Origin of the sequence: Coleofasciculus sp. E1-EBD-02 (genome assembly GCF_040218245.1) — a bacterium.
GTDB lineage: Bacteria > Cyanobacteriota > Cyanobacteriia > Cyanobacteriales > Coleofasciculaceae > Coleofasciculus.
In genome coordinates, this window is record NZ_JAVJQN010000225.1 from 1 (window position 1) to 57,671 (window position 57,671).

The window sequence follows — 57,671 nt, forward strand, 5'->3', positions numbered from 1 at the left end:
CCGTCCGAGAAGCTCCGAAGCCAGCCGTTGAGTTCCCATCGGTGCAACCTGCAAGACCGTCACACAAAGTCGAGTAGCTGCTTGTTGGGGGGTAAACTAGACATTTCCTGATTATATCCGAGAAAATGTCTAGTTATGTCACTAATTGTCTAGATATTTACCGACTGTTAGTTAACCCTGATTGACGCTGTTCTTTTCTGTCCCTCCCAGTCGGCGCGATCGCGTCTATGAGATGGGTAGCAGAAAATATCCTTAAGCCTACCCCCAAACAGGCGATCGCACTTCACTCATCTTAGGAAAACTTAACATCCCCCGTTGTTACCAAAGAGGGTGCAACGCCTTCCCCAACCGAATCTAATGTAAAATGTGACTTTTCACGGCGTAAATCCTGCTATTGTTAAGCCACTGAAAGTTCATAGTGCAGTATCAGTTACTCTACAAGTTAGATTTTTTAGCTATAATTGCGTGATCGCAGGGTTAAAAAGATATAGAAAATTACGGCAGATTACTGTTCAACGCTGATGCAATCTAGGTCTTTGATCCTTTAAATAGCTAGGCGCTGGCACATCACTACGCGCATATACGTGCTGCTGCCATTTTTTTGTGTCTGGCTCATTTTCCCAGAAAAAAGTTCCTATATCACCAGAATATACCCAAACACGGTCATCTGCTCCCCACAAGAAATAGGTTGTATGACGTATATCAAATTGTTCAGATGATGTATACACAAGATTTTGCTCCTGATCTAATATTTTGAATTCTCGATAAGGAAGATCAGAAGTTCCATGGTTTTCTATAACAAGAGTATATTTTTCTGATGGTGAAATAGCAGGTTTTTCTACTGTTGCAACTTCTGCTGGTAGAACCATCGCTTTTTCCTGGCAACTTGTTAAAACAATCAATAAAACCGATAAATTATAAAGTAGTTTTTTTGAAAAGACTATTGTTTTGTTCATGACCAAAGCCTCTTCATTATTATCGAGTAAGCTTTATAAGCACTCTGTTTCAGATGAACCATGATTTATATAGCAGTAGACACATCGATTAGGACAAACGAACTATTCTAGAGACACGCCATGGCGCGTCTCTACCATAAGATGCGTCCTAACTTAACCAACCTGCGATCGCGTCCAACCGAAGCTATACTGTTCGTGGTCACAAACTGAGCTTTTATCATGCAGAACTTAAAATGACATTAATCTGTCACTACCAGACAGATAACAATAATTTGTCTCCATGAGGCTAATCTCAAATGCGGACGAAAGGACTTGAACCTTCACACCTTACGGTACTAGAACCTAAATCTAGCGCGTCTGCCAATTCCGCCACGTCCGCGAGTCACTAGATAGCTATGATAGCAAAAACTTGACGATTTGGTTAACTGAGTTCGATATTTCAGCCGAACGCCCAATTCAACAGCAAAAAGTAGATGGCAGATGATTTATTCAAACTCGGTTGAATACCCCTCCAGAACACGGTAGAGACGTAGCAGGCTACGTCTCTACAATCCTGAAAGCACCAGGGTTATATCGGATTGGGATTTTAGTCCCCATCGTCATCGCCTAGGGGTTATTCTGCCTCGGTTGCGGTAAGGGTAGGGTAATCGTTACCGTACTTCCGGCTTCTGCTTGAGACTCTACCGCGATCGCACCGCCTTGTACATCCACACAATGTTTAACCAGCATCAACCCTAAATGACTCCCCGTCATCTCATTACCCTGATGATTGGTGTCGAAGGCGCTGAAGAGAACCTTTTGCTCAGATTCCGGCATCCCACTGCCAAAATCGGGGATACGAAATACCACCTTTTCATCTTGACACACCAATTCCAACTTGATCGGACTGTCCTCTGGTGCATATCGCCATGCACTAATTAGGATATTTGTCAACATCCGACGCAACAATCGTTCATCACCTACGCCATAACAGGATTCTGAACCAACAAAACTAATCTGAGGTTTCGACGGTGTACGTTCCTGTAACTGGGTGATTAATCCTTGACACAACTGAGTTAAATCCAGTTTCGTGAGATTTAAACGCAGTTGCTTGGCTTCAATCTTTTTAATCAATAGCAGATCATTCAGGATTTGATTGATCCGTTGAGCATTTCCTTGGATGCGCTGGAGATAGTAAAGGGTGTTGTTCTCCGTGTCGGAATCGGGATTGTTTTCAAGGTATTTCGCATGGGAAAAAATCGTATTCAGAGGATGGCGGAGTTCTTTAGTAACCACGGAAGCCAATCGATCAACATGGGATTTGAGCGCCCGATATTCCGCTTCTTTTGCCATGGCTTCACTAGCGGCTACCCTCGCCTGTTTTTGTTCGCTCAAATCTTTAAACGTGATCACAACGGCACCGCCGTCTCCTTCAAGATGATCCAAGCGAGTCATTGTATACTCGTAATCCTTCACTCCCTCAACCGTGGTTAAGGTAATTTCGTCAGTGATAGACTGTCCTGTCGTTAAAACGATGTCCCGTTGAGCATCCAACTGTTTCATCTGTTCAGAGGATAGCTTCAGATCATGCCATGTTTTACCGATACAATCCTTTTGGCGGAGTCCCCACGCCTGGGCTGCGGCTTGATTCACATAGACATATTTGCCCGTGCGATCGCACACGAGAAAAAAGTCACTAGAATTGGAGAGAATCGTATTTAGTAGTTGTCCCAGTTGTTCGACTGAGGTATCTGGAGTTGCAGGAGGAGGGGGAACAGGAGACGTTTTCTCTGGCTGACTGGCTTGTTGTTTAACCGCTTGTTGCTGCTGAATCGCTTGTTGACGACGAATTGCCTCTTGTTGCTCGGCTTTCAGACGTTTTTGCTGACTAATATCCTCCAGGATACAAATCGCTGAAATGGAGTCGTCTGGAGTCTCCTGCACCAGCGCCACGGTAAGCCGTCCCCATTCAATGGTGCTATCGGGATGGTGGAAAGGTTTCTCCAATTGGTAGGAATGACGTTCACCCGCGATTAATTGGCGAAACATTGCCGATTCCATCCCTGGCTTATCTAAATTCATCCACCTCATCAACGTGGGTGCTAATTCCTCAGCCGGACAACCAACCATTGCCTGAAGTTTGGGGTTATATTCGATCAGGTTCCCCTGATGATCTAGAAGTCCTAGACCGATAACCGTCCGATTCAGAATGGAACCAAACTGAGAATGAAGGTAAGATTGCATGGCATCTTTATAGCGTGCGATCGTCAAATCTTGTAACCGCCAGCGCAATCCAATCACCTGACCCGATGATGGATTTTGCACAGGCACGACGGTTAGGGAGGCGAGGAACGAGGTATCACCACGGGGTTGAATCTGGACGGGCCAATTATTGATCGACTCCCCCTGTTGTAACTGACTTAATTTGTAATAAAAGTCACGTCGTTCTTGAGTAGCGACAAAAACAGCGAAGGATTTGCCCACCAGACGTTCTGGAGAAAAGTTCAGCGAATGGGCGGCGGCTTGGTTTGCCTCAACAATGATCGCGTCGGGATTGGTAACCAGGTAGCCATCGGGAGCAAACTCAAACAATTCCCGGTAACGCTGGCGTTCCGCTTCCAAGGCAATCTGGCTTTGGACTAATTTATCATTTTGTTGGCGTAGTTCTCCGGCGGCAAATTGTAGTTCTTGCAGGGAATGGGACAGTTCGGTCAAACTCTCCAGTAATAAATGTTGCTGCTGGTTTGGCACGTCTTCCGTTTCAGAAGACTCCTGTACTGGCAATTTCAGTGATTCGTGTGCCTGTTGCCACAGCGTTTCGACTCGTCTGAGGGATAGGGTTATTTGTTGATCAAAGGTTTCTGCGGTCATCTTTTATACACAATAGCTGCACCCTGTTAACCTCCATATTTTCTACTATTGTTCCGGAGTTTGTGTTCAGCATTTTGACGGGGATACTGAAATTTCAGGGGGTAGAGAAGAAGGGGGCAAAGGAGCGGAGGAGATAAGAGAGAATTGTCCCAATCACCAATACTGACATCAGACTAGAAGCCGCTCTTGAATTCCCTGTTCCCTGTTCCCTGTTCCCTGTTCCCTGTTCCCTAACTCACCGAGGACATCAGACGTAGCTTGCTTCTCGCGCCCTTGAGTATGACCAATGACATAAGACTATTCATTAGCCTTAACCACCAATACCGAACAAGGGGCGTCAGCCACCACCTGACTACTCACCGAACCTTGCAAAATTCGCTTTACGCCTGTCAGTCCACGAGTGCCAATCACAATTAAATCCGCGTGGTAAATATGGGCAAGGCGAATAATTTCTGCGGCGGGATCACCGTTAACAATTTGAATTTCACTGGAACAGGGGAGTTTGGATTGATACAGGTGCAGTTGCTGTTCGGTTTCTTGGTACAGGAACTCCTCCGAAGGGTGTGGACGATCAACAGGGATGTCCATGTCAGGGTCTTGAGGAGGCATGACATGGCACAAGATAATTTTGGTGGCTGATGTTATTTGTAGGTTATCTAGGGTCTCAATTAAGCGATAGGTTGGCTTTGAGCTGTCCAGAGCTACCAGAATCGTCTTTAGCACCAAAATTTCTCCTCATGAGTGATTACGAGCGATCGGCTCCCAGCAATAGGAATTCTCCCTCTTGATCAGAGGTTTTGTCTACTGGTTTGACAAAATGTCATTTGTCCTTGGTCATTTGTCCTTGGTCATTTGTCATTTGTCCTTGGTCATTTGTCCTTTGTTAGGGAACGGGGAATGGGGAATTAAATAATACTCTTAGGTCGAATGTCACTGACTTAAGGCTGGTGGGCAATGCCCACCCTACTATAGATAAAGGGTTTTGGCGCTCCCCAAATGCTTATTTCAGTGCTATTCCTCTTAGGTCAGTTATTGGGGAAGAGGTCATGAAAATATTCTTCCCCAGCTTCCCCAGCTCCCCCAGCTCCCCCAGCTTCCCCAGCTCCCCCAGCTTCCCCAGCTCCCCCAGCTTCCCCAGCTTCCCCAGCTCCCCCTACTCTGTCTCAATCCGAATGCCTTTCGCCTTTGGTGCGTAAGCGCACGGAATCGGCATGAGAAGGTAATCCTTCGGCTTGTGCCAACACCTGAATCGCTCCTGCCATTTTATTCAGGGCGGTTGAGGAATATTGAATTAGACTCGAGTGCTTCATGAATGTCTCTACACCTAACGCCGAAGCGTAGCGGGCAGCACCAGAGGTGGGTAAGGTGTGATTGGGTCCGGCGATATAATCACCAACGGCTTCTGGGGTGGATGTTCCCAGGAAGATGGCACCCGCATGGCGGATTTGATTGAGTAAGTCCCAAGGTTCAGTAATTTCTAGTTCTAAGTGTTCGGGGGCAAATTCATTAGAGAGTTCGGCGGCTGTTTCCAGGGAATCGACGACGACAATCAAGCCATAATGCGCGATCGCTTTTTCGGTGAGTTCGCGTCGGGGATGATCCTGTAGTTGGTGTTTGACTTCGGCTTGGACGTTTTTTGCTAATGTCGAGTCTGTCGTGATCAGAATTGCTGCTGCTAGGGGGTCATGTTCTGCCTGTGCTAATAAATCGGCGGCGACATAAACAGGATTGGCGTGACTATCGGCAATAATTAGTACCTCAGAAGGACCGGCAAGGGAATCAATGCCCACGGTTCCGTAGATGAGTTTCTTTGCCAGGGTGACGTAGATATTCCCTGGACCAGTAATTACATCTACCTTGGGAATGGTTTCGGTTCCATAAGCTAAAGCCGCGATCGCTTGGGCACCGCCGACGCGGTAAATGTTGCTCACACCCGCTTCTTGGGCAGCGACGAGGACGGCTGGATTAATCTTTTGCTCCAAGCCCGGAGGTGTGACCATCACGACTTGAGGCACTTTTGCCACTTTTGCCGGAATCGCATTCATTAACACCGTACTCGGATACGCGGCTCGACCGCCAGGAACATAGAGTCCGGCTCGATCCACTGGCGTGTAGCGTTTGCCCAGAACCACCTCATCATCGCCAAACTGCACCCAAGATTTGGGAACGCGCTGTCGGTGAAAGGCTTCAATCTGCCGTGCTGCCAACTGAATCGCATCCAGGAGTTCCTTGGATACTTGCTGGTAGGCAGCATCCAGTTCTGAGCCACTGACACGCAGTTGGTCAGGGGTTAAACGTTGATGATCGAATTCTTCGGTATAGTGCAAGAGGGCTTTATCCCCTTGGCGTTTTACCGTCTGCAAGACTTCTCGCACCGTCGCCTCTTTGTGCATGATTCCATCGTGGGAGGTGCGATCGCAGATCCGCCGCAGTTCATTTTTTGCCTCAGCCTGCTGAGTGATTATTCGCAGCATGGAGTCGGAGTGCCTATCATGAGGTATTATCCGTGGGAGACTAGGATAGGAACAGAGAGTTCCCTGACCGGGAGTCCGTCCTTCCCTAGACTCTCTTCTCTAGCTTACCTGGATTTTTCTGGACTCGCGACACTTTTGACATAGATGTTATAGTAGTTGTTCTGGTATTTTGTAAATTAGAATCTGAAACCTTAGTTTTCCGGAAGATTTCTGTGGCTAATAGTAAGTCTGCTCTTAAACGTATCAAAATCGCTGAACGAAACCGAGTTCGCAATAAAAGCTATAAATCAGCGGTGAGAACGCTGATGAAAAAATATTTTGAGGCTGTCGAGGATTACGCCCGCCAGCCAAGTACTGAATCGTTGCAGGATGTCAAAAATCGTATGTCTGCTGCTTACTCTAAGATAGACAAAGCGGTGAAGCGGGGCGTCCTGCACAGTAACAATGGTTCTCGTAAGAAATCCCGTCTGGTAAAGCAGCTCAAGAAGGTACAGGCTCAACTGAATCCCCCAGCGGCTGAAACATCGACGGCTGAAACGACAGAGGCATCCTAGGGCAGCGTGGCGGAAAGATTTGAGCCTTTAGTCCATGCCCCTGAATCTGGAGGAGAAAATGTAGAGACGTGCCATGGCACGTCTGTAGAAAATGTAGAGACGTGCCATGGCACGTCTGGGAGCTGGGGGAGAGTTTAGCTAGTCAGTTATTTCTGCCGTTAGCTCACTGAGGCTGAGGCGGTTAAACACCCGCAAACTCTTATCCAGTAAGCTTGAGTGGGTTTGAGCTTTGAGTCTAGGGTTTAACCCCTAGGGGGTTGGTAAGACGGGTGCAAGATGTGAGTGACACCCGATTTTAAGCGTGTTAACTCCCAAATAAGCTCTAAGCGAGGGAAAATGTTGGCTGCTTAAGTTGGTCTTGGGTAAGAATTGAGCAGGAGAGGACACACACAATGTCAATGCAGTTGATAGACACCCATGTTCATATCAACTTCGATGTCTTCGAGTCTGATCTAGAAGCGGTGCGCGATCGCTGGCGGGATGTCGGCGTCGTGCGGTTAGTGCATTCCTGTGTTGAACCTTCGGAGTTTTCCGGGATTCAGCAGTTAGCGGATCAATTCCCCGAACTGTCTTTCGCTGTCGGCTTACATCCCCTAGATGCCCACAAATGGACGCCCCAAATGGCGGATCAAATTCGCGCCTTAGCAGGTTCTGATGCCCGAGTTGTGGCAATTGGGGAAATGGGGTTAGATTTCTACAAAGCCGAAAACCAAGACCAGCAAAAGCAGGTATTCGCTGCACAACTTGCGATCGCCCACGAGCTTAACTTACCCGTAATTATTCACTGTCGCGACGCCGCCGCCGATCTTCGTGATCAGGTTAAGCAGTTTTGTCAAGAGGTGGGACCCATTCGGGGTGTGATGCATTGTTGGGGGGGAACGCCTGAGGAGACTCAGTGGTTTTTGGATCTAGGCTTTTATATTAGCTTCAGTGGTATTGTCACCTTTAAAAACGCCACAGCCATCAAAGAATCAGCCACCCTAGTGCCAAGCGATCGCTTGCTGATTGAAACCGATTGTCCGTTCCTCGCCCCCGTACCCAAACGGGGGAAGCGCAATGAACCCGCTAACGTGTACCATGTTGCCGATTGTGTTGCCAAACTGCGGCAGATTCCCCTAGAAACCTTGGCAGAAGAAACCACCCAGAATGCCTGTCGGCTGTTTAATCTAAGCCTGCCGAGTGCCGCTAGTAACTAGCTAGAGGAATGCGATCGCCAGCCGTTAACCAGTCTATTTGATCAGCTCGGCGAAGGGGTCAAAAAGAGGATTAATAGGGCAACCTATTAATTTTTCACTATCGCTCCCCCAGCTTCCCCTGCTTCCCCATCTTCCCCAGCTTCCCCTGCTCCCCCAGCTTCCCCAGCTTCCCCTGCTCCCCCTGCTCCCCCAGCTCCCCCATCTCCCCTTAACAGCCAGCTTGCGCCATAATTGATTAAGAAGAGTTACTATGTATAAAATTTTCTCAAGTTTTATCCCGCCATCACTGCCTACCCCGAAACAATCCTTAATCGATGCCCAACCGCCCACGAGGAGAAGATGCCGCCGATTCTATCTCATTGTAGATCAACCCCTGTATCATCATTATCATTAAAACGCTTCCGCCGATTATTAAGACAGTCGTTATTATCCTCAGACTCTCTTATTGCTTCTTTGAGGTAAAAATTCTCGGCTTGGCAGCGCTAGACGCTGACTGGTATCTACCCCGATAGATATAGCCAATCATACTATTGTATTGCTCAGGATTGCTGACTAGAGGAGCAAATTCTGCCTCTATCTTAGGCTGTGAAGCCCATCCTGACGCTGATTCACCCTCTCCAGAAGGAAAAGCATGACGACTCAAACCTATACAACTCCCACCTATCTATTACCAGACTTAGTTGAAATTCAGCGAGCCAGTTTTCGCTGGTTTCTTGAAGCAGGATTAATTGAAGAACTCAACAGCTTCTCACCGATTAGTGACTACACAGGTAAGCTGGAACTCCACTTTGTCGGCAAAGACTATAAGCTCAAGCGTCCTAAATACGATGTGGATGAAGCCAAGCGGCGAGACAGCACTTATGCCGTGCAAATGTATGTACCCACTCGCCTGATCAACAAAGAGACAGGTGAGATTAAAGAGCAAGAAGTCTTTATTGGCGATCTGCCCCTGATGACCGATCGCGGTACGTTTATTATTAATGGTGCCGAGCGGGTCATTGTCAATCAAATTGTCCGCAGTCCCGGCGTATACTACAAGTCGGAAATCGACAAAAACGGACGCCGTACCTACTCCGCATCTTTAATCCCCAACCGAGGCGCTTGGTTAAAATTTGAAACCGACAAAAATGATTTAGTCTGGGTTCGGATCGACAAAACCCGGAAACTCTCTGCTCAAGTTCTCTTAAAAGCCCTGGGACTCTCGGACAATGAAATTATCGATGCCCTGCGTCACCCCGATTATTATCAAAAGACTTTAGACAAAGAAGGCAATCCCAGTGAAGAAGAAGCCTTGATGGAGCTATATCGCAAGCTTCGTCCAGGTGAACCGCCGACAGTAAGCGGGGGTCAGCAGTTATTAGACTCACGCTTTTTCGACGCCAAACGTTACGATCTCGGTCGTGTCGGTCGCTACAAAATTAACCGCAAATTGCGCTTAAATGTTGCCGATACAATCCGCGTGCTGACGCCCCAAGATATTATGGGCGCGATCGATTACCTGATCAACCTGGAATTTGATATTGGCAGCACCGACGATATCGACCATTTGGGGAACCGCCGGGTTCGTTCCGTGGGTGAACTCCTGCAAAACCAGGTTCGGGTGGGATTGAATCGCCTAGAGCGAATCATTCGGGAACGAATGACCGTTTCTGATTCCGATACCCTAACCCCCGCCTCCTTGGTCAACCCCAAACCCCTAGTTGCCGCCATTAAAGAATTCTTTGGCTCATCTCAGCTATCCCAGTTCATGGATCAGACCAATCCCTTAGCTGAGTTAACCCACAAACGCCGTTTATCTGCCTTGGGACCCGGTGGCTTAACCCGAGAACGGGCAGGGTTTGCCGTGCGAGATATTCACCCCTCTCACTATGGACGAATTTGCCCCATCGAAACGCCAGAAGGACCCAACGCCGGACTAATTGGTTCCTTGGCAACCCATGCACGAGTTAACGCTTATGGCTTTATTGAAACCCCCTCATACCCCGTAGAAAATGGGCGGGTGATTAAAGACAAAGCGCCGCTTTACATGACCGCTGATGAAGAGGACGACTTGCGCGTTGCTCCTGGTGACATCCCCATGGATGAAAATGGCTATATCATGGGCGAATCCGTTCCCGTGCGCTATCGCCAAGAATTCACCACCACCACCCCTGATCAGGTAGACTTTGTGGCGGTATCTCCGGTGCAAATTATCTCCGTGGCAACCTCACTCATTCCCTTCCTGGAACATGATGACGCCAACCGCGCCCTGATGGGTTCAAATATGCAACGGCAAGCCGTCCCCTTGTTGCGTCCAGAGCGTCCCTTGGTGGGTACAGGGTTGGAAGCCCAAGCCGCACGAGATTCCGGCATGGTGGTTGTCGCCCGGAAAGCTGGCGAAGTCGTTTATGTGGATGCCACCAAAATTCGCGTCCAAACCGCTCCCAGCACCCCCGCTTTACCGGGAGACAGTACAGAGACAGCCCAAACCAGCGAACCAGAAATCATTGAATACGAAATCCAGAAATATCAGCGGTCTAACCAAGACACCTGCTTAAATCAGCGTCCGTTAGTTTTTTACGGAGATGACGTAGAAGCGGGTCAAATCCTGGCTGACGGTTCCGCCACCGAAGGGGGAGAACTGGCATTAGGACAGAACATTCTGGTGGCGTATATGCCCTGGGAAGGCTACAACTACGAAGACGCCATCCTGATTAGTGAACGACTGGTGTTGGATGATGTGTACACCAGTATTCACATTGAAAAATACGAAATTGAAGCTCGCCAAACCAAACTCGGACCCGAAGAAATCACCCGTGAAATTCCCAACGTGGGGGAAGATTCGCTGCGCCAACTCGACGAACAAGGGATTATTCGGATCGGGGCATGGGTAGAAGCCGGAGATATTCTCGTCGGTAAAGTGACACCCAAAGGCGAATCCGACCAACCCCCCGAAGAAAAGCTACTCCGGGCAATTTTCGGGGAAAAAGCCCGGGATGTGCGGGACAATTCCTTGCGCGTTCCCAATGGCGAAAAAGGTCGGGTTGTGGATGTCCGCATCTTTACCCGTGAGCAAGGTGATGAACTCCCCCCTGGTGCCAACATGGTAGTGCGCGTCTATGTGGCACAGAAGCGCAAGATTCAGGTGGGTGATAAAATGGCAGGTCGTCACGGCAATAAGGGGATTATTTCCCGGATTCTGCCGATGGAAGATATGCCCTACCTCCCTGATGGCACTCCCCTCGACATTATTCTCAATCCCTTGGGCGTTCCCAGTCGGATGAATGTCGGTCAAGTCTTTGAATGTTTACTGGGATGGGCGGGTGAAAACTTAGACCTGCGATTTAAAATGATTCCCTTTGATGAAATGTATGGGGAAGAAGCATCCCGACTGACTGTTCACGGCAAACTTCAGCAAGCGCGGGAAGAAACTCAGCAAGATTGGGTATTTGATCCAGAAAATCCGGGCAAAATCCAGGTATTTGATGGTCGCACGGGCGAAGCCTTTGATCGTCCGGTGACAATCGGTATCGCCTACATGTTAAAACTGGTTCACTTGGTCGATGATAAGATTCATGCTCGTTCCACCGGACCGTATTCCCTGGTTACTCAGCAACCCTTGGGTGGTAAGGCGCAGCAGGGCGGTCAGCGATTTGGTGAAATGGAAGTTTGGGCATTGGAAGCCTTTGGCGCGGCTTATACCCTGCAAGAGTTACTTACCGTGAAATCAGACGATATGCAGGGTCGTAACGAAGCCCTCAACGCCATTGTCAAAGGTAAGGCAATTCCGCGACCCGGTACGCCAGAATCCTTTAAGGTGTTGATGCGAGAACTTCAATCCTTAGGATTAGATATTGCCGTTCACAAAGTAGAAACCGATGATGATGGCTCCAGCCGTGATTTAGAAGTCGATTTGATGGCAGATGGCGATCGCCGTCGTACCCCCAGCCGACCCACTTATGAATCCCTCCGCAGTGAGGAACTCGAAGAAGAAGAGTTATAAGTTCTCCGTGTTGAGTGTAGAGATGTAGCATACTACGTCTCTACATTCAAAACTCAGATGTAGCTACGTCTGTACGCTCAAAACTCGCAACCCTGGAAGATGAAACAGCAACAAGAACAGCGCTTTGACTACGTAAAAATTGGAATTGCCTCTCCGGAGCGCATCCGTATATGGGGAGAACGTACCCTACCGAATGGTCAAGTTGTAGGGGAAGTGACGAAACCAGAAACGATTAACTATCGCACGCTCAAACCCGAAATGGACGGGTTGTTCTGTGAGCGGATTTTTGGTCCAGCGAAAGACTGGGAATGTCACTGCGGCAAATACAAACGAGTTCGTCATCGCGGGATTGTTTGTGAACGCTGCGGCGTGGAAGTCACGGAGTCGCGGGTACGACGACATCGCATGGGGTTCATTAAACTGGCGGCTCCTGTGGCGCATGTCTGGTATCTCAAAGGAATTCCCAGTTATCTGAGTATTCTCTTGGATATGCCGTTGCGGGATGTCGAGCAGATTGTTTATTTCAATGCTTATGTGGTTCTGAGTCCAGGGAATGCTGAAAATCTCAGCTATAAACAGCTATTGACTGAAGACCAATGGCTGGAAATTGAGGAGCAACTCTACAGCGAAGACTCCGAACTCAATGGCGTAGAAGTGGGCATTGGTGCAGAAGCACTACAACGACTCTTGCAAGATGTCAACTTAGACGACGAAGCCGAAAAACTGCGCGAAGACATCAGCAACGCCAAAGGTCAAAAGCGGGCAAAGCTGATTAAGCGGCTGCGGGTGATTGATAACTTCATCGCCACCGGGTCGCAAGCCGAGTGGATGGTGCTGACGGTGATTCCGGTTATCCCGCCGGATTTGCGCCCCATGGTTCAGCTCGATGGTGGACGCTTTGCTACTTCAGACTTGAATGACTTGTATCGCCGGGTGATCAACCGCAATAATCGCTTGGCACGCCTCCAGGAAATCCTCGCCCCAGAAATTATTGTCCGTAACGAAAAGCGGATGCTGCAAGAAGCGGTCGATGCGCTGATTGATAATGGACGCCGAGGACGCACGGTGGTTGGTGCGAATAATCGGGCATTAAAGTCATTGTCGGACATTATTGAAGGGAAACAGGGTCGATTCCGCCAAAACCTCTTGGGGAAACGGGTCGATTACTCCGGACGTTCGGTAATCGTCGTTGGTCCGAATCTGAAAATTCACCAGTGCGGTTTACCCCGCGAAATGGCGATTGAACTGTTTCAACCCTTTGTGATCCATCGCCTGATTAGTCAGGGGTTAGTTAATAACATTAAAGCCGCCAAAAAACTGATTCAGCGCGGTGACGCCAGCGTTTGGGACGTGCTAGAAGAAGTGATTGCTGGTCATCCCGTCTTGCTCAACCGAGCGCCAACGCTGCACCGCCTAGGGATTCAATCCTTTGAACCGATTTTGGTTGAAGGTCGGGCGATTCAACTGCACCCCTTGGTCTGTCCCGCCTTTAACGCGGACTTCGACGGTGACCAGATGGCGGTTCACGTTCCCCTGTCTTTGGAGTCCCAAGCTGAAGCCCGATTGTTAATGTTGGCGTCCAATAATATTCTCTCTCCAGCAACAGGACGTCCGATTGTCGCACCGAGTCAGGATATGGTGCTGGGTTGCTATTACCTCACCGCCGAAAATCCCCACGCCACAAAAGGCGCGGATCGCTATTTTGCCTCTCTCGATGATGCAATCCGAGCCTTTGAACAAAAGCAGGTCGAGTTACATGCTTACGTCTGGGTGCGTTTTGATGGCACGGTACAGAATGGTAAGTCGGATGATGAGCAGGTGATTTCCTCAGAAACCTCCTCAGATGGGATGGTGACGAAAGTCTACAAAGACCGCCGAGTCCGAGAAACGGCTGATGGAGAACTAATTTCGCAGTACGTTCGCACGACGCCGGGTCGGATTATTTACAACAAAGCCATTCAAGATGCCCTGATGATTACCTGAACCAAAACCCAGGACGAATCACCAAGGACGAATCACCAAGGACGAATGACAAATGACGAATGACAAAGGACAAAAAGAAACGATTTTCTACAATCGAGTCGTTGATAAAGGTCAGCTCAAAAAACTGATTTCCTGGGCGTTTACTAAGTATGGCAGCGCCCGGACTGCTCAGATGGCTGACCAACTTAAGGATTTAGGATTCCGCTATGCCACAAAAGCGGGGGTTTCGATTAGTGTCGATGACCTACTTGTGCCGCCGAAAAAGCGTGAGATGCTAGAAGCGGCAGAAGCCCAGATTCGCGCCACGGAAGCCCGTTACAGTCGGGGGGAAATCACCGAAGTTGAACGATTCCAGAAAGTAATTGATACCTGGAATAGTACGTCGGAAGCCCTGAAAGATGAAGTGGTGGTCAATTTCAAGGCAACTGATCCCTTGAATTCGGTCTATATGATGGCGTTTTCTGGGGCAAGAGGAAACCTGTCTCAGGTGCGCCAATTGGTCGGGATGCGGGGTCTGATGGCTGATCCGCAAGGGGAAATTATTGACCTGCCGATCAAGACTAATTTCCGGGAAGGGTTAACCGTTACTGAATATATTATTTCCAGTTACGGGGCACGGAAAGGACTGGTGGATACCGCCCTGAGAACGGCTGACTCAGGGTATCTGACCCGACGTCTGGTGGATGTGTCTCAGGATGTGATTGTTCGGGAAGTGGACTGTGGGACAAGCCGAGGCATCCAGTTAACCGCGATGACAGATGGCGATCGCGTGCTGATTCCCCTGCAAGATCGTCTCTTGGGGCGAGTCCTAGCCGCTGATGTGCTGCATCCGAAAACCAAAGAGGTGATCGCCAAACGTAACCAAGCCATCTGCGACGATTTAGCTGACGTCATCGGCAAAGCGGAGGTGGAAGAGTTGATGGTTCGCTCTCCCCTAACCTGTGAAGCCTCACGATCAGTTTGTCAGCATTGCTACGGCTGGAGTTTGGCACATGGGCATATGGTGGACTTGGGAGAAGCCGTTGGTATTATTGCGGCTCAGTCCATTGGTGAACCCGGAACTCAGCTAACCATGCGGACATTCCACACCGGGGGAGTATTCACCGGGGAAGTCGCCCGCCAAGTCCCAGCGGCGTTTGACGGCGTTGTCCGCTTTTCTAGTCGTCTGCGAACCCGGGGTGTGCGTACCCGCCACGGTGAAGAGCGCGAACAAGTAGAAGTCGCTGGCGATCTGATTCTCGAACCGACGAATAAGGGGAAAAGCAAAACCATTCCCGTCACGCCCGGTTCCATCCTCCTGGTTAGCGATGGGCAAGAGGTAAAAGCAGAACAGCTTTTAGCAGAAGTGGCGTTGGGCAAATCTCGCCTGTCTACGGAAAAAGCCGCGAAAGACGTCGCCTCGGATTTGGCGGGAGAAGTGCTGTTTGCCGACTTGATTCCCGAAGAAAAAACGGATCGCCAAGGGAATACAACCCGCATTGCCCAGCGGGGTGGCTTGTTGTGGGTGTTATCGGGAGAGGTGTATAACCTGCCCCCTGGTGCCGAACCCGTGGTCAAAAATGGGGATGCTGTGGAACCCGGTTCTGTGTTAGCAGAAACCAAGTTAGTTAGCCAAAACGGTGGTGTAGTGCGGCTGACACCGGGTAAGCGGGAAATTGACATCATCACCGCGTCAGTACGCCTCGACCAAGCAGCGGTGCGGATGGAAAGTAGTGGGGGTCGTGAACAGTATGTGATTCACACCGCCAATAACCAGCGCTTCTTGCTCAAGGCAACCCCAGGCACAAAAGTGTTAAATAATCAAGTGGTAGCGGAGTTGGTTGACGATCGCTATCGCACCCAAACGGGGGGGATTATTAAGTATGGCGGTGTAGAAGTCGCTAAGCGCGGTAAAGCCAAGCAAGGATACGAAATCACCAAAGGCGGCACCCTGCTGTGGATTCCTGAAGAATGCCACGAGGTTAATAAAGATATCTCGTTGCTGCTAGTGGAAGACGGTCAATATGTGGAAGCCGGGACAGAAGTGGTGAAAGATATCTTCTGCCAATCGGGAGGGATTGTCGAAGTTGTACAGAAGAATGACATTCTGCGGGAAATTGTGATTAAGCCCGGAGACTTGCATTTGGTGGATGACGTTCCTGACGGCTTTGCCTCTGAAGGTCAGCTGGTACATCCGGGTACAGAACCCATTCCGGGGTTAAGCGTGGCAGAACTACGGTATGGGGAAGTCGCCGAGACGCCAGAGGGCATGGCATTACTGCTCAGACCTGTGGTAGAGTTTAACATTCCCGATGAACCCGATGTCCCCTCTCAAGCCTCCATCGACAGTGCCAACGGTTCTACCGAGGGCGGTGAGTCGGATGGTGAGAGTGCGATCGGGATTGAGCTACGGACGATTCAGCGGCTACCCTACAAAGACGGAGAGCGGATCAAGTCTGTTGAAGGACTAGAGTTGCTGCGAACTCAACTCGTTTTGGACATGACTCAAGAGTCCGACGGCGATCATTCCGCCTCTCAGCTTTCAGCGGATATTGAATTAGTCACCACCGAAGAGTCGGATGATCCAGAAGACATGCGGTTGCAGTTGGTGATCCTGGAATCCTTGGTGATCCGGCGCGATACCTCGGCTGATCCTTTAGGGGGAAGTACCCAAACTCGGCTGTTGGTTAACGATGGGGATAAAATTGCGCCCAAAGACGTCGTCGCCCGCACCGAAATTCAGTGTAAAGAATCCGGTGAAGTTCGAGGGATTCGCGAAGGGGTGGAAGCCATTCGCCGGGTACTGGTGGTTCGGGATGCGGATCGGATTACCGTTCCCATTAGTGGCACACCTCAGGTGAAGGTGGGAGATTTAGTCGTGGAGACTGATTTCCTCGCCGCCAGTGTGCAAGCCTCCGAATCGGGACAAGTTGTCAAAGTTAACGAAGACTCAGTAACGTTGCGACTCGCACGTCCTTATCGAGTGTCCGCTGGTGCGGTGCTGCAAATTGATAATGGAGACTTGGTGCAACGGGGTGACAACCTGGTGCTGCTAGTGTTTGAGCGGGCAAAGACGGGGGATATTATTCAAGGGCTACCCCGGATTGAAGAACTCCTAGAAGCCCGTAAACCTAAAGAAGCCTGTGTATTAGCCCGACGTCCCGGTGAGACGCAGGTGGTTTATGAGGAAGATGAAACCGTTGATATCAAAGTGATTGAACCGGAAGGGGTGATTACAGATTATCCGGTGAGTCCGGGACAAAACGCGATGGTTTCCGATGCTCAGTTTGTGAAGGTAGGTCAACCGTTAACTGATGGACCGGCAAATCCCCACGAAATTCTGGAGATTTTCTTTAATTTCACCGTGGAAGAAAAGGGAATCTATGAAGGTGCTTTAGCGGGACTGCAAGCCGCACAAGCATTTCTGGTTAATGAAGTCCAATCGGTGTATCAATCCCAGGGAATTGATATCTCGGACAAGCATATCGAAGTGATTGTCCGTCAGATGACCTCGAAAGTTCGGGTCGATGATGGGGGTGATACCACAATGCTACCGGGAGAATTGGTGGAGTTGCGGCAAATTGAGACCGTGAATGAAGCCATGGCAATTACCGGGGGCGCACCGGCTCAATATACGCCAGTATTATTGGGGATTACCAAAGCTTCACTGAATACAGATAGCTTCATCTCCGCCGCTAGCTTCCAGGAAACTACTCGTGTCCTCACCGAAGCGGCGATTGAAGGGAAATCCGATTGGTTACGGGGTTTGAAGGAGAACGTGATTATTGGTCGCCTGATTCCCGCCGGAACCGGGTATAACGCTTATGAAGATCCAACCAGTGGTGTCGATGCTGATTCCGCCAATGGCGGCGCTGAGTATGATTTTGGCGATCTGAATGAGAGTAGTGAGTTCGACCAAGACGATTCCTTAGAAGTGCTAGACGATCGCACGGCTCGCGCTTACAGTATGGAAGAAGAGGATACCAGCGATTTTGAATCGTTGATGCATGAAGAGGAGGAAGAGGATGAGGATGCAGATGATTTGGCTGATGAGTATCTTGAAGGGGATGAGGAAGAGGATGAGGATGAATAGTCCCTTATGAGTCCTCACTCAAGTGTAAAACCATGAGCATGAAGTAGGGGTACGATATATCGTACCCCTACTATTTATAAAAATCGCCAAGAAAACCCCATCCCGTTGTGGGTGGGGATGAGAGGCTCCGCAGGCGACGGGGTTATCGACCAAAAGTTACACCGTGGACTTATACCAAGACAGAATTACTTGTGGGTAGGTTTGTCTAGGTTTTTAGAAGCGCTGTTTCACTCGAGAGTAATCTCGTCTAGTTACAAGCCCAATCCCCTTGTGGGTGGGGCAGTTGACATCGTACCCCTACAATTGTTGAATCGGATTCGTGACTATCTTGGCAAACATTCCTCTCCGACGCTGGTTTCTCAGTTTACTCACCTGTGTCGTCGCGATCGCACTATCCGCCTGTAACCCTGCACTCTTTACCTCACAAGCCGCCCAGGGTTCTCAACTTGTCACCAGTATTCTCAGTGACCCCAAAACCTTTAACTACGCCCTCTCTCAGGAGTCGCCGAATATTTTTGGTTACACTTACGAGGGACTGGTCACTGAAAATGGTGTCACCGGAGAAATTGAACCCTCTCTGGCTGAGTCTTGGGACATCTCCGATAACCAACAGCGGATTGTTTTTACCCTGCGCGAGGGATTAAAGTGGTCTGATGGAGAACCCTTAACGGTTGATGATATCGTCTTTACCTATAACGATATCTATCTCAACGAAGACATTCCCACCGATGTTCGCGACATTCTCAGAATTGGCGAAACACGCGGCTTTCCCAGCGTGCGGAAACTCGATGAAAGACGAGTTGAATTTACCACACCCGAACCCTTTGCGCCCTTTCTCCGCACCACAGGACTGGCAATTTTACCCGCCCACGCCCTCAAGGATACGGTAACTGAGAAAGACCAAGAAGGAAGACCCAAGTTTATGACCACTTGGGGGGTGGATACTGACCCGGATAAAATTGTGGTCAATGGACCCTATCAACTGGATCGCTACAATACCAATCAACGCTTAGTCTTTCGCCGCAATCCCCATTACTGGCGTCAAGGATCTCAAGGTCAACCCCAACCTTATATTAATCGCCTCTTCTGGGAAGTTGTTGAATCCACCGATACTGCCTTTTTACAATTTCGTTCTGGTGGGTTAGATGCGATTAGTGTCTCACCGGATTTCTATTCCCTACTTAAACGGGAAGAGGAACGCAGTAACTTTAACATTTACGTTGGCGGTCCTACGCTAAGTTCAAGTTTTATTTCCTTCAACCTGAACAAAGGAAGTCGGGATGGCGAACCCTTAATTGAACCGATGAAATCTCGTTGGTTCAATACCTTGGCATTTAGACAGGCGGTGGCTTATGCAATTGACCGAAGAACGATGATTGATAACTCGTTTCGGGGATTGGGTGAACCGCAATATTCCAATCTTCCGGTACAAAGTCCTTATTATTTGTCTCCCGAAGAGGGACTGCCAATTTACGAATATAATCTGGACAAAGCCAAAGAATTACTGTTAAACGCGGGCTTCCAGTATAACGATGAAGGACAACTCCTCGACGATCAAGGGAATCGAGTGCGTTTTACCTTAATTACCAATGCGGGGAATAAACTGCGCGAAGCCATGGGAGCGCAAATTAAACGGGATTTGGCGAAAATTGGTATGCAAGTGGATTTTAACCCGATTGCTTTTAGTACTTTGGTGGAAAAACTCAGTAATAGCTTAGATTGGGAATGTCATCTCCTCGGTTTTTCCGGTGGCGGATTAGAACCCAATAATAGTGCCAATGTCTGGTCTACTGAAGGCGGATTGCACAGTTTTAATCAAAAACCAACGGTTGGTCAACCGGAGATTCAGGGGTGGGAAGTCGCACCTTGGGAGAAGGAGATTAATGATCTCTATGTTAAAGGGTCTCAAGAGTTAGATGAACAGAAGCGCAAAGCCATTTATGGTGAAGCCCAACGCCTGATTAAAGAACACTTACCTTTTATTTATTTGGTGAATCCTCTATCTATGACGGCTGTGCGCGATCGCGTGGAGGGGATTGAGTATTCGGCTTTAGGGGGCGCGTTCTGGAATATCCACGAATTGAGGATTTCTGAAGATTAAGGGGAATTAGGGGGGAAATCTGACTGCCAGTTTTATGGATGGTTCAAGAAACATCGCACTCCATACCCAAATCTGATCACCACGCGATTGTCTTCGAGGGACTAAAGTCAGCTATTTACCGATAAATGAACAACAAAACCCGCCTAGAGGGTTGAAACCATTGCAAGAAAGCCTATTCCCTATTGCCTCTCCCCACCACAAGACTTATTCAGCAAGCCCTAAGTAGGTTGGTGGAAATAAACTCAACCATGTTAAGTTATGTTAACAAGCCTCAAACCCTTACAAATGACGAATGACGAATGACGAATGACGATCCCCACCGTTAACTTTAATTGTCCCCACCTACTTAGCTACCTAAGAACCCGACTCTAAACGGCGTTGCCACTCAGCATCAATTTGGTCTTTGCGTTGCAAATCTTGATCCAGTAAATCCTGTTCACTGGTATACACCACATCCTCTTGCCCAATTACAGTTTGCGCCGCAAACTGTTGGGCATACGCCAGCTTTTTCTGTAAATTGGCATCACCTTGAGCCAGCGCTAATGCTTCCTGCTGTCGTTGCTGATTTCGGGCTGCGATTTTACTATTTTTCCGTTGAATCCAGAAATAACGAATCAAAGGAATCGCTAAAAACCCAATCCCGTACCCCAGTAAAAACCAGTAAATTGACGCGACAAACGCCACCAATCCACCTATCTCGGCAGCAAGTTCGCCTCCTCTTAATAGAGAACCCAGCATCAAAGCACCGACAATATTCACGCCGCCTAACCCAATTGCCAGTATCTTTTGCCCACTGGTAGCCGCACTAAAGCGCCAAGGCTGTTCTTGCAGGTAAGAGGGAACAGGCTGAGGATGTTGCTGTTGTGCAGTTGTCTGTAAATCGGGGAAGTGATAGATAATTTCTCCATCGGGACTAACTTCTGGACGCCCATTAAAACGGCTGAGAACGGGTAACATATAATCCTCATATTCCCGTTGATAGCCTGTACCAATATCATCCAGATACGGAGCAATCTGTTCGGCTGTAACCGCACCGCCGGAATTGCGAATCACTGTACCGATTTCTTGCCAGCGCCGTTCTTCTAAATCCGCATTGGGATTACCATCGCCAAACAGGAATGAGAAAATTGACTCCAGAAAATTCATCTGCTTACTCTCAGCCGAATTCCAGGAGGTGCGCCGTTGTCGATGGCGTTCGTAACTGGGGTCAAAAAACCAAAAGATGTCGGGTCCAATCCAGAAGCGGGGCATAAAAAACATACCGCCGCCTCGATTAGAACCCCCGTTACCGCCACCACCCGAATCACTATCGCTGCTGGAACTGATACTGATGACGATAATCGAAATGGCGAGAAAAATTAGGACAATTGAAAGTAAGAGGAGAAGCCCGAAGGAAATCCGAATCAGGTAAAATAAGACACGCCAAATTTTTGACCACCATTCCTGCAATCGTAATCGGAGGAATTTGTTTCGCAGGTTTGTCCGAAAGTTCTTGGGGAACAGGTAGGCAATTTCACCTGACTCGGCGACTTGCAAATGTCCACCTGCATCGGAGGCTAGCGCTAGTAATCCTCGTTCGGCTAGATTGATATTCAATCCCGCCTTAGCCGCTACGTCACCCACGGTGACGCGATAGCCGAGCTGCTCGACGCTATTCATTATTTTGGGATCGGGAGCCATAGTTGTTATTGTAAAGTTTTCTGTAGTCTCTATCTCAAGTATAGAAGTCTGGCTCAGGCTTGAGATTTACAGAAAGCCGAACTCCGATACAAAAGGGTTTGAGGAACAGTAACTAGGGGCTGCTGAATAAGTGTAGGGGTGTAGGGGTGTAGGGGTGTAGGGGTGTAGGGGTGTAGGGGTGTAGGGGAGCTTCGCGCTTCGCTCAGAATGATATTCGATAACGCAACTTGGTATAAATGGATGAATCTCGCGATCGCACCCCAGTTACCAACATGCGATCGCGCCCTGGATTAACTAGCTTGCTGAGACTCCTCTAAGAACGGATAATCTGTATATCCATGCTCATCACCCCGATAAAAGGTAGAGCGATCATAATCGTTTAGGGGAGCATTCAGCTTAAACCGCTTGGGTAAGTCAGGATTGGCAGTGACATCCTCCCACACCAAATTGAAAATTATGGTGTGGGCTTCCCCCAAATCACTTTGAGGATTTCCTGGTTATTCCCTTTCGGGGTTGCGCCACTTGGATGGTTTTGGCTTTCGCCAACCCCCGGTAGATCGGCTGCACAGGCACTTTCGATTCCCGTCTGTCCAACGGTACTGATTAGCTCTATTCCTCGGTTTCTGATGACTTGACCACTAGCTACGTCGCGGTCAGTTTTAAAACCGCAATGGGGACAATCATGTACCCGGTAATCCAAGTCTTTTTTGACTTCACCTTTACATTCAGGACACTCCTGAGAAGTGCCTCTGGCATCAACAACAGCAAAAAACTTTCCACGCTTCCAACACACATATTGGGTGATGGTGCGGAATTGACCAAACCCCGCATCAAGCATTTGCTTACCCAACATCCCTTTTTAAGCGAACATTGAGTTACCTAAATTGACCTTGGGGAGTCGTGTATCCCAGCACGCTCATCACAGATTACAGTGTGGGTCTTACGACCTCCCCAAACCCCTGTTAAGTCAATGTCATGAAAATTATCCAGTCATTTAATTTTATGGAATAAACGTTCCAGAATAGTTAAAAAAAAGAGTTGAATTAGTCGAGAACCGAGAGCGCTACCTGAGCAATACTCCGCAAAGCCTCCCGATCTGGGTTAACTTTAGAGGTAACCCGCAAGCCTTGTAAGGTACAGGTAAGGAAACTGGCTAAAGCGTTTAGGTCATGTTTATTGCTGAGTTCTCCTTTATCTTTTGCCCTGAGTAACGCTTGATAAAAAGCCCGTTCAATCCGTTCCAGATGGGTGGCGATACGAGTCGCGGTATCGGGATCATGGGGACAGAGTTCAACCGCTGTATTGGTGATTAAACAGCCTCGCCGTTGAACATCTGTAACCGCTCGCTCAATCAGAGTATAGAAATGATCAATAATGGCTGACTTAGAGGCGTCCGGGGCTTCGAGTCGGGCGATCGCATTCTTAACCACGGTTTTATCATAATGTGCGATCGCGGATTTAAATAAAGCGCGTTTATCACCAAAGGTATCATAGAGACTCCCTCGGTTAATGCCCATATTTTTGACCAAAACTTGGATTGACGTTCCTTCGTAACCATAGCACCAAAACGTTTCCATGGCTTTCTCCAACGCTTCCTCTCGGTCGAACTCTTTGTGTCGAGCCATCACTCTCGTATTTGCTTCTAGGAAGACTTTACCGTTTCTGGAACGAATAGTCAAGTATTTTTTTAAGGATATAGGGAATAGGAGATTTAGAGTCCTAATTCATCAGACATTTCGTCTATTTTCAGGGAATTCTCAGAGTATCCGTTTAGGATAATCATAACGATGCACCTGGGATGGCGCATGATTGATCAGATAGGTCAACACAGGAGAGACAACTGAATGCAACGCCAATTCTGTCCCCGAAACCCGAGAAAGCTATACAAGCTAACCCTATTCACGCTGCTGGCGGTTGGTACAACATTACTAATTGCCGCCAATCCCGCCTTGGCGCAGGAATCAGCCACGGGTTCAGGATTCAATCCCCAAGCCTGGTTACGCAACGCTTTGCAGTGGATTCAAGATCTCGGTCCCGTTGGTGCGATCGCGTTTATCGTACTTTATATTATTGCCACCGTAGCATTTCTGCCCGGTTCCATCCTCACTCTAGGCGCTGGCGTTGTCTTTGGCGTTGTTTTGGGTTCTATCTATGTGTTTATTGGCGCAACCCTGGGAGCAACCGCCGCCTTCTTGGTAGGGCGGTATTTGGCGAGGGGTTGGGTAGCGCAGAAAATTGCTGGGAACGAAAAATTTAAAGCGATTGACGATGCAGTGGGTGGGGAAGGATTTAAAATCGTTTTATTAACCAGACTGTCGCCTGTGTTTCCCTTTAATTTATTAAACTACGCTTATGGGTTAACTGGGGTTTCGTTGAAAGACTACTTTTTCGGTTCTGTGGGTATGATTCCCGGAACGATTATGTACGTTTATATTGGTTCTTTAGCGGGTAGTCTAGCGATGGTGGGGACAGAAGCACAACCGACTAATCCGGCGGTGCAATGGACAATTCGGATTATTGGATTTATCGCCACCGTTGCTGTTACTGTATATGTCACCAAAGTTGCTAAAAAAGCCTTAGATGAAAAAGTCTCGGATGATGTGGTTCTCGATGAAAGCGTTTCTGATTAGTTTTGAATGTTCTAGACGTGGTATTTGAGTCTGTAGGGGCGGGTTTTACAACTATCTTTTTTTGTCACCCATAAGTAACTAAACCCGCCCCGATCAAAGTGAGAGACTAAAAAAAATCACCTTTTCCCCAATCACTAAGTACCTGGACAGAAATTCTGTACCCTGTACTAATAAATGTTAACAAGCCTAAAACCCTTACTGTTCCCTGTTCCCTGTTCCCTGTTCCCTGTTACACACCGAGCGTGTTACCGAGCGAAGCCGAGGTAAGCCGAGGTAAGTCGAGGTGTTCCCTCATCTCAACCGTTAACTTTAGTTTTGTCTGACTACTTATTAAGGAGTAACTGATGACATCAACATCTGAGAGAGTAATTGTCCCGCCAATGGATGAATATAACCAGCAATTGGTTTCCTATGTTCATCCACCGGATTGGGTTAATCCCAAACCCGCCGAGCGTTATGATCTGGTGGTAATTGGTGCAGGAACGGCGGGATTAGTCACCGCCGCCGGTGCTGCTGGAATGGATATTGGCTTAAAAGTTGCCTTAGTCGAACGCCATCTCATGGGTGGGGATTGTTTAAATGTGGGATGTGTGCCATCTAAATGTATTATTCGCTCATCCCGTGTTGTCGCCCAGATGAAAGAAGCGGGAGATTTTGGAATTCGTCCTCCTGAACAGATTGATATTGATTTTACCGCCGTCATGGAACGGATGCGGAAACTCCGGGCTGGAATTAGTCATCATGATTCAGCCCAACGCTTTAAACAAACCTATAATATTGATGTTTTCTTAGGAGAAGGATCGTTTCAAGATTCTAATACTATTGCTGTTGGGGATAAGCTTTTGCGGTTTAAAAAAGCCGTAATTACGACAGGGGCTAGGGCTGTACGACCGCCCATTGATGGCATAGAAGAAACAGGATTTCTAACCAATGAAACTGTCTTTTCCTTAACCGAACGCCCCAAACGCCTGGCAGTCATTGGCGGAGGGCCCATTGGCTGTGAATTGGCACAAGCATTCCGTCGTTTAGGCTGTGAGGTAATTCTTTTCCATCGCCATTCTCACCTTTTAAATAAAGAAGATACTGACGCCGCCGAAATTGTGCAGAATGTGTTTCAAAAAGAAGGCATTCGCTTAGTCTTAGATTGCCAGATGAAACGGGCAATCAAGATGGATGAAGGTAAGTTACTGCACTATACCTGTAATGGTCAGGATGAGTCGATCATTGTTGATGAAATTTTAGTGGGTGCAGGGCGTGCGCCAAATATAGAAGGGTTGAATTTAGACGCCGTTGGCGTGGAGTACCACCGCAAAGGGATAAAAGTTAATGATTATCTACAAACAACGAATCGGAATATTTATGCGGCTGGTGATATTTGTATGAAATGGAAATTCACCCATGCCGCGGATGCAGCGGCGCGAATTGTAATTAAAAATACGTTGTTTTCTCCCTTTGGCTTAGGGCGATCTAAACTCAGTGATTTAGTCATGCCTTGGGTAACCTATACTGACCCTGAAATTGCCCATGTCGGCATGTATGAAGATGAAGCTCAGGAAAAGGGAATGAAGGTGAGTACGATTAAGATACCATTTAATACGGTAGATCGTGCGATCGCGGATGGGGAAGAGGACGGATTTGTGAAAATCCATCATCAGAAAGGTTCGGATAAAATTTTAGGGGCAACAATCGTGGCGCGTCATGCAGGGGAGATGATTAGTGAAGTGACAACGGCGATTGTGGGAAACGTGGGGTTGAGTAAGCTGAGTGGTGCGATTCATCCTTATCCGACGCAAGCGGAAGGGATTAAGAAAGCGGCTGATGCGTATCGGCGCACACTGCTGACACCCAATACAAAGCGCTTTTTAGGGTTACTCACTAAGTTTTCTTAGAAAGTTTGTAGTAAGTTTGTAGTAAGTTTGTAGTAAGCGCTTTAGCGCTGATGGCACTAAAGTGCCGACTACGAACGAACGAGCAATCAATCAATCAGGATTCAACTGGATAGGACATGAGTATGTGTTTCGCAATAACGGCGATCGCAATACATTGCCCAGGCTATACCCACTATACCCGTAAGCGAACCGGTGATTGCCGCACAAGCGCCCCAACCTGCCAGTCCTACCCAGTCAGACACTTCTTTGAGCAAGGCGGTACTCCCTCTAGCTACCCCATACGCCGTTCCCGCCCCGACAAGAGTGACTAAACCCAATTCGGTTAGCATTCCCAAAAGATCTTTCTGGGATAAATCTTCCTGAAAATAGATCTTCCAAATCGTGGTATACATCAAAATATCAGAAGCTGCTACCAGGATTTGTTTCGGTATCTCCGCACAGGGAGTTGGTGCAGCACAAGCCGTACCGCCACCCGCCGCATATCCTGCGATCGCCCATAAGGTTTCTAATCGCTTCTTGCCTAGACTACTCAAGGACTATCTCCTGCAATGCTACTAGAGTCGAGGATTTTTTCTGTTATAGCCCAGCAAAGTTAAGTAAAGATTAACATTTTCTAAAGAATTACACAGATGGGCGGGTAGGGGCGGGTTTTACGGATAACATTTTGGCACCAACCACTAACCTGACTAAACCCACCCTTTTCAGGGTACAGAGGTGCGGAGGTGCAGAGGTGCGGAGGTGTAGGGGCGGGTTTTACCGATAACATTTTGGCACAAACCCATAACTTGACTAAACCCGCCCTTTTCAGGGTGCGGGGGTATAAGGGTTAAGTCAGGGCGGGTTTTGCACAAACGTTATCATCAAAGCGAAAAGAAAATCCCTAAACCCGCCCCTACAAACCAGGTTTCCTCAAACGCAGCGAAGAGTCAAAACCTTCAATTGTCAACCACAATCACCAACTTACCCACAACATGACCTTGTTCACTCTCCTGATGCGCCTTAGCAACCGCAGAGAGAGGATAGGTTTGGGCAATGACTGGGCGAACTTTCTGAACTTCAATCAGTTCTTTCAGAGACTTTAAATCCAAACCATTGGATTTGAGAACCACAACTTTAGCTTTTTTTCCCGGAAGAACCGCCGTGACAAAACTCTCCAGGAAATTACCCGGATAGGGCTGAGTCGTAATATAGACACCATTGGGTTGCAAACAGTCTTGACAATTCCAGAAGGATTGATTGCCGACCACATCGAAAATAATATCGTACTTAGCAGTATCCTTAGTAAAATCCTGCTGAGTATAGTCAATCACTCGGTCAGCACCCAATTGTTTCACGAACTCACTATTTTTACCACTACAAACCCCTGTCACCTGAGTGGCAAACGCCTTGGCAATTTGTACCGCTAAGGTACCCACACCACCCGACGCGCCGTTAATCAGCACGTTGTACCCCGTTTTAATTTTTCCCTCATCTCGCAAGGCTTGCAGCGCTGTGAGTCCGGCTAAGGGAACAGCCGCCGCTTCTTTGTGGCAAAGCTTTTCGGGTTTTGGACAAGCCGCTTTTTCCGACAAAACCGCATACTCCGTATAAGCACCACCCGTGAGATTATCAAGACAGGCATAGATTTGGTCTCCGGGTTGAAACCGAGTTACAGCCGTTCCCACGTCTACAACTTCCCCAGAAATATCAAATCCCAAAATCATAGGAAAGCTATAGCCAGTTAAGAGTTGCAACGTTCCCTGTCTGATTTTCCAGTCAATGGGATTAACGCTGGTAGCATGGACTTTGACCAATATCTCATGGGTTTTGACGGGTGGAGTTGGCAAGTCTATAACTTGTAAGACATCCGTGCCACCATACTGATTAATTGCAACAGATTTCATTAACTATTCTTTCTCCACAAAGATTATTACCAATTCTTCTAAAATGTAACAATACTCTCTAGAACAATATCTCAGTCTTGAGGAAGACTCTGAACGTGAGTTAATAATCAATAGTATAGTTGTCAGATGCTTTCGTGAACAGGATTGATTCGTGATGAGTACTAATACTCAACTCCCCATCCCCTCCCATTTCAACTCCAATCACGTTGGAGATGTCTGGCGTGTTCCCTATCAAGAGCGGGTCAACCAAGCCGAAGCTTGGGCAAAACAGCATCATCTCCAGCCCGCCCATGAAGATGAAACCCGGATTGGTTTATTGCTAATCGATGTGCAGAATACCTTTTGTATTCCCGACTTTGAATTATTTGTCGGTGGTCAATCGGGTACGGGAGCAGTTGATGATAATGTAAGATTGTGTGAATTTATCTACCGCAATTTAGGAGTCATCACCGAAATTGCGGCGACGATGGATACCCATACCGCGATGCAAATTTTTCATCCTATATTTTGGATTAACGATGCTGGAGAACATCCACCCGCAATGACTAATATCTCTATGGAGGACGTAGAAAAAGGGGTGTGGAAAATTAACCCAGCCGTTGTACCTCGGATTCGCCAGGGTGATGAGAAATGGTTACAAGATTATGCCCTACATTATGCCAAGACGCTCAATTGCGATAGTAAATATCCATTAATTATCTGGCCCTACCATGCCATGCTGGGCGGAATTAGTCACGCTTTAGTGTCTGCGGTGGAAGAGGCTTGTTTATTCCATAATGTTGCTCGTCAAAGTCAGACCCATTTTGAAATGAAAGGGAGTCATCCGCTGACTGAAAATTACTCGGTTCTCCAGGCGGAAGTTCTTTTCGACCAGAATGACGAACCTATTGCCCAAAAGAACACGCCGTTTATGGAAAAATTGTTAGAGTTTGACCAGTTAATTATTGCTGGTCAAGCCAAGAGCCATTGTGTGGCTTGGACTATTGATAACTTGCTGGGTGAAATTCAAGCCAGAGATCCTAAGTTAGCCGAGAAGGTTTATTTACTGGACGATTGTACGTCTCCGGTTGTGGTTCCTGGGGGTGCGGATTTTACGGAACAAGCTGAGGCGGCGTTTCAACGGTTTGCTGATGCGGGAATGCATTGTGTAAAATCGACTGAACTTATTGATTGAACGTTGGGCAAAAAACAGCAAAAAACTTGCAATAAATTAGGGTTGGAATCAGGGCGGGTTTCGTTTTTGATTTTGAGGTGGGGAGGGCAGGTTTTGTTTTTGTTTTTGAGGTGAGGAGGGCGGGTTTTGTTTTTGATTTTGAGGTGACTATCTAATTGAGTCCCTAAACCCGCCCCTACAAATTGTCCCTAAACTTGCCCCTACATCTATGGCGTGCGATCGCACTAAAAATAGGCTGGTTTTTTCATCGGGTTCAAGGTTAATATAAAACTCTGATATCGGGGCATAACATCCAGTGTATGGGTGGTTTTAGGAACAAAATTAACCGAGAAACCCAGAACCGTTATACAAAACAATTACTGCTCTACCTTGCCGAAATTTCCGATAACTGAAATTGGATAAACAAGGGTCTATGATCACCCCCTAAAAAAGAACCGATATATCGATCTACAATAGTAATACCCTGACTATAAATGCAAAGATCAATAGGAATACCTAGCACAGGTGGCAAGGAAGCGGGCCACGTTGATTGGACACCATACCCTGATTCAGAACTCAGCAGTACACCCTCTTTTTTCAACTGATGAAAACGAGCCGACCAAGGTGTAGTATTGAAATCACCGATAATCAAAACATTTCGTCCTGAATAAGTTTGCTGGGCGCGACTCCATTCAGCAACAGCCGCTAATTCTGTTTGTTGAAACGCCGATGTGCCAGCATTACGGGAACGGGTAACATGTAAACTCAGCAGCGCCACCTCTTGTCCACTAATGTCCAAAAGGGCTTCAATCATGGGACGTGGAGAATAGTGCGGGAGGTTAACCACGTTCGCTGAAATTACCTGAATATCGCTATCGGCGGCGAGTAAAAATGCCGAACCATGGGTATTCTTCATCGGGTGAGAATACACGATTTTATATTGAGGTAAAGCGGTAGTTAGACGGCGTTCTAGTTCTGGTGTTAATTCTTGCAGTAATAGAATATCAACGGGATGCTTGCGTAAGTAGGTAAATGCTACTGTGTGATCAGGCAATGTGGCATCTAAGTTATAGTGCAGCGCTGTGAATGAAGGGGTAGATAGAGATAGAGGTAATGGTTTACCGAAATAAAGGGGAGCAAAGGTTGTCAAATTAAGCAGCAGTGGTATCAGAACCAGCCAACCTAATTGATGGAATCGGGCAACGAGTAATGGCAAACAACACACTAAAATAAGTGCATATTGGGGACGGGGATGGCTTAGTAACTCTCCAATCCACCATTGTTGTGCTAATGTTCCGACAAGTGTGGATGCTGTTATGCAAACGGCGAGAATCAGCGCACCGAAACAGGCAAGATTGTATAGAGGCTTCATATTATGAATTATAATTTTCTATTCCCTATTCCCTATTCCCTATTCCCGGTTAAGAGTTCCCTAATCTCAACCGTTAACTTTGATTGTGTCCACCCACTTAGGCATTACGGCAAATCTGACGCCGAGGAACCCTCATAATCATTAGCCAAGCAGTGATATAGTTGATAATTATAACCATCCACCCATACCTGATACTGAGAAGAATCTTCCGCATAACAGTTTGGTAAATCGGTGACTGTTGCTTTAAAATTGACCAGCCATATATCTAGAGGGCGTGGTTGTTGAGCTAGTGTTTGTGCAAGAGTAATTGAGGCGGGACAGGTTGACGCTTGACAGCGATATTGGTCTTGATGAGCCAGGAGAAATTGGGGATTCTTGATTGCAGATGAGTCATGATTCATCAACTCCCAAGCAATTCCCATCATTTCCCCTGTTTGCACTAAGGTATTATGGGTAGTCGCGATAAGAACGGGTGAAGAGGATGCTTGCTCAATAATTGGCACTAAAAGGTCGGGACGATAATATTTTTGATAGCCTAAGTTATTAACCACCGTAATCCCACTTAATACTCCCATTACTCCCACCATCACGACGACAAGTTGACCCCGGTTTCGCCAAAGGGAAAAGTTGTGTAATTTGTGAGACGTTTTCCCGATAACAGCTAACGCGGCGGCGATTAATAGGATGACAGCCGGAAAATAAACAAAGTGATATCGTGCGCCTCTGGTCAAGTCTTTGCCTAGAATATAAGTAATACCAAAAAATAGCGCGATCGCACTCAAGACAAACCCCGCTAAAACCCCAGTCTGCCAGCGCGTTTCAGCTTGTCGCACCAAGGTTTTACCTCCCCGATAAACAAAGGGAATAACCCAGACAAAGAACCCAATCATCACCGCCCCAGACACCAGCACAACCCCTAATGACGAGGATTCCACAGGTAACAGCGACACCATCGTAATCCAAGCCGCCAACGTCTGAAAAATCGGATTAATCCAACTCAATAGACTTTCCCGGTTCAGCATCATCCAATCCGCCATCTGGGATTCATACCCTCCCTGCAGTACAGGTATCCACACCAAACCACCAATTCCTGTTCCCATCGCCGCCGCAAAAATCCGCCACCAATTCAACGGTTTTGGGGCTAAATTCTTGTCTGGGTATGACTCCACGGGCGTTTCCCTACCGTTTATCCCTGGTTTCCACCCAACACGATAATGCCACAACCCCAATCCCATCAGGGCAATTCCTTCAGCAAAAAGGGTCAAACTAAAAAAATAGTGGGTAGCGATACCCAAACTATTCACTAGAACCCAAACTAATACCACCTTAATCGGTAAAGGTGTGCGGCTTTTGAGATGCTGTACCGCCACAACAAAGCAACTCAGGGAAGCGATAACCCAAATAATACCTAAAGTATAATGACGGGCTTCCTGTGCCAAATAAATCCCAAACGGAGACAGCGCCATCATCGCGGCGGCGAATTGCGCCACAACCTGAGAACGAAACGCCAGCCAGCCTAATCCATACATGGCTGGGATAGAGAGAACACCCAAAAAAGCCGGGAGCGATCGCGCCGCCCAAAGTGAGATATACTCTCCTGAAGTGGGAAATAACTGCATCCACTTATGCGCCAGCATAAAATAAAGTGGCGGATGGTGATCCTCGGTTAACAGCTTCTGCCAGACTAAACCCACGCCAGCGTCAGGGTTAGGTTTTAGAGGATGCAACAATGTTTCTAGGGAAATAGCTTGGTCAAGGGGTACAGCCTGAAAACTATTGCCCAAGCTAAATACCAGCGTCGCAAACTCATCCGTCCAAGGGGACTTCAGGGTAAGATTGGTGAAGCGCAACGCCGCACCAATGACAATCCATACCAGTAGCAGGAGTAGATTAAACTTTTTTCGGGGCTGTAAAATATTCAACGGGAACAGAGGAATAATGTTTGTAGTTGCGCTGTCTTCGCCATCAAAGCTAGCATCACCTACAACCAACCTTTAAGTCAATGCCAAGCTCATTAGAACGGGTTAAATTAAAAGTTTGTAGTTGCGCTGTCTTCGCCATAAAAGTCAGCCTCACCTCCAACCAACCTGGAAAACAAAGCCCAGTTCATTAGGACAGGTTTAATTGTCCAGTTAATAATAACCAACAAGAGCAATTTTTGTTTTGCCGTTATCAGTAAGCCAGGGCGGGTTTAGTTTTTGCGTTATCGGTGAATAGCTGACTTTAGTTCCTAAACCCGCCCCTACAGAGTTCCTAAACCCGCTCCTAAAATTGTGCCTAAAGCCACCTCTACTATGTTTCTAAATCGTGGCACATCTTATTTGATAAATTAGAATTACATCCAGAAACTGTAGGGGCGCATGGCGTGCGCCCGATTCAACAATTTTAGCTTGACCACGACATTATCGTGAGGAGAACGAAGCGTAACGCACCATTAATCAAGTTCCCTTTGCCCAACGTTATCGGTAAGACACATCTCTACATCTAGATTAACCTTCTAGGCGACATTTTTGATCATCCCGACACTCTAAACCCTGTTGACGTTGGGCAACTAAGGTGGCTAGACTGGGGCGTCCTGTCAGTTTGAGGCGTAAGTTTGCCCAGATAGTATAAATTTGATTGGCTAAACCATTGAGGATGGGTAGGCTAGTTGGGGCATATATCCAACCCATCCCTAGAATCTCGTATACAGTACGAAATACTTCAATATCTTTGATAATTTTACCATCTGGTAATATTGCATGAATACGCCCCATTGCCGTTTCATAATCAACCCCGCTATTGTCTTCAGGATTATAGGATTCATCGGCAATATCGACAAATTTCACTAATCCTCTACCCGCATCCCGTTCTTGGAGAAAGTTAACTTCTCGTAGACACAAGGGACACTCACCATCATAGAGTAGCTTGATTTGCCAGGATGGGGCTTGTGGATTGGATCGGGTTAGGGTTTCAGCGCTAGACATCAATATTTTTCTTCGTTTGTCAACGGTTTTATCGCTATATTAATAAATCTTAATAAATAGGGGTTGCCCTGTCAACTTATCTCTGTTACCGTCTAAGGTAGAATCTGTCATGCTGAGCAGAATGCAGTGAAACGGAATGACGCTCGCGCATCTGTCCAGATTCTCGTATCTCGTTCCTCGCTATAGCTTCGCTTCACGCAACGCTGTTCCTAGACATGATAGAACGCAACTTGGTATTAGTCCAAATTGGTCATGGGTGTTAAGTAGGAGGTGCTTGTGCGATCGCGGCGCAAGTTGGCTTGGCTAGGGGTGTGAATGTGGGGAATCGGGTGAGGTGATTCTCGCTGGTCAAGTCGGGATTGCCAATCAAGCAACATAAGGAAAGATAAGTAGTCGGACAAAAGAAAACAGCACGCCCACGCTTGTTTTGTAAACAAGCATGCTTTTTATATGGAAGCGATAAAATACAACAGGGCAGGGAAGAATATCAATGACTGAAGTTACCCTTCGCGGTTTAGAAGTCTCGGACTGGCAAGATATTGCCGAAATTTATCTTTCTCCGAAATGTTTATTTTTTGCTTCCCAGCTACCCTATCAATCCCGCCAAGACTTCCAACAACGAACGGAAAAGATTGTACGAGAAGGATATGGGTTAGTGGCAGTTGTGGGAGGAAAAGTGATCGGGATAGTCAATCTCACTCTCTTCCAAGGCAGTCGTTCCCATGTTGGAAAAATCAGTATAGCTGTACGAGATGATTATCAAAATCAGGGCATTGGCTCCCAACTTCTCGAAGCGATTATTGATGTAGCTGAAAAATGGCTTAATCTCCAACGATTGGAGTTAGGGGTATATTGCAACAACAATCCCGCGATTGCGCTTTACAAGAAATACGGTTTTGAGATAGAGGGAACGCTGAAGAAATCTGACTTTCGTGATGGCGTTTACATTGATGCTTATTTCATGGCAAGAATTCGAGATGAATAATTTGCCCATAAGTGTATCAGTGCCTATTCTTAAGCAACATGAGTTGATAAATACTGCTGAATTGGCTGCAATAAAATTCCTAATATTTTATCCACTTCCTTAATATGATAGTCAACAGCATCAATAAAAACTGACTTCCCTGCCAAGGTTAAAAACTTCCAAATCGTACCCGTCGTGACAGCACCATAAATCATCGGGATTTCATGGGCAGCCCGTTGATTAAACAACTGCGCTCCTAGCATTGTTGCCACACATTGACCCAATCCCCCGATAATATTCTCATTTTTTGCTTCCACAACAATAATTACAGGAGTGCTAATGAAATACTGTTCAGATGAGGCGCTAATAATAAAATCACAGTATCCATTCAATCCCAATTCTTCATCAACGTTAAAATCGGTTCCTGAAAATAAACTGACCTGAGCATTTAACTGGCGCCTCACCTCGGTTAAAATTTGAGAAATAAGTAATTCAGAACGTGCTTTTTCTGTATTAATGGCTGTTGCCAGCAGAATATAGTCAGGCAAGAGTAGGGATAAAATTTCTGAGGAGTTGGTTGGCTCTACTTGAGCAAAAACATTTTGATTTTCAGTAAATGTTAAATCAAACTCCTCTTTGACTTTGGCTAAACTAAAGTTACTGTATGCCATTTTTACTGCCTCTAAAACTATCCATTGAAGCTATCCGGTTGAGTGAAGTCATTAGCTGCCTGTTAACGCTGGGGCGGGTTGGGTTGAGCCGTTATCCGTTACCAACACAGAGACTGTCTAAACCCACACCCACCATAAGACTACCTGATTTTAGGCTGGCGACTGGACAAACTTGGGTGATAAGGCGAAGGATTCCCCAAAGGAAAACTTAAGCGCAGACGAGAGCGATTTTTGCTTCACGGGTAACTCAATCACAAACTCTGTCCCTTGTCCCGGTTGAGAAATACAGGTCAATTGTCCCCCATGTTTATCCACCACAATTGAGTGGGAAATTGATAAGCCTAAACCCGTCCCTGTGCCAATGGGTTTGGTGGTAAAGAAGGGATCAAATATTTGGTGTTGAATCGCTTCGGGGATACCCGGACCATTATCCTTGATCCGAATAATTACCCGTTCAATCGGTTGCGAGTTCTGGGGTTCGTTTTCTGGTGACTCCTCCAATGGTACAACGGGTAATTGAGAACTCACTGCCGTACATATCGTAATTTTGCGGGGTTCTGGGTGGGTGTCTAAGACATCAATGGCATTCCCCAGGATATTCAAAAACACCTGATTAAGCTGACTGGCGTAGCATTCCACCGATGGCAAGTTGCCATAGTGTTTGTCAACCTGAATTTCTGGATGATTCAGTTTTGATTTGAGTCGATGCTGTAAGACAAGTAACGTGCTTTCAATCCCGTCATGGATATCCACTGGCTTAATCTCCGCCTCATCCAAACGGGAGAAATTCCGCAGGGATAAGACAATTTGGCGGATGCGATTGGCACCTTCTTCCATGGAGTTCAAGAGTTTGGGAAAGTCTGCCCTAACAAAGTCTAAATCAATCGCCTCAATCTCGGCTTGAATTTCGGCAACAGGTTGGGGATAATGCCTAGCATAAAGTTGCAATAAATGCAACAATTCTGTCCCATATTGACGAGTATAGGTAATATTCCCGGCAATGAAACCAATCGGGTTATTGATTTCGTGGGCAATACCCGCCACCATCTGACCCAAGCTAACCATTTTTTCCTGTTGAATCAGTTGGGTTTGCGTCTTTTTGAGTTGATCTAAGGTGTGCTGGAGATCCTGGTTTTTGACTCTCAACTCCTGTTCCGATTTCTGCAAGGCTTCCTCCGCCTGTTTGCGATCGCTAATATCCCGGATAATTGTGGAAAACACCTCCACCTCTCCAGTTGCGCCGGGATGCGCCATCACCACTTGAGATACGGGAATTTCCCAACCATTTTGGTGCAGGAGTGAGGTTTCACCTTGCCATACTTTGTCCTGGATCACGGTGGGTAAGGCTTCGGCGAACAACCGTTGGTTCACCGACTGGGGATGGAAATCCCACATCCGCAGATGGCTGATCTCCTGATCTGGATCAAGTCCCACCAATTGCCGCCCCGCCTTATTAATATAGAGAAGCGTCCCATCCGGTTCACACATACTGACAAAATCGGTGGTACTTTCCAAAATCGCCGTCAATCGCGCCGTTTTTTGTTCTGCTTGCTTGCGCTGGGTGATGTTGGTACTGGTACTCACCACCCGATAAATCTGCCCCTGTTGATCACGCAGGGGGGTTAATGTGGTAATCCACCACCGTTCTTGTCCCTGTACACTAAAACATTCTTCATAGGATAGGGATGTTCCCGTCTGGACACAGGTTGTGTAATGTTCAGTTATCGTGATTGCCCGATCCGGCGGTAAGATCGCACCGAGGGGTTGATTCCGTAACTGTTCGGCGGGGATACCGATTAACTGTTCGTAAGCGGGATTCACATCCACATAACGGAATTCCCAGGATCGATCAGGTTCACTCTGGTGTTGATGAACATCGACGACACTAATGGAGTTTTCCACACCATTGAGGATGCTGCTTAAAAATTGTTCTCTCTCTTGTAAGGCTTCCTCGGCTTGTTTGCGATCGCTAATATCGGTAATCATTCTAAGTACGCCGACAAATCCTCCTTGATCATTAAATAGTGGCGTCGCCGAAATAATCGCCCATAGATTTGATCCATCTTTGCGGCGAAACTTGAAATCGTAGCGTTCCTGGATTCCTTGACGGCGACGTTCTAAGTAGGTTTGGATCAGCGGTTGGGATTCGCTGTCAATAAAATCAAACAGCGATCGCCCCTGCATTTGTGCGATCGTATACCCTAGCATTTGCGCCATGCGACTATTGGCGAAGGTGATTTGGTTATTCTCATCAAACACCCAAACCCCTTCGGATGCGGTTTCCACGATACAGCGATAATGACGTTCCGATTCTCGTAGGGCGGCTTCGGCTTGCTTGCGTTCTGTGATGTCTTCAAAAATCCCTAATAGATACTGGGGTGTATCGGTTTCATCCAGCAAGGGGACTTTCTTGGTATTAACGATGCGTTCGCCGCGATGGGGCGTGTTCAAGGGGGCTTCGGGAATATCGACTAACGTACCCCCCATGAGAATTTGTCGATCCTTCGCCCGTAAGAGTCGGGCGTTCTGGTAGGGTAAAAAATCATAGTCACTCTTACCCAGAACTTGGGCTTTCGAGTAACCCAAGAGTTCTTCGCTGGTTTTGTTCCAGTACATCACCTGCAACTCGTTGGCATCTTTAATAAAGACACCCACTGGGAGATTCTCGATCACGGAGTTGAGAAAGGCTTGGGTTTCCCGCAGTTGAAGTTCTGTTTGTTTGCGATCGCTAATATCCAGGATCACGCCATCCCGCCATTGGACGACACCATTCTCATCCCGCGTCCCTTGACCTTTATCATAGATCCAAGCGATTTTGCCATCGGCGCGGACAATCCGGTACTCCAGCATATAGGGGTGTTGGTTGTCAATACTTTGCCCCACGCTTTCTTTCACGCGACGGCGATCGTGAGGGTGGATAATACTGTCAAAGGAACGGATGCGATCGCCAATAAACTCTGACGCCTCATAGCCAGAAATATCCTGAATCGCTGAACTCACAAACGTCATCATCCCCGTCGAGTTCCAGGTACAACGATAGACAGCGCCCGGAATATTGGCAACTAACGCCTGAAATTGGGCTTCGCTGTGTTGGTGCGATTCCTGTGCCTGTTGGTCTTTGGTGGAGTTGGGGGTAGATTCAAGGGAATTGGGTAAAATAGCCATGATTTTCTCCACACTCAGATGCGTGGCTCAACTATTGCGAGGGTTTTGCGGGAGTGAACGGTTGAATGCTTAAAATTTTATTAAATTTTCTCGCCTTTAACATAAAAAATGTTAATCGATGTTAACGTTTGCCATTATGCACATTCATGTAACTAATTGTAAAGTCCTTAGCTCAAATCGCCTGTCATCTACCACACACACCCAGTTTCCTCAGTGGTAGGTGTTGTCAGTGCCAGGAATGGTCAATGGAAAGATTCTGATTCGAGGAGAGGTTGACCATTGGTAACCAACCAACTCACCCATGATAAGGCAAGTTCTTAAATCGAGCTACATCTACTGATTTTTCTCTGATGAAAGCGATCGCACTCGGTATGAACAGGGGAGTTGTCTTAAATCTAATGGCACTGAAATCAGCCGGAGGGAATCGCCGAAACCTTTGATATACCGTAGTGGCGTGGCACGGCACACCTTAATTGGTGGATTAGAATTGTAGGGGCGCATGGCGTGCGCCCAATTTCACGGTCAAATCTATTCCACAATTTTAGCTGTGTCAGTCCAGTAGCGTGGGCATTGCCCACCTGCTTTAAGTCCGTGGCACTCGTGTTAAATCGGTAGGCACAATCAAAATTAACGGCGGGGATTTTCATGCGTCATCCTCCCTACCCATTCCTAATTTCAATGCGTGACGGCTGAAAGTTTTCTCAATCTCAACGGTCCACTTTAATCGTGTCCGACTCCTTAAGAGTAACGATCAAACCCAGCTAATCAAGTCGCTCTTGTTACGTTAATTCTCGCCACCTACTTGATCTGACTTCCCAATCACTAATATCCAAAATTCTATCGAAAATTTGTTAAAATTGATACCAAATACCAGAGAATATAAACAAAAGGTAAGTTTCTTAGCTTATTGGAGTATATATTTCAGTTAATTAGACTACAAAATAAGCTCATTTTTACAGAAAAAATTCCCCTATCTAGAGATAGACAACTTGCCACGCTCCAACTGTTTTATGGGTGAATCAGCCAACAACTTAACGAAACCAATAGCGCTGTACTCCCTACAAATTCTCTGTAATTAGACAGTTCAGGAGTGGCAAGCTGCCAATGTAATGGGATCGCTATCTTGTCACTGTTTAGTAACCTACAAGTAAGCTTTGCATAAAACTGATGCAAGTTTTAAATCGCCTAATATGACGCTTCATCGCCAAAATCAATCAGTCGAGATCAAAATAGGTCAAATCCTCCTCTCAGACATTAAAATCGGGCATTTCTTAGCAAAAACAGCACTTTTGAGCCAGAATTGAGACGTACCTGGCTTAGAGTAAGCCAAGTTTCACTTTGATATAGTTTGACAGCGTTCGCTTGTCTTTCTCGGCTTCCTGTTTAAGCTGCTGCTTTTGCTCGACAGTCACTTTGATCGTAATCGTGGTTCGTTTCATCTACGTCTAGTCACCTCAGATTCTATACAGTAATACTTTAGTATAAAAAAGTATTAAAAAGTGTTACCTAATAAAAGAAATCTTAAGAAACCAGGAATTGCTCAGATTGAACAAATATCCTGAAGGGGAAAAGTAATAATTTGATTATAAAGATTTTTGATAAGCATAAAGAAAATGCCATGAATCGATCAGAGATTTGAGGCAACGATCTATAGCGACTCATCGGTGACAGTTGTCTATTTTAGAATTTGCCGACATTCAATCCCTAGGCAATTCATCGGCAATCTAAAGGTTTCCGCTTGAGTCCAGGATTTTACTTATTAACGATTAAAGTTTGCAGTGTTTTCCGTGTGTTATGGCTTATAAACTTTCCCAAAGTTGTACTGGGTGTGATACCTGTCGTGTCCAATGTCCAACGGGTGCAATCAAAGTCAAGGATAACCAGACGTGGATTGATCCGAATCTGTGTAACAACTGTGAAGGGTATTATCCTGAACCTCAATGTGTGATTCACTGTCCCATCAGTTCCCCCGTTCCCGCCCATGGGAAAAAGGGACGATACAAGCTGAATCAAAGACCTGCTACCAGTCCGGACTTATTTGCCGATGACAAAACCAACCCATTTGCCTCCTCCATCGTCATCTGGGAAGCGTGCAACCTATTAGCACAGCGCCGTTCTCTCCCTTGGCACACTGATGCATCTGGAAAACTCTGTTATCAGCGCCAGGTGCGTCAAGGTCAAGGTGAAATGGACTTCTGGCTAACTGATACATTTGATACAGACTCAACTGATACGTTATCGACTGATGAAGCACAAGCGACACTTGAGGCGATGGATATCAAAGCCACCTGTCTTCATTTAATTTATGCCGCATACGCCACAGCATTAGAGAAACCGTGGCAGGAAGAGTTTACTCTCAACGATGTGCAAATTGAGAACTATTTGGGATTAGAGAAACGCACAGATTTGAGTAAAGCGGCTAAATTAAGTCTAATCAAACAGCTTGCCCAGCAGCCTTGCCAAATTAGCATCGGCGCTCATTGGTCAAAGCAAGGTAAAGTCCCAGAATTTAGCATTCCCCAAAGTCGCTTGTGGCATCTTCAGCCAATTGAACATCATTTTCAAGAAGATGAACAAGGATATAAACATTTAGTTGGCTTAACCTTTCGGATTAGGGCAGGACTTTGGGCAAAATACTTCTTAAATAGGCAAGGCTGTCAAAACCGAACTGCCTTCTATCAGTATGGTAATCTGCCTCAAACTTTACTCAGCGCCGTGATGAGTAACTGGCAACATCATGAAGGGGCGACGCGGATGATGTTGTGGTTGCTGTTTAAAACCAGAATCGGCAAACGGCAACGGATTACTGTACCCACATTAATGCGGGTGGCGTATGGAGAGGACAAACTTCTGCGGGCGTCTTCCCAGCGAGATGAACGAAAACGTCTGGTGCGGACATTTGAAACCGATTTAGAAGTTCTCAGTCATTATGGACTCAAACCTGTGTTTGATCCGGTGACGTACTTACCAGAGATTCAACCCATGTGGGCAAAATTAGGGGAACTTCCCGACGATGCGGATGCGGCGTTAGAGTTTTGGATTCAAGATGGAAATAGTAATAGACGGTTAACGGATGCAGCGCCCCGTGGCAAATGGAACCTGTTAATGAAAGCCCGGATTTTATGGTTTGAACTGAAGTCAGAATGGGAACACGCGCTAACTACCGTTGAGCCGAACAAGGTACGATTGACCAAACGAAAGACTAAATCCCAGTCATCTATACTTTCTGGCGCAGATGTTATCGCGGCGAGACAACGTAACAAACTCAGTCAACGCGACTTAGCGCAATTGACAGGTAAAAGCCAAAGCTGGATTCGAGATATCGAGAAAGAACGGTTTCGGATAAAATTAGAAGACCAACGGCTGTTGCAGCAAGTGCTGGGTTTAGCGGAGTTGAATTCTGGATAAGGGTTCAGGGATAGCACAGTTGCAGAGACGTTACCTGCAACGTCTCTACAAAGGTTTATTGTCAACAGCTTCATCATTCGGGTTCCCATTCCGTTGAATCAGTTCTTTTCCCAAGCGTTGTTGGGAACTATCAAGTAGTAATTGATTCCACGCGATCGCATCCGGTTGTTTCCCGATTTCTGGCATCATTATCCTATCCCTCTCATTGTCTTTAATTAGGTTCGTAGGGTGCGTTAGCGGAGCGTAACGCACGATTACTATAACTAACCAGCTAGCGAAATCAAAGGTCAAGTCAGGGCGGGTTTAGTCACATCTGGGTGCAACCGAAAAGACAATAGTGAAACCCGCCCCTACACACACGCCAGGTTCTTCTACTCAGAACGCCTATCAATCAACACTTCACCCCCATCGCGGTTTAGCTTCAATTGAATCACCCCCTGAAACTCAGAATTAATCACCCAATAACTAACCGTTCCCAGCACCACAGGCGTCAGCAGAATATGCAAGGCGATCATAATTTTAGCTGCACTCAAGTTCCGTTGTTTGGTCATTTCGATTAACCTCTTAACTCAACTGCTTCTTACTATCGCCGTTGCAATTAAGAGATTACGCTGAAACTTAGGCTAACATAGCTAACATATGCTAACATTCGTCTCATGGAACCGCTACCCCACGACTTTTTGACCAAAATCGCTCGCGACTATGAGCTTTCCCCGGAACAGGAAGAGGCATTTGTGGCACGTTTTAGTCGCCAAGGGAATGAATCAGACTTAGCTGAATCGATTTATATTTCTCCTAATGCCTTTCGCACTCGCATGAGTGGTGTCTATAAGAAGTTCAGTATTGGTGGTAAAGGTCCCGGTAAGCTACGGAGACTGCATGACTTGCTCATCCAGAAGTATCACGCCTCTCATCCAACTTCAACTCCTCAGACTTCTACTCATGAGGTAGAGATTGATACCCTGGTGCAAGAAATACGCCAGAAAATCAAACCCAGCATCCAAAAGCAGTGCGGCACAATGAAAGTGCTGGACATGACTCAACCTATCGATTTGAAGGATATTTATACCAAAGTCAATATTCTAGAAAAAGTCATTGGGCGTAGGCGGTTATCGACTAATGAATTGATGCAAGGTTGTAATCTAGACGCCGAAAGCTTTGACCGTCTAGGATTCGGCAAAGTAAAACAGAGAGGAATATCAGGATTGGCAGCAGTCCAAAAATATGACAAGTTGATGGTATTAGGCAAACCGGGTGCGGGTAAAACGACGTTTCTCAAATATTTAGCGATTCAATGTGCTAAATCTAAGGTTTTGATGGATAAAATTCCTATTTTTATTACGCTCAAGCAATTTGCCGAAACGCAAAATCAGCCAAGTCTGACAACCTACATTAATCAAATTTTCGATAACTGCAATGTTACTGAAGCTCAAGTCGCTGCAATTCTTCAACAAGGAAGCGGGTTAATTCTACTAGATGGCTTAGATGAGGTTAAGGAAGAAGATGCTGATCGCGTCTTAACTCAAATTCAAGCTTTTACCGAAAAGTATGATGCTAACACCTTTGTCATTACTTGCCGGATTGCTGCACGAGAGTATACCTTTGAAAAGTTCACAGATGTTGAGGTTGATGATTTTGACGATAAACAGATTCGCACATTTGCTACCAAATGGTTCCAGGCTAAACAATCAGATTTAGCTGATTATTTTATCGAACAATTAGAAAATAACGAACCTATTAAAGAACTGGCAAGCAATCCACTGTTGTTGACGTTACTGTGTATAGAATTTGAAGATTCTGGGGAATTTCCAGCTAACCGTGCTGAATTGTACAGTCGAGCCATTCATACACTTTTGCGGAAATGGGATGCGAAGCGGCGGATTGTACGAGAGCAGGTTTACAAGAAATTGTCAGTACAGCGTAAAGAGGATTTATTGAGTGAAGTTGCTTTTGCTACCTTTGATCGGGGTGAGTATTTCTTTAAGCAAAGAGAGATTGAGCGGTATATTGCTGATTACATTCGCAATTTACCCGATGCTAAAACAGATCCGGAGGCTTTGTTATTAGATAGTGAGGCAGTTTTAAAGTCGATTGAAGCCCATCATGGGTTATTAGTAGAACGGGCGAGGGGCATTTATTCCTTTTCTCACTTGACGTTTCAAGAGTATTTTACGGCTAGAGAAATTGTGGCTAAGCCTGATATTGGTTTATTAGTCAGTAAGATAACTGAAAAGCGCTGGCGTGAGGTGTTTTTGCTGACGGCTGGCAGGATGCGGAATGCTGATGAACTTGTGCAGCAGATGAAGCAAAAAATTGATGAGTTGGTAGCTAGTGCAAGAAGGCAGAAATAACTGAACAGCTAATATCTCCCCCAGCTCCCTCAGCTCCCTCAGCTCCCCCAGCTTCATCGTCTCTACGAAGCTGCTCAAGTATTTTTGCCGCGATGCACTAGTGATGAGAAATTACAGCGTTTCCTTGTCTGGGTCAATCAAAAATCACTGTCTGTCGAAGTTCCCTACAAGCCCTCTGATGTTAGAGCTTTTCCCTATGCTGTTAGAGCTTTCTATTTCGTCCTCCCCCTCTCCGACTACCTCATGTTCTTCCCCGCCCTCGACCGCGACCGCGACCGCGACCTCGACCTCACCCTCGCCATCGACCTCGACAACGCCCTCGCCCTCACCCTCGACCTCGACGGCGCCTTCGTCCTCGCCCTCGACCGCGCCCTCGTTTTATCCCGTGTCCTCAACGGCTCCCTCTCCCTCGACCTCTCCCGCAACCCTGAGTTAAAACAGTCGCTTCAACAACTTAAAAATCAACTTCCTAGCCAAGAAGAAAATGATAAAGAGCAATGGTGGCGAGTTAATGGTAAAGCTTGGACTGAACAACTAAGAGCAGCAATGATTAAGCATCGCAATATTGGTCATGACTGGCAATTCAGTGGTTCACAAAAACAACTATTACAGCAGTATTACGACGCCAATAAACTGCTAGTCAATTCCCTCAACAGCGACTGTTATATCAGCCAGGAAGTACGACAGGAGATAGAAGACACCTTATTATTACCCATCGCTGAAATTGAGAAGCGCAAATCCCATTGGAAGCCAGGAAATAAATTTCCGACTTAAAGCTCAAGTAAGCTAAAGCTTACTACATGACAGAGGTTTTCAAGTTGGTGAGGTAGATTATTTAATTTATGTCTTATCCCAGAGTAATCATGCTTTTCTCGTCATCTAACTGTATCTGATAAATCGGCAATCTGCTGTAAAGGCTCTGAACTCGTTTTAACGGGTTCTAGCTTTTAGCCCGTAGACGCGAAGCGGCTTCTCGAAGAGTACTTTAGTTCCGAGCTTATTTCGGCTAGTTTAAACAAAATATCGCCAACTTGGAAGCCAGGAAATAAATTTCCGGAACCTAAAGCTCAAGTAAGCTAAAGCTTACTACATGATAGGGGTTTTAAAGTTGGTGAGGTAGATTATTTAATTTATACCTTATCCCTGAGTAATCATCCTTTTCTCGTCATCTAGCTGTATCTGATAAGCCGACAATCTGCTGTAAAGGCTCTGAACCCGTTTAAACGGGTTTTAGCTTTCAGCCCGAACTTTAGTTCCGGGCTTATGTTACATGACAGGGGTTTTCAAGTTCGTGAGGTACATTATTTAATTTACACCTTATCCCTGAGTAATCATCCTTTTCTCGTCATCTAGCTGTATCTGATAAACCGACAATCTGTTGTCAAGGCTCTGAACCCGTTAAAACGGGTTTTAGCTTTAAGCCCGTAGACGCGAAGAAGCCAGGAAATAAATTTCCGGCTTAAAGCTCAAGTAAGCTAAAGCTTACTACATGATAGGGGTTTTCAAGTTGGTGAGGTACATTATTTAATTTATGCCTTATCCCTGAGTAATAATCCTTTTCTCGTCATCTAACTGTATCTGATAAGCCGACAATCTGCTGTAAAGGCTCTGAACCCGTTTTAACGGGTTTTAGCTTTTAGCCCGAACTTTAGTTCCGGGCTGATGTCGGCTGTTACTACTGTACCTGATAAATCGGCAATCTGTTGTAAAGGCTCTGAACCCGTTAAAACGGGTTTTAGCTTTTAGCCCGTAGACGCGAAGAAGCCAGGAAATAAATTTCCGGCTTAAAGCTCAAGTAAGCTAAAGCTTACTACATGACAGGGGTTTTCAAGTTGGTGAGGTACATTATTTAATTTATACCTTATCCCTGAGGAATCATGCTTTTCTCGTCATCTAACTGTACCTGATAAACCGACAATCTGTTGTAAAAGCTCTGAACCCGTTTTAACGGGTTTTAGCTTTAAGCCCGTAGACGCGAAGAAGCCAGGAAATAAATTTCCGGAACCTAAAGCTCAAGTAAGCTAAAGCTTACTACATGATAAGGGTTTTCAAGTTGGTGATGTACATTATTTAATTTACACCTTATCCCTGAGTAATCATCCTTTTCTCGTCATCTAGCTGTATCTGATAAATCGGCAATCTGCTGTAAAAGCTCTGAACCCGTTTTAACGGGTTTTAGCTTTTAGCCCGAACTTTAGTTCCGGGCTTTAATTCCGGGCTTTAATTCCGGGCTTAAGCTGTAAGGAGTGTGCTTCTCTTCCTACCCTAATCGCACATCCACCTGCTTCCCAGTTGTCAATCCGTACTCATAACCACTATGATTTAGCCGTGAGCGAAAACGCCAACGATACGTCAAATCAGATACAGCACCGAGAGAAATTCTATGGTAAGCGTTCACTGCCAACAATAAAGAGGAAGAGAAGACAGTACCCTTTACCTATACAACAGGCAGTACAGAACAACCCCACTTGAAAAATTCTAACCTGAACTGCCAAAATGCCAGCAAACCCTTAGAGAGGAGACAACTAGAATGCTAGAAGCCTATCGCCAACACGCTGCTGAACGCGCCGAACTCGGCATTCCCCCCCTACCCCTAGACGCCAAGCAAACCACTGAACTGTGTGAACTGCTGAAAAACCCGCCGCCGGGGGAAAAAGAAACCCTAATGCACCTAATTCGCGATCGCGTTCCTCCCGGTGTTGACGAAGCCGCCTATATCAAAGCAGGCTTCCTCACCGCCATTGCTAAAGGCGAAATCACCAGTTCCCTGATTAGTCACCAAGGTGCCGTAGACCTTTTAGGGACAATGGTAGGGGGTTACAACGTCCAATCCCTGGTCGATTTACTCAAATCCCCAGACAACCCCTTAGCATCAGAAGCCGCGATCGAACTGAGTAAAATCACCTTGGTGTATGATACTTTCAACGATGTCCTCGCCCTCTCAGAGGTCAATCCCTACGCCAAACAGGTGGCAGATGCTTGGGCAAATGGGGCATGGTTTATCCGCCGTCCCAAACTCCCCAAAGCCATCAACGTCACTGTCTTCAAAGTTCCCGGAGAAACCAACACCGACGATCTTTCTCCCGCCACCCACGCCACCACCCGCCCGGATATCCCCCTCCACGCCTTGGCAATGCTAGAATCCCGGATGCCGGATGCCTTGGAAACCATTGCCAAGCTTAAAGAAAAAGGCTATCCTGTGGCTTACGTTGGCGATGTTGTCGGTACAGGCTCCTCCCGGAAATCCGCGATTAACTCCGTACTTTGGCATATTGGGGAAGATATTCCCTGCGTTCCCAACAAACGCGCAGGTGGGTATATTTTAGGAAGTGCGATCGCGCCAATCTTCTTTAACACCGCCGAAGACTCCGGGGCATTACCCATCGAGTGTGATGTCACCAAGATGGAAACCGGAATGGTGATTACCATCCATCCTTATAAAGGCGAAATCACCAACGAAGCCGGAGAAGTCATTTCCACGTTTAAACTCAAACCCGAAACCATCCTGGATGAAGTCCGCGCAGGTGGGCGTATTCCCCTATTAATTGGGCGGAGTCTCACCGATAAAACCCGTGAAGCCCTGGGATTAGCCCCCAGTACCCTCTTCACTCGTCCCACCATGCCAGAGGATAGCGATAAAGGCTTTACCTTGGCACAGAAAATGGTCGGCAAAGCCTGCGGCTTACCCGGCGTGCGTCCCGGTATGTCTTGCGAACCCTTAATGACTACCGTTGGTTCCCAAGATACCACCGGTCCCATGACCCGGGACGAACTCAAAGAACTCGCCTGTCTGGGATTCAGCGCCGATTTAGTCATGCAGAGTTTCTGTCATACCGCCGCTTATCCCAAACCCGTGGATATTACCACCCACAAGGAACTCCCCAACTTCTTTTCTACACGCGGCGGTGTCGCTTTGCGTCCAGGGGATGGGATTATTCACTCCTGGTTAAACCGGATGTTATTACCGGATACGGTAGGAACAGGTGGCGACTCCCACACCCGTTTCCCCTTAGGCATTTCCTTCCCCGCTGGTTCCGGGTTAGTCGCATTTGCAGCCGCTTTGGGGGTTATGCCCTTAGATATGCCCGAATCTGTCTTAGTCCGATTTACGGGTGAATTGCAACCCGGTGTCACCCTGCGGGATATTGTCAATGCGATTCCTTATGTGGCGATTCAACAAGGCAAATTAACCGTTGCTAAAGAGAATAAGAAAAACGTCTTCTCTGGACGGATTATGGAGATGGAAGGCTTACCGGATTTAAAAGTTGAACAAGCCTTTGAACTCACTGATGCGACAGCAGAACGGTCTTGTGCGGGTTCAACCATTAAGCTGGGCAAAGAGACAATTTCCGAGTATCTGCGTTCCAATATTGTGCTATTGACAAACATGGTGGCGCGAGGCTATCAAGATGCCCGCACTCTGATGCGTCGTGTGGCAAAAATGGAGCAATGGTTGGCAAATCCGGAGTTAATGTCAGCGGATGCTAATGCCGAGTATGCGGATATTATCGAAGTCAATTTGAACGAAATCAAAGAACCGATTGTCGCTGCCCCCAATGACCCGGATAATGTTAAATTGATGTCCGAATGTGCTGGCGACAAAATTGATGAGGTGTTCATTGGCTCATGCATGACCAATATCGGACATTACCGGGCGGCTGCCAAAGTGTTAGAAGGTGCAGGAAAGGTTAAAGTTCGCCTCTGGATTTGTCCGCCTACCCGGATGGATGAAAAACAACTGCGGGAAGAAGGAATTTATGATACCTTTGCAGCAGCGGATGCACGGACGGAAATGCCAGGATGTTCTCTATGTATGGGGAACCAGGCGCGAGTTGAAGATGAGGCGACGGTGTTTTCAACCTCAACTCGGAACTTCAACAATCGCATGGGCAAAGATGCGCGAGTTTATCTTGGTTCGGCGGAATTAGCTGCTGTTTGTGCGCTGTTGGGACGGATTCCCACGGTTGAGGAATATACGGCGATTGTGACGGAGAAATTGAATCCTTTTGCTGGTGATTTGTATCGCTATTTGAATTTCGATCAAATTGCTGGGTTTGAGGATGAAGGACGAGTGATTCCGTTGGAAGAAATGCCCAAGATTGAGGATATTTTGGGGATGCCGACAGCGGCGCGATAGGTTGAAAACCTAACCCCCTAACCCCTTCCCTGCCAGGGAAGGGGGAACATGAACTCCCCTCTCCTTGCAGGAGAGGGGCTGGGAGAGAGGTCATTTAAAATGTAACGATAAAACCCTATCTTAATCCTTTATTATGAATAACCCCACTCCCCCGCCACCTCCAATCCCCAAAAAGGTGTCAACACATAATATTGTTATCGGACAAAAAGTCACCTCAGCTAAAGTCCAGCGTGCCAAGGAACTCCGTCGCCAAATGACCCCAGAAGAAACAATCCTTTGGCAACACCTTCGCGCTAATCGCTTGAATGGCTTTCATTTCCGTCGTCAACAAATTATTGATGGATTTATTGCCGATTTCTATTGTCATGCGGCAAGATTATTATTGTTAAGCTAGGGAAGAGAAGAGATAAAGGAGAACACTATGTCTAAGCAAGATTTAAGCAGCATAACCAATACACCGAGTACCGAAAGCGCATCCTCTAAAGAAAACACTCCTGTAAAGGACAATCACGTCCTAGCCAAGCTAATTCTTGAAATTCAGCAAACACCGGAAGAATATCTACCCAACCTACTGCAAATCGTGCGCTTATTCCGTGAAAGCGTGACAATGACACCTGTGCGATCGCAGGTTTCGGAACAGGCAATGGACGAAATTGAGAATCCTGATCCTGTAAAAAAATCAGTACGACAGATTGCGCTGAGTGAACTGCTTAGGCAATGGGAAGAAGAGGGAGATGAACAGGAGCAAACAGAAACTGCTAAAATTCTCCGTAAGGCACTAGAAGAAGATCCGGTATCTATCTAAACCATTCTATGAGCAGAATAGTATTGCTAGATTCTGGTCCTTTAGGAATGGTGACAACTCCTAAAGCTAAATCTCCTATATATCAGGAGTGTAAACGTTGGTTTGATTCTTTGGAACCAAAGGGCTACACAGTAATATTGCCAGAAATCGCAGACTACGAAGTTCGGCGTGAATTGCTTCGCGCAGGTAAGGTGGCAGGTATCAGGCGACTCGATCAACTTAAAGCTGTACTTACCTACCATCCCATTACTACAACAGCAATGCTCAAAGCGGCTGAACTTTGGGCAGAAGCACGAAGGAGAGGAAGACCAACGGCAGATTCCAAAGCACTCGATGGGGATGTGATTTTGGCAGCTCAGGCTATATTGGTGGAAGAGGAGGGAAATGATGTGATAGTTGCTACAACTAATGTGAGGCATCTGTCTCAGTTCGTTGATGCCCGTGAATGGCGGCTAATCAAGTAATTTTATCTGTGGATAGGAAGTTAAGCCTATGTGAGGTATAGCGCAATAGTCTTCTCTATGACAACCTGAAATTTCAACTTATTTTACAAATATTTTTTACAAGATTAACAATGGAATTTACTTCAACAGAGGGATATATAGCGATCCTAAATTGGTTGTGGCAATTTTCAAAACTGAAACCCTTACTATACCTAAGTTTCAAGCTGTTCACTTGTTGCATCCTATTTAGGATTGCTATATATGGTATATGCAAGATTGGTATGAGCCTGAAATTGAACCTCATGAACAAGCTCAGAAGCACATGTGGGCTATTCTCGATAGAATGAAAAAAGGGAAAAGATATTGATAATTTATTTACAAATGAAGATATTTTTTAGTATTTTGTTGTGAGTAAAAATATTTAATTCATAATTTCAAATTGTAGAATTCTACTCCCTCACTGCATCAGAGAGGGAGCATTCCATGCGATCGCACTCTCCTATCCAGAACATGCGATCGCCTCCCCTCATCCTCCAATAACCGCTTTTTGCGCCGTTGCTAGAGACACAGATACCGTTTCCTCATCCGGTTGCGGGTCAAATACGACGACAAACGACGCATGGGGTATAAGCTGACGCAGACACCGCAAGTGACCATCCGCATCAGACCGACTGCGGAACCGACCCACGATCGTTCGTTGCATATTCGGTAGGAGTTGAGCGATCGCCCAGGGAGTTAGTCGTTGTCGGTAAGTGATTTGATTGGAATTGTATGGCATAATTAGATAGTCCGTAAGGAACAAAGGAAAGGGCGTTAGTCAGTCTCTTGGTGGGGATGTACTAACGCTTTTTCTTTTATGATTAAAGAGCAAGACACAATATTTGTCAATTGTCAATACTTGACGCTAAGTTTTAACGCTACTTTAGTGGGAACATTCAGTCACTTATGAACCTGAGAGCCTTGAGAAAACGCGCAGGGCTGATTATTCGTAATGTCGCTCGTGAACTAAAATGTTCCGAATCTTCAATCCGCAACTGGGAAAAGGGGAGAACAACACCAATGATGGAAGTTTGGCAACTGAGACTGCCCGTTTTAGAAAAACGGGGGTTCTTAAATCCACTAGGTTTCGCATGGCTAACTATCTTCGACTTCCTAGATTCATTAAGAAATACAGACAGAATTGCTCCGAGGAAAACTGACAATTCCTGCTTTCGGCAACGCCTACTCACTCGCAATTTGATACTCATCATACCTGCCTAAGCGTTGTCTCCAACCTCCCCCAGTCACTAAGGACTGAGGACATGATGAGATGGTCGTCAGTAACGTTTCTTGCCAGAAAGGCGCTAAGAACATCTCGTTTAACTTTTATCCCACATTCACATTCATGAATGCGTTGAGATAGCGACTTTTTCTGAACTCTTCCACACACACAAGTTTGGGAGAGTTTTGTTTTCTGACAAGAAAGCTTGTCCACTTGTCCGCCAGCACTTTCAGCCTTGCGAACTAAGCGAGATTGAAATTCTCCTGGGGACTTGTAGCCAATTTGTTTTCCCCAATTTTTCTGCCATGCCTTGACAGAAACCTTCTCCATTTTGAAGTGGTTGCCTTGGCGAATAACCTCGTTCACTAATTTTCCGTGTAAAGATTTGCGGTGTTCTTGTTGACGCCGCTGAATCTCTGCTTTTTTGGCTTGAGTTTTAAGGTATCTTTTGCTGCGATTCCACTTCTGGAAACCCTTTTTAACCTTCCCTTTCTTGGTTACGGTTTTATTTCCCCGTTGAGCCTTGAAATCGGGTTCGTAATTCTGGGAATTATTAGCACGCAGTTGCCGAGAGTTTTGTCGCTGAAGTTTCCTAATTTCTTGTTCGCGTCTACTGAGTTCTGAACAAAACTCAGACAGAGACGCTTGGTTGTCAGAAACAACTCCAGCGGCAGAAACATTAAGGTCAACTCCAACAATGCCTTTCCCCATCTTGTTCTTAGGCTTGACATAAGGAGAACCCTCACAAACAAGCTGGATGTACCAGCGCTGTTTGCCTTTGATTGTTTTCCTAACAATCCGACAAAACTTAATGGGGGAGTTAAGAGCGTGCCAAACAACAGGGTCATTCTTGTCAATAAGAATGCCGACTTTGAGTTTTCCCCAAACTAAGCATTCGTCCTTGAATCTAATTCCCTGTTTATTTGTCTTTCCTTCGACCGAACGGTAGCGACCTTTACCCTTGAATCTGACCTTTTTGGCTACTCCTACCATCATCCGTTCGGATGCTTTGAAGGCACGAGTTGCAATGGTTTGGACAGCCTGAGCATCTATTTTGTGGGCTATCCACTTAGATGCCTTTGCTGTCTTAGTGGCAAACTCATGTAAGTCATATTCTGAGTACCGATACGCCGTCCTAGCTGCTTTAAATCCCTCGGAACGGAGTTTCTTCTCTTTCTTTGGAGTTGCTTTTGCCTCGGAGTAAGCAACGCTATTGCGAACCAACTCTAATCGCTTTCTAGCTTCACTCAAAACAGCGTTATACAGGTTTTGAGCCGCATTAAATCGATGCTCTAATTCTTTCTCATCTGAACTAGAGGTATTCAACGGTAAAGTGGCAACAAATGAAGCTGTTTGAGAACGAGGCAAGACTTACTCCTGTTGAAGCAAATTGGCTGTATACAATAAAAGTGTACCTCATTTTCAAGTAAATGGACAAAAAGGAAAAACAGTACAACCGAGCAAGACACTCGGTTGGGATGGCTAATGTCCACTTAATCCTAAAAGAAGAAAGCCTGTCTCCTACCTTGTGGACTCATTCTTACTTCTATGACACCACTGGCAAGGTTACAACTGCTAAAATTACTGAGTATATCAACGACCCTCATCATTCTTAATATTCACGGCGGTTAAAACCGCCGAGTCGCTTTTCTACCCCGCTTTAAAAAGACGGGGCTATCAAGCTCCCGTGTGTTTTCCTCGTATTTCGCTTGCGTGACTTGTATCAATGCACGGAAGCTGAGTTAGTGCAGGCGGTCAACGAGTCGATGCTAGAAGAAACACAGCCGTGATGTTTAGGAAGTGCGATCGCATCTTACCCTTCCCGCCTCGGGGATTGAGATCGGGTGTGTGGGATGAACTCTGGCTCACCTTACTTATTGTTAAGGTAGGGAACAGAACAGATAAAGGAGAACAGTATGTCTGAGCCTGATTTAAATAATACGATTCTAGCCACTGAAATTGACTCAACAGAGGCTTTAGAACAGATAAGCACTCTCGTCGCCAAAATTCCTCAAGCATACTTACCCAAATTACTTCAGATGATTCGCCTGTTTCGGGAAATTGTGGTTGTGGAGCAAGAATCATCAGCTAATGCTAAGTTAATAGCTTTTAGTCAATTACCGCAAGAAGAACGAGTCAAAAGAAATCAAGCCGCGATCGCACTGCTAAATTCATGGGTAGAAGAGGGCGATGAACAGGAGCAAAAAGAAACTTGGGAAATTCTTGATCAAGCTCTCAATGAAAGCGGCGTTTCTATTTAAATTGTCTTGCCATGAGTCGATTCATAGTTTTGGACTCAAGTCCATTGGGAATGGTAACAAATCCTAAAGCTACACCCCTGACGTTGGAGTGCAAGCAGTGGCTAAATTCTTTACTAGCAAAAGGGGAGATAGTCGTCATACCTGAAATTGCTGACTATGAAGTGAGACGGGAATTGCTTCGGGTGGGTAAGGTAGCAGGTATCCGACAACTTGATCAATTGAAGAATGCTCTGATGTACGTCCCCATTGAGACACCTGCGATGCTTCTGGCGGCTCAGTTATGGGCGGAAGCACGCAAGAGAGGACAACCAACAGCCGATCCTAAAGCCCTTGATGGGGATGTAATTCTGGCAGCTCAGGCTATATTAATAGCACAGGAAGAAAATGAAGTTATAGTTGCGACCACTAATGTAAAACATTTATCTCAGTTCGTTGATGCTCGCCAATGGCGACTAATCGAGTAGTACCCTTGTTCTGGAAAACTCAGGTGTCGGTAAATGACGTGGCTATGGTATTTCAGATTTAGCAGAACTCTCATGATGTTGTCTATAATACATGTAAGAGTAAGAAAAAAATAAACAATGAAAGCCTCAGAAACCAGTCTTCGCAATTTACTAGAAGGCGCTAAACAGTTTCAAATACCACTTTTTCAGAGACCTTACTCTTGGAAAAAGGGAAACTGGGAGACTCTATGGGAAGACTTGATGAGTCTTTACACTGCGGAAGGAAAAGATTTTTATTTTCTCGGACCCATCGTAACTCAATCAATACCTGGAACAGCCGAAGGAATATCTCCATTTATTGTTATAGATGGGCAACAACGTCTGACAACGCTTACCCTTCTTTTAGCGGTACTACGTCATTATCTTAAGAAAGATGATCCTGAAAAAGCAGAAGAAATTTATGAACTATACTTAATTAATAAATTCAAAAAAAATGATGACATATACAAAGTATTGCCGACTCAAGATGATCGGGATAGTTATAAAAGTATTATTCAAAGCAAAAGTGCTAAGGACAAAAGCTTGAAAAAAGATGGTCAAATATATGAAGCCTATAAATTCTTTGAAAAAAAATTAAAAACTCCTATACCTAATGAAGATATATCCCTAAACTATAACAAAATCAAAACTATTTTACTAGAGCGATTATTATTTGTGAATATCACCTCTGAAGAGAGAGACAATGCTTATCTTATTTTTGAGAGTTTAAATAATAAAGGTGAAGAGCTTACTCAAGCTGATTTAGTCCGCAACTATATATTTATGAAATTACCTTCTGAGAATCGAGAGGAGGTATATCAAAAAAAGTGGTTGCCTTTGCAAGAAAGTTTTAAATCCAATCTAGGCAAGAAAGATTATGTAGATGAATTGACCAATGCCTTTTGGTTCTATCTTCGTAAAGATGGTAATACAATTAATGAGAAAGAAGTTTATCAAGGAATTAAACGGCTTTTCGATAATTCGCAAAATGGCGTAAAAGCTGAACTTAATGAGCTGATCAAATTTGCAGGCTATTACCAGCGCATTAATTTTTATGACAAAGAACCTGAACAAAAACTACAACGTTGGTTTCGTCGTTTAGATAGATTGGATTTTACAACTTGCCATATATTCCTCCTCAATATCTATCGTGACTATGAGGATCAACGATTATCCCTGGAAGAGTTTGAAAAAATTATACAGTATTTGGAGTCTTACTTTGTACGCCGTTTATTTGCAGGCATTTCTACCAGAAGTTTAGGAATAGTATTTAATAACTTATACCAGGAGGTACAGAAAGCCAATCCTGAAGACTTAGTGGCTGGATTACGCACGGTTTTATTGAGCTATGAAAAAAGCAAAATTTGGCCCAATGATGAGGACTTCCGCCAAGGCATTATCAATAAATCTGTATATAGCAACACATCTAGAGATCGAGTCAAACTGATTTTGGAAAGTTTAGAAGAATACCTGACAAAGGAGCGTGTTGATCCGGGAAATATTACCATTGAACATATTATGCCTCAGAAGTTGACTAAAAATTGGCAAGATATGTTAGGCAGTAAGTATAAAAGTGTTCATAAAAAATGGCTTCATACGTTAGGAAATCTTACTCTCAGCGGATATAACTCTGAACTCTCCAATAAACCATTTAAAGATAAATTGCATTATCTAAGGTCGAGTAATTTTACATTGAACAAATATTTCCAAAATGTAAATGTTTGGAATGAAGAAGCAATCAAAAGTCGCGCTGATTACTTAGCTACCATAGCAATTAAAATCTGGCCTCAGGAAGAGACGACTTGATCACATTACACTCCGCGATCGCACCTCACCCTCCAAAACTCTGTAATTGAGTCAGGGCGAGTCAAATAGACTCTTCTCCACCTTATTGAAGAAAGATAAAATATCTACAACGTCGCCAACTGCTATATAATGCATCCCATTCTCGACAAACCCGATATTTTGCAAATCCTGTTCCATCCTAAACCGGACACAACAGGAAAACCGCGATCGCCTAATATCCACCTCATTGAGGTTGAAGTCGAATCCAGACTCTTTCTCAGAGGACGATTATACGCCGCCGCTAGCAATTCACCAGCGATTCTATTTTTCCATGGCAATGGTGAGATTGCGGCTGAATACGATAGTATCGCCAAAGCTTTCACTGTCTTGGGCATTACTATTTTAGTCATTGACTATCGAGGTTATGGGAACAGTGATGGCACATCCACCGCGTCTAATCTCCTAGCTGATGCCCCCAAAGTCTTTGACGCTTTTGGCAATATTTTAACGGCGCATCAACTGTTTCCCCAACGACTTTATGTAATGGGGCGCAGTTTGGGTAGTGTCCCCGCCATTGCGGTTGCTAATCATGCTCAAGATCAATTAGCTGGATTGATTATCGATAGTGGTTTTGCCGATACCTTTGCTTTGCTCAAACGTCTTGGCTGGCAGGTTAGAGATTATGAGGATGAGCGTTTTGGATTTAAAAATACTGAAAAAATCAGCCGCATTCTTGTGCCAACGTTGATTATTCATGGTGAGAAAGATTCGTTAATTCCTCTCCAACAGGGAGAAAAACTCTATAATTATTGTGCATCCGCAAATAAGCAGTTGATACGGATTAAAAATGCGGGTCATAACACCTTGTTCCGCATGGGTATGTGGCAATATTTTGAAGCGATTCAGAGATTTGTTCTCGGTAAATTAGTGTTAGACGAAGCCTCATTATTTCAATTAATTTTAGATTAAAAAAGCGGGTAACCCTATCAGAATATCCCTGGATCACAACCAGTTTTTTAATGCCATTCAAATTTGTTGGCAATTCAGAACCATAAGTAGGGCTTGCTGCACAAGCCTCAAACCCTTACAAAGGATGTAGCTTGCTTCTTACTTGCGCGAGTATGACGAATGACGAATGACGATTCCCGCCGTTAACTTTAATTGTCCCTACCTACCTAAACTTGTTCTAACATCGCT

The 57,671-nt window shown here is 46.1% G+C and carries 42 protein-coding genes, 1 tRNA gene and 4 pseudogenes (1 of these 47 running past the window's edge); 24 read left to right on the forward strand and 23 right to left on the reverse strand.

Going from position 1 to position 57,671, the window contains the following annotated elements:
- Positions 1-512: 512 nt before the first annotated feature.
- From RIC07_RS33890 to hisD, 5 genes are all read right to left on the reverse strand, one after another.
- Positions 513-956: a hypothetical protein gene (locus RIC07_RS33890; RefSeq protein ID WP_446398355.1), complete on the reverse strand. Its 444-nt coding sequence runs from the start codon at positions 954-956 to the stop codon at positions 513-515.
- Positions 957-1,253: 297 nt separating this feature from the next.
- A tRNA-Leu gene (locus tag RIC07_RS33895) sits at positions 1,254-1,335 on the reverse strand.
- A gap of 227 nt (positions 1,336-1,562) precedes the next feature.
- Positions 1,563-3,806 (reverse strand): PAS domain-containing sensor histidine kinase, encoded by a 2,244-nt coding sequence (locus tag RIC07_RS33900; RefSeq protein ID WP_446398356.1) that lies wholly within the window; start codon positions 3,804-3,806, stop codon positions 1,563-1,565.
- 297 nt (positions 3,807-4,103) lie between these two features.
- On the reverse strand, positions 4,104-4,529 hold the full coding sequence (locus RIC07_RS33905; RefSeq protein ID WP_446398357.1) for a universal stress protein: 426 nt from the start codon (positions 4,527-4,529) through the stop codon (positions 4,104-4,106).
- A 440-nt stretch (positions 4,530-4,969) separates the two neighbouring features.
- On the reverse strand, positions 4,970-6,280 hold the full coding sequence (gene hisD, locus RIC07_RS33910; RefSeq protein WP_446398358.1) for a histidinol dehydrogenase: 1,311 nt from the start codon (positions 6,278-6,280) through the stop codon (positions 4,970-4,972).
- Positions 6,281-6,492: 212 nt separating this feature from the next.
- On the opposite strand from hisD, the gene rpsT reads away from it, so the two are divergent.
- The 6 genes from rpsT to RIC07_RS33940 all read left to right on the forward strand — a co-directional run bounded on the left by rpsT (position 6,493) and on the right by RIC07_RS33940 (position 20,168).
- A complete protein-coding gene (rpsT, locus tag RIC07_RS33915; protein ID WP_446398359.1) occupies positions 6,493-6,834 on the forward strand; it encodes a 30S ribosomal protein S20 in 342 nt (113 codons plus the stop codon).
- A 398-nt stretch (positions 6,835-7,232) separates the two neighbouring features.
- Positions 7,233-8,030, forward strand: a complete 798-nt coding sequence (locus RIC07_RS33920) for a TatD family hydrolase (protein WP_446398391.1) — start codon at positions 7,233-7,235, stop codon at positions 8,028-8,030.
- Between the two features lie 631 nt (positions 8,031-8,661).
- Positions 8,662-12,012: a DNA-directed RNA polymerase subunit beta gene (gene rpoB / locus RIC07_RS33925; protein ID WP_446384354.1), complete on the forward strand. Its 3,351-nt coding sequence runs from the start codon at positions 8,662-8,664 to the stop codon at positions 12,010-12,012.
- A gap of 99 nt (positions 12,013-12,111) precedes the next feature.
- On the forward strand, positions 12,112-13,995 hold the full coding sequence (locus RIC07_RS33930; protein WP_446379087.1) for a DNA-directed RNA polymerase subunit gamma: 1,884 nt from the start codon (positions 12,112-12,114) through the stop codon (positions 13,993-13,995).
- 52 nt (positions 13,996-14,047) lie between these two features.
- Entirely contained in the window at positions 14,048-18,067 is a 4,020-nt protein-coding gene (locus RIC07_RS33935; protein ID WP_446398360.1) for a DNA-directed RNA polymerase subunit beta', read from the forward strand.
- 337 nt (positions 18,068-18,404) lie between these two features.
- Positions 18,405-20,168 carry an ABC transporter substrate-binding protein gene (locus tag RIC07_RS33940; protein ID WP_446398392.1) on the forward strand — a complete coding sequence of 588 codons (1,764 nt, stop codon included), beginning with the start codon at positions 18,405-18,407 and terminating at the stop codon, positions 20,166-20,168.
- A 354-nt stretch (positions 20,169-20,522) separates the two neighbouring features.
- On the opposite strand, the gene RIC07_RS33945 is transcribed toward RIC07_RS33940, so the two are convergent.
- From RIC07_RS33945 to RIC07_RS33960, 4 genes and pseudogenes are all read right to left on the reverse strand, one after another.
- Positions 20,523-21,848 (reverse strand): hypothetical protein, encoded by a 1,326-nt coding sequence (locus RIC07_RS33945; RefSeq protein WP_446398361.1) that lies wholly within the window; start codon positions 21,846-21,848, stop codon positions 20,523-20,525.
- Positions 21,849-22,138: 290 nt separating this feature from the next.
- Positions 22,139-22,273 (reverse strand): annotated as a pseudogene (locus RIC07_RS33950) (alkene reductase); the annotation flags it as partial.
- Between the two features lie 52 nt (positions 22,274-22,325).
- Positions 22,326-22,707 (reverse strand): annotated as a pseudogene (locus RIC07_RS33955) (zinc ribbon domain-containing protein); the annotation flags it as partial.
- Positions 22,708-22,891: 184 nt separating this feature from the next.
- Positions 22,892-23,473 (reverse strand): TetR/AcrR family transcriptional regulator, encoded by a 582-nt coding sequence (locus RIC07_RS33960; protein WP_446398362.1) that lies wholly within the window; start codon positions 23,471-23,473, stop codon positions 22,892-22,894.
- Positions 23,474-23,692: 219 nt separating this feature from the next.
- Between RIC07_RS33960 and RIC07_RS33965 the strand changes: the two genes are divergently transcribed.
- Both RIC07_RS33965 and RIC07_RS33970 read left to right on the forward strand, forming a co-directional pair.
- Positions 23,693-24,478, forward strand: coding sequence for a TVP38/TMEM64 family protein (locus tag RIC07_RS33965; protein WP_446398363.1), 786 nt, complete (start codon positions 23,693-23,695; stop codon positions 24,476-24,478).
- A gap of 344 nt (positions 24,479-24,822) precedes the next feature.
- Positions 24,823-26,367 (forward strand): mercuric reductase, encoded by a 1,545-nt coding sequence (locus RIC07_RS33970; protein ID WP_446398364.1) that lies wholly within the window; start codon positions 24,823-24,825, stop codon positions 26,365-26,367.
- Between the two features lie 101 nt (positions 26,368-26,468).
- On the opposite strand, the gene RIC07_RS33975 is transcribed toward RIC07_RS33970, so the two are convergent.
- Positions 26,469-26,900 carry a hypothetical protein gene (locus RIC07_RS33975; protein WP_446398365.1) on the reverse strand — a complete coding sequence of 144 codons (432 nt, stop codon included), beginning with the start codon at positions 26,898-26,900 and terminating at the stop codon, positions 26,469-26,471.
- Positions 26,901-27,302: 402 nt separating this feature from the next.
- A complete protein-coding gene (locus tag RIC07_RS33980) occupies positions 27,303-28,250 on the reverse strand; it encodes an NAD(P)-dependent alcohol dehydrogenase (protein WP_446398366.1) in 948 nt (315 codons plus the stop codon).
- Positions 28,251-28,404: 154 nt separating this feature from the next.
- Between RIC07_RS33980 and RIC07_RS33985 the strand changes: the two genes are divergently transcribed.
- On the forward strand, positions 28,405-29,424 hold the full coding sequence (locus RIC07_RS33985; RefSeq protein ID WP_446398367.1) for an isochorismatase: 1,020 nt from the start codon (positions 28,405-28,407) through the stop codon (positions 29,422-29,424).
- A gap of 364 nt (positions 29,425-29,788) precedes the next feature.
- Here the strand turns inward: RIC07_RS33985 and RIC07_RS33990 are convergent, their stop codons facing one another.
- The 3 genes from RIC07_RS33990 to RIC07_RS34000 form a co-directional block, all read right to left on the reverse strand.
- Entirely contained in the window at positions 29,789-30,775 is a 987-nt protein-coding gene (locus RIC07_RS33990; RefSeq protein ID WP_446398368.1) for an endonuclease/exonuclease/phosphatase family protein, read from the reverse strand.
- Positions 30,776-30,879: 104 nt separating this feature from the next.
- Positions 30,880-32,697: a glycosyltransferase family 39 protein gene (locus tag RIC07_RS33995; protein WP_446398393.1), complete on the reverse strand. Its 1,818-nt coding sequence runs from the start codon at positions 32,695-32,697 to the stop codon at positions 30,880-30,882.
- 567 nt (positions 32,698-33,264) lie between these two features.
- Entirely contained in the window at positions 33,265-33,741 is a 477-nt protein-coding gene (locus RIC07_RS34000; RefSeq protein ID WP_446398369.1) for a thiol-disulfide oxidoreductase DCC family protein, read from the reverse strand.
- A 236-nt stretch (positions 33,742-33,977) separates the two neighbouring features.
- On the opposite strand from RIC07_RS34000, the pseudogene RIC07_RS34005 reads away from it, so the two are divergent.
- Positions 33,978-34,111 (forward strand): annotated as a pseudogene (locus RIC07_RS34005) (UDP-3-O-(3-hydroxymyristoyl)glucosamine N-acyltransferase); the annotation flags it as partial.
- 120 nt (positions 34,112-34,231) lie between these two features.
- Positions 34,232-34,726, forward strand: a complete 495-nt coding sequence (locus RIC07_RS34010) for a GNAT family N-acetyltransferase (RefSeq protein WP_446378595.1) — start codon at positions 34,232-34,234, stop codon at positions 34,724-34,726.
- A 29-nt stretch (positions 34,727-34,755) separates the two neighbouring features.
- Here RIC07_RS34010 and RIC07_RS34015 read toward each other — a convergent pair whose 3' ends face one another.
- From RIC07_RS34015 to RIC07_RS34030, 4 genes are all read right to left on the reverse strand, one after another.
- Positions 34,756-35,376, reverse strand: coding sequence for a hypothetical protein (locus tag RIC07_RS34015; RefSeq protein WP_446349470.1), 621 nt, complete (start codon positions 35,374-35,376; stop codon positions 34,756-34,758).
- A 150-nt stretch (positions 35,377-35,526) separates the two neighbouring features.
- The gene (locus tag RIC07_RS34020; RefSeq protein WP_446398370.1) at positions 35,527-38,541 is read right to left on the reverse strand and encodes a PAS domain S-box protein; all 3,015 of its coding nucleotides are present in this window, start codon (positions 38,539-38,541) and stop codon (positions 35,527-35,529) included.
- Positions 38,542-38,874: 333 nt separating this feature from the next.
- The gene (locus RIC07_RS34025) at positions 38,875-39,042 is read right to left on the reverse strand and encodes a hypothetical protein (protein WP_446398371.1); all 168 of its coding nucleotides are present in this window, start codon (positions 39,040-39,042) and stop codon (positions 38,875-38,877) included.
- An 815-nt stretch (positions 39,043-39,857) separates the two neighbouring features.
- Entirely contained in the window at positions 39,858-39,980 is a 123-nt protein-coding gene (locus RIC07_RS34030; protein WP_446378589.1) for a hypothetical protein, read from the reverse strand.
- Between the two features lie 355 nt (positions 39,981-40,335).
- Between RIC07_RS34030 and RIC07_RS34035 the strand changes: the two genes are divergently transcribed.
- On the forward strand, positions 40,336-41,949 hold the full coding sequence (locus RIC07_RS34035) for a helix-turn-helix domain-containing protein (protein WP_446398372.1): 1,614 nt from the start codon (positions 40,336-40,338) through the stop codon (positions 41,947-41,949).
- A gap of 45 nt (positions 41,950-41,994) precedes the next feature.
- On the opposite strand, the gene RIC07_RS34040 is transcribed toward RIC07_RS34035, so the two are convergent.
- Both RIC07_RS34040 and RIC07_RS34045 read right to left on the reverse strand, forming a co-directional pair.
- On the reverse strand, positions 41,995-42,138 hold the full coding sequence (locus tag RIC07_RS34040; protein ID WP_446398373.1) for a hypothetical protein: 144 nt from the start codon (positions 42,136-42,138) through the stop codon (positions 41,995-41,997).
- A 182-nt stretch (positions 42,139-42,320) separates the two neighbouring features.
- Positions 42,321-42,500: a hypothetical protein gene (locus RIC07_RS34045; RefSeq protein WP_446398374.1), complete on the reverse strand. Its 180-nt coding sequence runs from the start codon at positions 42,498-42,500 to the stop codon at positions 42,321-42,323.
- 105 nt (positions 42,501-42,605) lie between these two features.
- Between RIC07_RS34045 and RIC07_RS34050 the strand changes: the two genes are divergently transcribed.
- The 6 genes and pseudogenes from RIC07_RS34050 (at position 42,606) to RIC07_RS34075 (ending at position 50,706) form a co-directional block, all read left to right on the forward strand.
- Positions 42,606-44,300 carry an NACHT domain-containing protein gene (locus RIC07_RS34050; RefSeq protein ID WP_446398375.1) on the forward strand — a complete coding sequence of 565 codons (1,695 nt, stop codon included), beginning with the start codon at positions 42,606-42,608 and terminating at the stop codon, positions 44,298-44,300.
- Positions 44,301-44,543: 243 nt separating this feature from the next.
- Complete coding sequence (locus tag RIC07_RS34055; RefSeq protein ID WP_446398376.1) at positions 44,544-45,074, forward strand: NACHT C-terminal helical domain 2-containing protein; 531 nt, start codon at positions 44,544-44,546, stop codon at positions 45,072-45,074.
- A 1,756-nt stretch (positions 45,075-46,830) separates the two neighbouring features.
- Positions 46,831-49,437, forward strand: coding sequence for a bifunctional aconitate hydratase 2/2-methylisocitrate dehydratase (gene acnB / locus RIC07_RS34060; RefSeq protein ID WP_446398377.1), 2,607 nt, complete (start codon positions 46,831-46,833; stop codon positions 49,435-49,437).
- 133 nt (positions 49,438-49,570) lie between these two features.
- Positions 49,571-49,822 (forward strand): annotated as a pseudogene (locus tag RIC07_RS34065) (endonuclease domain-containing protein); the annotation flags it as partial.
- A gap of 36 nt (positions 49,823-49,858) precedes the next feature.
- Positions 49,859-50,242: a hypothetical protein gene (locus RIC07_RS34070; RefSeq protein ID WP_446398378.1), complete on the forward strand. Its 384-nt coding sequence runs from the start codon at positions 49,859-49,861 to the stop codon at positions 50,240-50,242.
- Positions 50,243-50,250: 8 nt separating this feature from the next.
- Positions 50,251-50,706, forward strand: a complete 456-nt coding sequence (locus RIC07_RS34075; RefSeq protein ID WP_446398379.1) for a type II toxin-antitoxin system VapC family toxin — start codon at positions 50,251-50,253, stop codon at positions 50,704-50,706.
- Between the two features lie 505 nt (positions 50,707-51,211).
- On the opposite strand, the gene RIC07_RS34080 is transcribed toward RIC07_RS34075, so the two are convergent.
- A complete protein-coding gene (locus RIC07_RS34080) occupies positions 51,212-51,463 on the reverse strand; it encodes a hypothetical protein (protein WP_446348245.1) in 252 nt (83 codons plus the stop codon).
- Positions 51,464-51,630: 167 nt separating this feature from the next.
- Between RIC07_RS34080 and RIC07_RS34085 the strand changes: the two genes are divergently transcribed.
- Entirely contained in the window at positions 51,631-51,945 is a 315-nt protein-coding gene (locus RIC07_RS34085; protein WP_446398380.1) for a helix-turn-helix domain-containing protein, read from the forward strand.
- Here RIC07_RS34085 and RIC07_RS34090 read toward each other — a convergent pair.
- Positions 51,932-53,314 (reverse strand): RNA-guided endonuclease TnpB family protein, encoded by a 1,383-nt coding sequence (locus RIC07_RS34090; protein WP_446398381.1) that lies wholly within the window; start codon positions 53,312-53,314, stop codon positions 51,932-51,934. The two genes, RIC07_RS34085 and RIC07_RS34090, sit on opposite strands and share 14 nt — an antisense overlap.
- A gap of 110 nt (positions 53,315-53,424) precedes the next feature.
- Between RIC07_RS34090 and RIC07_RS34095 the strand changes: the two genes are divergently transcribed.
- The 5 genes from RIC07_RS34095 (at position 53,425) to RIC07_RS34115 (ending at position 57,443) form a co-directional block, all read left to right on the forward strand.
- Positions 53,425-53,562, forward strand: coding sequence for a transposase (locus RIC07_RS34095; protein ID WP_446398382.1), 138 nt, complete (start codon positions 53,425-53,427; stop codon positions 53,560-53,562).
- A 300-nt stretch (positions 53,563-53,862) separates the two neighbouring features.
- Positions 53,863-54,207 (forward strand): hypothetical protein, encoded by a 345-nt coding sequence (locus tag RIC07_RS34100; protein WP_446398383.1) that lies wholly within the window; start codon positions 53,863-53,865, stop codon positions 54,205-54,207.
- A gap of 11 nt (positions 54,208-54,218) precedes the next feature.
- Entirely contained in the window at positions 54,219-54,671 is a 453-nt protein-coding gene (locus RIC07_RS34105; protein WP_446398384.1) for a type II toxin-antitoxin system VapC family toxin, read from the forward strand.
- A gap of 117 nt (positions 54,672-54,788) precedes the next feature.
- Positions 54,789-56,495, forward strand: a complete 1,707-nt coding sequence (locus RIC07_RS34110; RefSeq protein WP_446398385.1) for a DUF262 domain-containing protein — start codon at positions 54,789-54,791, stop codon at positions 56,493-56,495.
- Positions 56,496-56,624: 129 nt separating this feature from the next.
- Positions 56,625-57,443 (forward strand): alpha/beta hydrolase, encoded by an 819-nt coding sequence (locus RIC07_RS34115; RefSeq protein WP_446398386.1) that lies wholly within the window; start codon positions 56,625-56,627, stop codon positions 57,441-57,443.
- Positions 57,444-57,649: 206 nt separating this feature from the next.
- Here the strand turns inward: RIC07_RS34115 and RIC07_RS34120 are convergent, their stop codons facing one another.
- On the reverse strand, positions 57,650-57,671 hold the end of the coding sequence (locus RIC07_RS34120) for a TMEM165/GDT1 family protein (RefSeq protein WP_446398387.1). The gene runs 620 nt beyond the window's last position; only the last 22 of its 642 coding nucleotides appear in the window; its start codon lies beyond the right edge, outside the window; its stop codon occupies positions 57,650-57,652.

What these genes read in the sequence shown, in the direction of transcription:
- RIC07_RS33890 (WP_446398355.1), bottom strand. Translation starts at nt 956, where the DNA reads ATGAACAAAACAATAGTCTTTTCAAAAAAACTACTTTATAATTTATCG.
- RIC07_RS33900 (WP_446398356.1), bottom strand. Translation starts at nt 3,806, where the DNA reads ATGACCGCAGAAACCTTTGATCAACAAATAACCCTATCCCTCAGACGA.
- hisD (WP_446398358.1), bottom strand. Translation starts at nt 6,280, where the DNA reads ATGCTGCGAATAATCACTCAGCAGGCTGAGGCAAAAAATGAACTGCGG.
- RIC07_RS33920 (WP_446398391.1), top strand. Translation starts at nt 7,233, where the DNA reads ATGCAGTTGATAGACACCCATGTTCATATCAACTTCGATGTCTTCGAG.
- rpoB (WP_446384354.1), top strand. Translation starts at nt 8,662, where the DNA reads ATGACGACTCAAACCTATACAACTCCCACCTATCTATTACCAGACTTA.
- RIC07_RS33930 (WP_446379087.1), top strand. Translation starts at nt 12,112, where the DNA reads ATGAAACAGCAACAAGAACAGCGCTTTGACTACGTAAAAATTGGAATT.
- RIC07_RS33935 (WP_446398360.1), top strand. Translation starts at nt 14,048, where the DNA reads ATGACGAATGACAAAGGACAAAAAGAAACGATTTTCTACAATCGAGTC.
- RIC07_RS33945 (WP_446398361.1), bottom strand. Translation starts at nt 21,848, where the DNA reads ATGGCTCCCGATCCCAAAATAATGAATAGCGTCGAGCAGCTCGGCTAT.
- RIC07_RS33960 (WP_446398362.1), bottom strand. Translation starts at nt 23,473, where the DNA reads ATGGCTCGACACAAAGAGTTCGACCGAGAGGAAGCGTTGGAGAAAGCC.
- RIC07_RS33965 (WP_446398363.1), top strand. Translation starts at nt 23,693, where the DNA reads ATGCAACGCCAATTCTGTCCCCGAAACCCGAGAAAGCTATACAAGCTA.
- RIC07_RS33970 (WP_446398364.1), top strand. Translation starts at nt 24,823, where the DNA reads ATGACATCAACATCTGAGAGAGTAATTGTCCCGCCAATGGATGAATAT.
- RIC07_RS33980 (WP_446398366.1), bottom strand. Translation starts at nt 28,250, where the DNA reads ATGAAATCTGTTGCAATTAATCAGTATGGTGGCACGGATGTCTTACAA.
- RIC07_RS33985 (WP_446398367.1), top strand. Translation starts at nt 28,405, where the DNA reads ATGAGTACTAATACTCAACTCCCCATCCCCTCCCATTTCAACTCCAAT.
- RIC07_RS33990 (WP_446398368.1), bottom strand. Translation starts at nt 30,775, where the DNA reads ATGAAGCCTCTATACAATCTTGCCTGTTTCGGTGCGCTGATTCTCGCC.
- RIC07_RS34000 (WP_446398369.1), bottom strand. Translation starts at nt 33,741, where the DNA reads ATGTCTAGCGCTGAAACCCTAACCCGATCCAATCCACAAGCCCCATCC.
- RIC07_RS34010 (WP_446378595.1), top strand. Translation starts at nt 34,232, where the DNA reads ATGACTGAAGTTACCCTTCGCGGTTTAGAAGTCTCGGACTGGCAAGAT.
- RIC07_RS34015 (WP_446349470.1), bottom strand. Translation starts at nt 35,376, where the DNA reads ATGGCATACAGTAACTTTAGTTTAGCCAAAGTCAAAGAGGAGTTTGAT.
- RIC07_RS34020 (WP_446398370.1), bottom strand. Translation starts at nt 38,541, where the DNA reads ATGGCTATTTTACCCAATTCCCTTGAATCTACCCCCAACTCCACCAAA.
- RIC07_RS34025 (WP_446398371.1), bottom strand. Translation starts at nt 39,042, where the DNA reads ATGCGCCCCTACAATTCTAATCCACCAATTAAGGTGTGCCGTGCCACG.
- RIC07_RS34030 (WP_446378589.1), bottom strand. Translation starts at nt 39,980, where the DNA reads ATGAAACGAACCACGATTACGATCAAAGTGACTGTCGAGCAAAAGCAG.
- RIC07_RS34035 (WP_446398372.1), top strand. Translation starts at nt 40,336, where the DNA reads ATGGCTTATAAACTTTCCCAAAGTTGTACTGGGTGTGATACCTGTCGT.
- RIC07_RS34040 (WP_446398373.1), bottom strand. Translation starts at nt 42,138, where the DNA reads ATGATGCCAGAAATCGGGAAACAACCGGATGCGATCGCGTGGAATCAA.
- RIC07_RS34045 (WP_446398374.1), bottom strand. Translation starts at nt 42,500, where the DNA reads ATGACCAAACAACGGAACTTGAGTGCAGCTAAAATTATGATCGCCTTG.
- RIC07_RS34050 (WP_446398375.1), top strand. Translation starts at nt 42,606, where the DNA reads ATGGAACCGCTACCCCACGACTTTTTGACCAAAATCGCTCGCGACTAT.
- RIC07_RS34055 (WP_446398376.1), top strand. Translation starts at nt 44,544, where the DNA reads ATGTTCTTCCCCGCCCTCGACCGCGACCGCGACCGCGACCTCGACCTC.
- acnB (WP_446398377.1), top strand. Translation starts at nt 46,831, where the DNA reads ATGCTAGAAGCCTATCGCCAACACGCTGCTGAACGCGCCGAACTCGGC.
- RIC07_RS34070 (WP_446398378.1), top strand. Translation starts at nt 49,859, where the DNA reads ATGTCTAAGCAAGATTTAAGCAGCATAACCAATACACCGAGTACCGAA.
- RIC07_RS34075 (WP_446398379.1), top strand. Translation starts at nt 50,251, where the DNA reads ATGAGCAGAATAGTATTGCTAGATTCTGGTCCTTTAGGAATGGTGACA.
- RIC07_RS34080 (WP_446348245.1), bottom strand. Translation starts at nt 51,463, where the DNA reads ATGCCATACAATTCCAATCAAATCACTTACCGACAACGACTAACTCCC.
- RIC07_RS34085 (WP_446398380.1), top strand. Translation starts at nt 51,631, where the DNA reads ATGAACCTGAGAGCCTTGAGAAAACGCGCAGGGCTGATTATTCGTAAT.
- RIC07_RS34095 (WP_446398382.1), top strand. Translation starts at nt 53,425, where the DNA reads ATGGCTAATGTCCACTTAATCCTAAAAGAAGAAAGCCTGTCTCCTACC.
- RIC07_RS34100 (WP_446398383.1), top strand. Translation starts at nt 53,863, where the DNA reads ATGTCTGAGCCTGATTTAAATAATACGATTCTAGCCACTGAAATTGAC.
- RIC07_RS34105 (WP_446398384.1), top strand. Translation starts at nt 54,219, where the DNA reads ATGAGTCGATTCATAGTTTTGGACTCAAGTCCATTGGGAATGGTAACA.
- RIC07_RS34110 (WP_446398385.1), top strand. Translation starts at nt 54,789, where the DNA reads ATGAAAGCCTCAGAAACCAGTCTTCGCAATTTACTAGAAGGCGCTAAA.
- RIC07_RS34115 (WP_446398386.1), top strand. Translation starts at nt 56,625, where the DNA reads ATGCATCCCATTCTCGACAAACCCGATATTTTGCAAATCCTGTTCCAT.